This is a genomic window from Pseudoalteromonas sp. MMG012 (assembly GCF_018100875.1).
GTDB lineage: Bacteria > Pseudomonadota > Gammaproteobacteria > Enterobacterales > Alteromonadaceae > Pseudoalteromonas > Pseudoalteromonas aurantia.
Genome location: NZ_JAGJEF010000024.1, coordinates 1 through 57,671, shown reverse-complemented (window position 1 = coordinate 57,671; position 57,671 = coordinate 1). Strand labels below are relative to the sequence as shown.

Here is a 57,671-nt window from a genome sequence, read left to right as displayed (position 1 = left end):
CACTTGAGAATCATGTAGTCCGGTCGTCACAAGTATATTTGGATAGTCTTTTGCTTCGATATTATCATACGGAGAATATGCTAAAATACTGTGGTAATCGGGCGCGTTATTGGGGTTGCCCCATTCATCATATTCGTTGGTTGTAAGCGGTATGGTCTCATCTAACATGGTGGTGAGTACGTCCAAAAATGGCACGTGACACCCAATGCCTAGATATAACTCTGGCGCTTGGTTCGCTACCGCTCCCATCAATAAGCCACCAGCACTGCCACCTGATGCAAACACTTTATTTGAATCACCATAACCTTGCTGTGTGAGTGAACGCGTTACATCCACAAAATCATTAAAACTATTTTCTTTAAACGCTTTTTTACCATTTTCATACCAGGTGCGTCCTAGCATTTCTGAACCACGAATATGTGCAATTGCGTATACAAAGCCGCGATTCAACAAACTCAGTGTGGTACTAGAAAAAGTAGGGTCAATGGTAATTCCATACGCCCCGTAGCCATATTGCAGCAGAGGGTTTGTGCCATCTTTTTTAAAGCTCGCTTTTTTATATACCAAAGAAACCGGTATATTAACCCCATCTCGAGACGTCACAAAAACGCGTTCACAACCATAGTCATCGCTGTTAAATTCACCAAGTACTTCTTGTTGTTTACGCAGCACTTTATTGCCACTGACCAAATCACAATCATACACCGAACTTGGGGTCGTTAGGCTTGAATAATAAATGCGGACGGTTGTTGCGCCTGGCTCTGGGTTTTGACCAACTCCTGCATAATAACACGCATCATTGAAAGTAAGCTGATAGCTCCCCCCTTGATAATCATGAACAACAAAGCGTATTTGCCCCATCTCTCTTTCCGTCACAACAAAGTGGCTGTCAAACAACTCTAAGCCTTCAAGCAACACATCTGCTCTATGTGCTACCACCTCTTGCCATTGCTGCACTTGCGCTATGTTCTGCTGCGAAGCCGTTAATAAACGGAAATTCATCGCATTATTATTGGATAATATATAATACGTGTCCCCCAGCTTATCCAAGCCATATTCATGGCCCATAGTCCTCGGTATTAAGCGCTCAAATTTCCCTTCTGGACGCGCTGCATCTAACACCAACACATCACTTGTTTCAGTTGCTGACAAATAAATATAGATTTGGCTTTCATCACGGCTTTTGCCAAGTCCCATATAAAACTGATGATCATGTTCTTCATAAACCAACACATCGTCACTTTGTGGTGTGCCTAATATATGCCTATATACTTGAGTACCGAGTAATGTTTGTTCGTCTTTCCTGACATAAAAAACCGTTTTATTGTCATTGCCCCAGACTAATTCGCCTTCGGTGTTGGCTAACACATCATGTAAATACTCCCCCGATGCTATATCTTTAAATCTAAAGGTATAAATACGGCGACCATCTAAGTCTTCACTGTATGCAAGTAACTGATCATTTGGGCTAACAGCCAAATCGCCAACATCATAATATTCATGCTCTCGCGCTAATTCATTGACATCGAGTAACAATGTTTTTTCGTTAAGGTGCTCATCTTTCGCCCGATAGTGACATGCATATTCATTATCCCCACTCACATCACTGACATACCAATAAGTACCATCTTTGACAGGGACGGAACTATCATCTTTGACGATGCGTGCTTTCATCTCCTCGAATAATGACGTTTGCAAACTTTTATGCGGTGCCAATGCCGCTGCCACGTGTTCATTTTCCACATGTAGGTGATTCAAGATCTCGTCATTCTTTCGCTGGTCATCTCGCATCCAATAGTAATTATCGATACGCTGGTGTCCATGATGTGTCATACTATGGGGGATTTTTTTCGCTGTTAAAGCAGAGTTGATGTCGGCCACAGATTGTTCCTAACTTATTGATATTTTACTCAGTCTATCATAGTCAATTCATCTAGCCAGTGCTGATTTTAGTGTGTCTATTTTTATCTAGATGGCTTCCCAGGCAACTTGCCACAATGCGCCTTCATTGGGTTCAAATTGCGCCGCGCCATTACGGCAATACTCCGTAAAAGGCCATGGCTTACAACGATAACAACGCTGAGATTTCTCATGCCAAACACGGGTACCTTGTTGATATGTTTGCTGCTCTTTTGGAAAAATATAGTCGTAGACAGGTATTGAATGAGCTGGCTTTTTTGGCTGTACTTTACACTTAAACTCGACCTTGCACGCTATGATGCCACTGTCTGTATGGGCCATTACTGGCAGTTTTCCTCGCCCTTGTGTATTTATTTGATTCACTCTCACAAGTGGCACATGAACATTTATCGTATTCGCAAGTTCACTGCTCCAAGCATGAGCCGCGCATTGACTGTGGTAGCCAATGACCAATTGAACACACAACGCCTTTACTTCTCCAGTTGACGTGTAAAACCTCACAGAAACAACATCACCCATATGTAGTTGTCGAAATCGAGCTAGAACACCAATTTCTTTCCAACACTCCAAGTCTTGATGTTAACTCACATACTTTACTCTTTCACTATTCAATGGCGCGCAAGTATAGCGTCGAGCGCAATAAATACAACTTTTCGACTAGTTTAAAATAAATAGCAATCCTTTAAGACCAAAAAACCAGCGTGAAGCTGGTTTTTTGGTCGCTCTACTTAATTAAGCAGGTGAAAAACGCATTTTTACAAAACGCACGAGCTTTAAAACAAACTCAGTAGCCTTACTAAACACCTGCTGTATATCGGTCAAAATGATATATAAGCACGGTACCAATAGTAATGTGATCAGGGTAGCAAATAGCACTGCAAACCCTAGAGAGACCGCCATAGGGATCACGAACATTGCCTGTAAACTTGTTTCAAACATGATGGGTAATACACCCATAAAGGTGGTAATTGAGGTAAGTGTTATCGCTCTAAAACGCGCACAACCAGCTTCAATAACCGCTTCTTTTAATGCCATACCTTGTTTGCGTACCTGGTTAACAAAATCCGTCATTACTAGAGAGTCATTAATAACAACGCCGGCAGCAGCAATGATGCCGTAAGCAGACATCATACTCAATTCTAAACCAAAGAATAAATGCCCCCATAGCGCGCCCACTAAGCTAAACGGGATCACCGACATGACAATGAGCGGCTGGGCATAACTTTTTAATGGTATCGCCAATAAAATGTAAACTAACAGCATCCCCATCACAAAGAAAATGGCTTGTTCATTTGCTTGTGCTTGTTGCTCTTCAATTGCACCACTTAGCTTCGTTTTAACGGTTGGAAAATTAGCAAGTAGCTCTGGTAAGATCACATCGTCAATTCGGGTGGTCACGGCTGTGGGTTCAATTGCTTCTTCATCGATATTGCCATATACATAGACTGTGCGATAACCCTCTTCTCGGCGTATTTGGCTGATCCCTGGCTTCTCAACTAACTCAACCACGTCACCGAGCATGACTTCTTTACCCGTCGAGGTAGTGATCAGTGTATGCTTCAATGAAGAATATGCTTCTCGTGTCAATTTTGGATAACGTACCATGACACGTACCTCTTCCCCATTACGAATAACACGTTGTGCTTCGCCACCATAATAACTAGCGCCAACTTGGTTACCCACATCTCGTAATGTTAACCCTAGATCATAAGCAACTGGCTTAAGGATAAGCTGAACTTCTTTACTGGCAGGGTCGATAGATGAACTAATATCAAACAACCCTTTTTCTTGCTGCAGCAGGGTGATCAACTGTCGACCAGCCGCATTGAGCGTATCTATATCCGAGCCATATAACAAGTAACCAAAGTCACCGCCACCACCGAGGTTAATGACTTCATCCTCAACTTGAATTGATTTAACCCCAGGAATTTCTGGCATTTGTTCTCGCCAACGGCGTGTCAGTTCAAAGGTATTAAATGGGCGTAACTCTTCATCCACTAACGGTGCCATCACTTGACCATGTGTGCGGTCGCTATTGAATACCATGACATTTTTGACCATTGCCACACCAAACTCTTGCTCAACTTGTTTGTCTACAGTCAGTACAAGCTGTTCCAATTGTTTGATAGCGCTAATCGTTTGTTCATCAGAGACATTGTCATTCATGGTAATTTTTATTGCTGGAAAATCATGTGGGATCTTCGGTAAAAATAATGTGCGAACGGCACCACTGCTCAATAAAGCGAGACTGATAGCAAACACACCAATGAATGAGAAAAGCACGGTCCAACGCCATTCTACACACGTTGTCACAAAGCGTTTATACGGCCCATTTACAAAACCAAAGAAACGACGATTAAATCCATTACGCCAACTTTTTTCTGCCAGCGGTTTAAACTTAATTTGCGCAATGTGTGCTGGCAAAATCAGTTTCGACTCAACCAAACTGAACACTAGACATAACAATACGACACCCGCAATGGAAATAAAATTCGCACTATCTGGACCGGTAGAAAACATCAAAGGGGCAAACACAGCCATAGTCGTCAGTACACCAAACGTTGCAGGTGTTGCCACGCGCTTTGCACCCCTTATTACATTTTCAACGCCTGGGCCTTTCTTTTCAACTTCAGTATACGCACTTTCGCCAATGACGATTGCATCATCAACCACGATTCCCAGCACCATGATAAAGGCAAATAAAGAGGTTACATTTACAGTGATCCCTAATACAGGCATCATCATCATTGCGCCTAAAAAACACACCGGAATACCAATGGTGACCCACATCGCCAACTTAAAGCGTAAAAACAAAAACAGCATCAATGCAACTAAAAACATCCCTTGCAGCAAGTTGGTTTTCATCATGCTCAATCGACCATTTAGGTAATAGGTCATATCAACCAATGGTTTAATCTCAACACCTGCGGGCAGTTCGGTATTTTTAAGTTCGATATAGGCTTTAACGGAATTAGCCACCGGTACCATGTTCTGCTCAGTCGTTGCTTTAACTTGAATATAAACTGCATTTTTACCGTTTAACTTAAAGTAACGTTCACCTTCGGTAAATTCGTCTTTTATTGTTGCCACATCTTTTAGCAAAACTCGCGCACCACTGGCCCCTACTTTGACAGGAAGTTGACGAAACTCATCGCCATTGTAAGATTGGTTTTCCACTCTCACAGAGATAACACCAGCGCTTGTTCTGAGTTCACCTGCTGAAATATTGGCAGAGTAATTGCGGATGGTACTCGCCACATCTTCAATCGTTAAATTGTATTGACGTAACATATCAGGCTTAATTTCTATCGCAATTTCATCTAATGGCACATCAACCGACACCAAAGAAACATTACCCAACAGAAGTAATTCATCTTCTATTTGTTTTGCAATAGGCTTCAGTTGCGTAAGTGGCAAATCAGCGGCCACTGTCATCCCCACCACATCTTGACGAAATTCAGACTGACTGACCGTCAAAGGTTCCATCGCAGCTGGAAATGTCGCGATACTATCAACTCTAAGCTTCACCTTATCCAAGACATCGGTTAATTCAGCATTTGCATCCACCTTCAGTCTCGCACTACCAGTACCTCTCGAAGCCCGGTAAACGGCTTCTTCAACTTCAGTTACATCCTGTAAAGACTCTTCCAACTTGATCAGAATACTTTCTTCAATCTCTTGTGGAGATGTACCAGGATAATTTGCTGTTACCGTGATGTAATTCAGCTCAACATTAGGGAACATTTGTCGTTGGACCGTTGAATAAGTAAAAAAACCAACAAGGATAATAAACCACATTAACAAATTCGCGGCTACGGAGTTATTTGCAAAGTAGGCAATTAGCCCAGTTTGCTTTTGCTGTTCATGAGTACTCACAGTGCACACCTACCTTTTAAAGTTTTTCAGTTGTGTCATGCTGCGATGAATCTGCACCAGCTACTTTTACTGCCATACCTTTTTGTGGATATTCAGGCACTGTCATAACAATTTTCTCACTGTCGTTAAGACCTGCACTCACATAAAAATAGGCTCCTTCTTCTCTAATGACTTTTACTTCTCTTGGCTCTAACTCATTGTCCGCATTAAGCAGCCACACCGTTTGGTTATTGACCAAATCTTGCGGTAATCGGTAAATTTTATTCAGTGTTTTACCGCCAAAGCTGACTTGCACATACGATCCAAATCTAACTTCAGGTTGACGCGTTTCTAACCCATAAGGATCTTCAACACGTACAACGAGATTAACCATACGCGTATCACTGTCTACGACTCCTAAATCACGATGAATCGACGCATGACGCGTAAAACCATTGAGTCCACTTTGCTTAATTGTGGCTGCAATTCCAGTCACTCTTTCTGGTAAAAATGCACTATCAAACCCTGCTATTGGAATAACAATCTCTGCAAATTCAACATTATTTAACGTCGCAACTGGTGATCCTGTGCTCACAAATTGGCCCACACCCACATCTCGAGAAATGACTAACGCATCATAAGGCGCTTTCACTTCACAATTATCTAAGTCTCGCTGTGCTCTTTTTAACGCCGCTTTTGCTGATTTTACACCCGCCTTCGCACTCAGTACTTGTGGTTTACGCAAAAACAAGTCGGTGTGTTTACGGTTTGGAAAGCGCTTCGCTTCATCAGCTGCAACATCCGCCAATGCGCTTTCTTCAATAAGTGATGCTTGAGCGCGCGATAATTCTGCTTCAGCTTGTAATACTGCCGCCTCATAATTATCTTTTTCTATACGCATCAAGACATCTCCACGTGCCACAATGCCACCAGAGACAAAATTCGAGTGCCATTCGATCACTTCTCCAGATACCTGTACTGACAGTTGAGTCGACTCAAATGGTTTAACTTCACCATAACTGTTTATCACAACCTGATGGTCTAATGCTGACACCGTTTCAATTTCGACTATCGGCCGACTGTCTACGTGCGCTTTTGCATCTGGCTCTGCTGCTAGCGCATTAATCCCCTTAGAACCGGCTACACCAATTGCTAACGCCACGAAAGGCAAGATCCATTTTAATGTTTTCGTTTGCATGACTAAATTATCCTGTAATAATTTCCTACAGCTATACTATCAAGATTAGTACCGCAATGAACGTGACATTTGTAAGATTCTGTTGCGACATCAGGCTTTTTTTATAACAAAACCATTACCTCTAATACCCTATTCGTATACATAGAGGCGTAATCTCCGCACTGCCACATGTCATAAAGCCAGTGATATGTATATTACGAACCCACATTAAGATCCGATTACACCTTGTACGATAAATTGAAAGACGGTAAATTAAGGTTTTATTTCTTGAGATACGAGATGAAACAAGTCTTTACTATCATACTATTAGCATCATTAATCGGATGTACATCAACCGAACTCCCTTCATCAGCCGGGCCTCAAGATCCAAGCTCATTATTCAATCACAGTCTATTCAACGAACAAGCCGTGATTCCAGAAGCAGACATTTTCTTATTGCCAGCCGCTGAGCAAGTTCAGTTTCATGCGTATCATCAAGATGCGCTAACAAAAGGGGTAAGAGAAGATAGAATCATTGCGAACTATCTAAATACTAAACTTAATGAGTTTACTTACGATGGGGCGACATTATCTGCAGCGCAAACATTGGTACAAGATGAAGGAAACTGTATTAGTCTTGCTATATTGACGCAGGCATATGCCAACTTAATTGATGTTGAAACAAGCTTCAGGGAAGTGGCATCCATTCCAGTCTACACAAAAACAGAACGCACCTTACTTGTCTCAAATCATTTCAAAACAAAACTCTTTGCGCCAGATGACAATCCCGAAGGATGGATCAGTGCAATACGCCCCGGTACTGTTATCGATTACTTTCCTGCACAAGATATTTACTTTGTCAGTACTGCAACAGTGGATGATCTGACAGCCAAGTTTTACGCAAACCTCGCAACCAATGAGTTACTAAATGAACAGTTTGATAAGAGCTACTCTTATTTAAAACAAGCATTTAAACATAAAAACACAGACCCCGAGTTGATCAACCTCGCTGCCATATTACACCGTAGGGCAGGCGATACAGACACGGCAAAAAGACTATTTGAGTATGCTATTAAACACAGCCTTATCAGCAGTAACCTCTTATCGAGTTATATCTATCTAGCAGCAGAGCTCAACGATGAGATATTAGTCAAAAAACTAGAAGCCATGAGTGAAGCCTCAGCAAAAACCCCTTTTGATATCATCAATATTGCTAGAAAAGCCTACATGAATCAGCATTATACCCGAGCAGAAAAATTACTTTCTGAACTGGTACAGGAGTTTCCATATTTGCCAGAACCTTATTTTGAACTTGCCAAACTTCATTACCAAAAAAACAACCTCAGTACCTCCCAACACTTTTTATCTGAAGCATTACTCAAAGCAGAAGACCAGAAAAAAGCTGGAATATATCAAGCTAAATTAAGCTCATTAGAACAATTACTCTCCGAAAGGTAACGCTAAAGTTAACAAAAAACACTTTACAGTTAACAAATTTATAACCATGTTGGTTGTGTTCGATTTTTATACAAACGACAACTACATGTAAGGAAATTAAAATGAAAGTGCGTTATTTACTACCATTAATTGGTTCAGTATCGTTAACTACAATGGCACAAGCGCCGCTTACAGAAGCGCAAATGCTAAAATATACCAGTAAAACCAGCGAAGCGGTGATCGGTGCAAAAGAAGAAACAAACATTGTCCTGACAACCAAAGCAGGATCGTTTAAACAAACCATAACGCATCCCGATGCCAGCTATATAAAATTACACTTTAAGAACCTCGACCTAAGTGGTGGAGGTAAGTTGGTCGTTAGAAACCTCGATGGCAGTGAGCGTTACGAATACACCATCTCTGATATGAAAAAAGCCACACTCGACGCCAAATTAGGTGACAATGGTACAACCTCATTTTCTACCATGTCGGTATCGAGTGATGCTGTTGTCGTAGAATACACAGCGGGATCGAGTAACGTCACTCCAGTCATTGATCATTATTACTATGGTAAAGAAAACGGCATCAGTATTTTAAACGGCACCGACGTCGATACTCAATCAACTTGTGGTATCAATGAACGTAAAGACGTGCAATGTTGGGCTGAGTCTCACCCTGTTGAATTTGAACGCAGTCGTCCTGTTGCCCGACTCGTTATTGGTGGCCGTAGCTTGTGTACTGGTTGGCGTGTGGGCGCTGATAACCGCATGTTTACTAATAATCACTGCGTTGAAACTGCAGCAGAGCTGGCCTCTACAGAGGTTTGGTTTAACTATCAAAACACCAGCTGTAATGGCTCAACCAGAGAAACGGTTGTTAAAGTCACGGGTAAAGATTTCTTTGCAACCGACTACACATTAGACTACACACTCTTTTCAATTAATGACTTTGCTAAAGCAGCACCATTTGGTTACTTTGGATTAGATGTACGTGACGCAACGCAAGGTGAGCGTATCTATATTCCTCAACATGGTTCAGGTAACCCCAAAGAGCTATCGATTGAATCTGATCAAGATAACAACAACCTATGCCAAGTGAATGAAGCTAATGCGAATGGCCGCGGTACTGGCACTGATTTAGGCTATTACTGTGATACCATTGGCGGCTCTTCTGGCTCGCCAGTATTAGCGGCAGCAACCAATAAAGTAATTGCCCTGCATCATTTAGGTGGGTGCACCAACAAAGGGGCTAAAATTAGCCGTATTTGGCCTCAAGTTTCTTCACACTTTAACGGTGTACCTGACGGTGACAATGGCTCGACGGATCCATTACCAACTGCGAGCTTCTCTGCAGACTGTTCAGCACTAAATTGTAACTTTGATGGTACTGCATCAACCTCACCAAATGGCTCGCTTAGCCAATACGAGTGGCAATTCGGTGATAACAGCAGCAATGGGTTTGGTGCAAACACCAGTCATAGCTTTACAGCAGCTGGTGATTACACTGTGTCATTAACGGTAACCGACTCTAGTGGTGCGACAGCAACAACCAGTAAAACAGTCTCAGTCAATGATGGTACAGACCCTGCTCAGTTACAAAATGGCGTCGCCAAGTCAGACTTGCAAGGCAGCAACCGCTCTGAAGAGTTCTTCTATTTTGATGTACCAGCCGGCGCAACTAATATTAAATTTAACCTATATGGTGGCACTGGTGATGCTGATTTATATGTGAAAAAAGACCAGAAGCCAACCACGTCTAATTGGACATGTCGTCCATATAGAAGTGGGAATAGCGAAACATGTACAGTCAATGAAGGAGCTGGTCGATATCACGTCATGATCCGAGCTTATAGAACATTTAGCGGTGTATCTCTAAAAGCTGACTACACTCAATAATCAACATCTTTCTATCTCCTAGTTAGACGGAGGGCGGCTTGTTAAACAAGCCGCCCTCATATATTCAAGTGCTCATACATTACTTTTGATCGTACCAAACACCAAGCCACACTCTATTTTCATTTTCCAGAAGCCTACCGGATACCCGACCCAAGCCAAAATCAATACGTAAATCACTCACACCTGCAGGTGCAAACCTTCCTAACCAACTGCTTTTTTCGATAAACGTAGTGAATTGAAAACCATAACTGTTGCCTAAAACCTCATTATCGAGGTGGTGTTGATGATAATATAACCACGGTTTATTCACGCGCCAACTTACTCCTGCACCAAACTGCTGATAGTGATTTCCTTGCCTACTAAACAACGCCAATTCTGGTATGAACACTTGATTCGCCTCAATATTGTTATCCAAAATAGGTGTAACAAATCCCCCTAATTGCAAGCTACTACCTTGGCGAAACATTTGTTTGGTTTGTATATACCAAGGAACATGAGCAACCTTTCCAGAGATATGCGCTGCGACATCATATCCTTGCCATACATGCTCCCCTATTTCGCCTTCATACCAATGCCACGACATGGCATTCGCAAGCGCAAAATCTTGCTGGTCATCAGACCAACGATAAGCCGCACCAACGCGCAACCAACGCGCGCGCTGGTCTACATATTGACGCTCCAAATCACTGATATGTGCAGCTAATTGGCCCTTAAACGCCCATCTTGAATACGTCAATGTGTTTGAAAGTTGCACGAAGCCTCCTTCCCTTTGTTGCTCGTGAACAAGCTCACTTCCCCCCTCATAGTGAGGGCGATGTGCAACATCAAATACTTTCCCCTGCCACTTCACTCCCTTATCTTCATAGTGAATATCCGCAAAATATCCTGATAACTTGGTTGCTGTTGTGTCTTGCACTAGGCCCACTTGCCAACTTAATTGCTCTAAAAAATCAGAGCCCTTAACTCCCACGTGAATGAGTGAACTTGATGCGCTATTGTACTGAACTCCAAGTGCTAAGGAGCTTGACTGCTGCCAAATATCATAAGGCAATTTAGGGTGATCGGTCTCGTATATTTGGGCCTCAGGTAAATATCGGGTATGTTTTTGTGTAGTGTCCATTTGCGAGCTTTTAAGGCCCCTCTTTATGTTAACCGCCTGCACCTCATGACCTACATATGTCGAAATAACACGCAACTCAACGCCCTGTGCATTCGTCGATAGAAATAACAGCGTATCATCATCTAAAAAAGTGGGATAACCTATCACCTGCTGGCCTTTGGTGAGCTTTGTTAGTTTTTCTGTTTCAAATTCATAACTGTACATATCTATGTCACCATCAACACCCGCTATAAAGACAATGCTACCATCATCTGGGTGCCATTGCGGATGTGCCACATATTGATAGCCAGCCGGCATTGGCACTTCATATTCAATGCCATTGTCAATGCGTCGAACAATCAATTGCCAATGGCGATTCAAACCCGTTTTTAAATAAGCTAGGGCATGTTCACTGTGGCTTAAAGTTGGAAAATCATACACTTCCCCCAACTGATGTTCTGTGAGTGGGGTAATATGCTGTGGTGAAAGGTGTATCGATACTAAATCAGAATATCCATAGCGAGCTTGTTCTGCATATACATACTTACTTTTTTTGCCCACCGTAAATCGACGAATACTTGCGCCAGTCGTCAGTTGAGTGAGTGTATTGCTGTTTAATGACCAGCGAAATAGCTCACCACTGACGTGATGATCATTGACGTGCTCTTTCACCCCAGACACAAACAATAGGGTGCTATCATCCAACCACTGTGGGTAACGAATGCTTTCGTGGTTTCGTGATGGCAATTGATATTGTCGCTCGCGATGAAATACCTCAGGCGCTTTATCAACAATATCCTGCTCATCGCGTGCTAATACTTGCTGCTGCTCACTGGCAAATTCTTTGGCCGCCTGGGCATTGTCTTCATTTGCATAGACATTCAAATACACAGCGCCTTGAGCATTGCGTTCAACCAACGCGAGTAATGATTTATTTGGCGACAATGCAGGGCTATGGGCACTGAAATCTGCTTTCATCCATACTGTGTCATCCAACTGCGGCTCAGCACGTTCTTGTTGCATACTGTGATACGTGTATTCCGCAATAAAACGCTGATAAAGCCGTTCTGCAGGCTGCCCAAACACGCCTGTAAATGCGTCTTGAAAACGCCGTTTTTTTACCGCTTGCATTCTCACCCAGACCGCATCAAGTGTTTGCTCTGAGTAGTTTTTTTCGAGCCAGGCAAGAAACCGTCCCCCCAACAAATATGCCATGGTGTTAGATAAATACCGCTCGTCTGCACCATTGAGTTGGCGATAAGTCGGCAAGGCTCCTTGCTGAGCAAACCGAGTTAATATTGCTTCGCTAAAGTTATCGTAGAGGCGCCCACGTCCTGTCATCTTTGATTCTAATAATGTTGCATACCCTTCTGCTACCCAGCGTGGCATTGTTGCTTCATTCAAATCATAGAGATCCCAGCTATTACGAATACGTTGTCGCCATCGGTTACGTGAGGGCTGAGATAAATGGACCAAATGTACATATTCATGAAGAATAAGTAGTTGCTGCCACCCTCGACTATTAGAAATTACCGTGTCTGATTGCGGTGGCGTGGTAAACAGTGCCATCAATGGCGAATCTGTACTGGGCAACGCAAACCCGTTTGCGCCATGGATAGGATCAAATACAACCACATCTGCAATTGCGGGTAAACTGCGATTTTGTTGCGTTAAAATAAACTGCCGAACTTGCTCTAATTCTTGCGCAGCTGATTGCGCCCATGCATCGTGACCGTCAGTAAAGTGTACATTAAAATGGGCGGTACGTAACGTTGACCACTCAGGCGTCGTCCAACCCGAAAAAGAGAGACCGCAAACACTGATCCAGAGTAATAATCGCAGCATAATCAACTCAAAATAATCATCTTATATTGAGTATCGCAAATAATGGCAATTATTTAATCTAAACACTCAAAGGTAAGTGTAAAAACATATTACTAACTCGGGTGTACCGTTGGATTTGCCAAAGAAACAAATAAGCTTAAAATACCAGCAGACACAACAAGAACACATATCGCCAGCGATGCACTTAATCCTGCGTAATACATTGCTGCTGCCACCAAAGATGCGGCACTCCACACACCAAGTCGATGTAAATAACGACTGATTGTATTACTTGCTTTAACGTTGATCAGTACAGCAATCACTAATAATAATGCCAACAGACACAGTATCACTATCATATTCACCTCCTGTTAACATCCATTATATGCTAATGATAATTATTATCAAATAAATGTCGTAACTTAATTTTAAATATGCTGTTCACACTTCCTATATAACTGATCTGAATTATATGCTCTGTAAGCACTTCACGATTTACAATGAAAGAAGCAAAAAACGTTTTTTCTAGAAGCTAAAGTACCTGCGCGAGCGTACAAAAAACATACGACTGTTAACTCACATTTATGTGTAGTCTACATGATGATTATGCGCCTACTTTTTGTGAGCCTTGTAAATTATGTCGCACAAGTAGGCTTCAGTACACGTGGGGTACAACCATGAAGAGGGATATTACGTGTCAGCTTTACCAAAAAAACGGTAGGTTGTAGAGACTATCATGGTACCCATCTATCAAGATGAACGCGCTATCGCACCTTAAAGGTATTATCACCGCCTGTGGTGCAATAGCAAAAATTAGGCCGCTTAAGCCCAGCGAATACGGGTAGCTAAGGTGTGGCTTTCTCCGGGATTAACCACAATAGCATCATCCATTACGTTTGCCGCTTCCAAACAGAGCATCGATAAGTATTCATCATCTTTAAAGTTACTTAAACGCTGCGACTTTTCAACCCAAGGGTTCCATAAAACACACGACTGAGAGTTTTCTCTGCTCACTTCAATACGCCCATCTGGTGTATTAATCATTTGTGTAACAGGCGCTTGGGTATACACCATATCTGTTTCTCGCGCGAAATGTACCACCTCCTCTTGTAAGAACGGCCCCTGACCAAACTCAATATATTGAGCACCTTGTAGGCCGTCAACAGACGTTTCATTAATAGACGGAGTTGGAAAATACGTATGTAAGGCTTGCGTCAATGTAAACGCGTTTTGGCCTAGATTAGTATTGGTTAAGCGCACCTCAATACTTTGACCAAACAAAAATGTTACCTCTAATTTAGACTGATGCGGCCAGTAAATGTCATCGACTAATGTCATAGGCAAAGATAAACGAACTTCCACATGGGTATCATGTTCAATGACTTCCTCAGCGCGCCATATGAGTTTACGTGCCACCCCATGAATAGGCCATTGTGGATCACTGTGCACGCCAAACCATGGCCAACAAATCGGGATCCCCCCACGTACGGCTTTACCTTCAATGTAATCCTCGTCAGCTGAAACCCAAATCAAATTGCCTTGGCCTTTCGGGGTAAACTCTGTTAACTGTGCGCCTTGTAAAAATACCTTCCCTCGACATAGCGCACTATCAACCTGTATATACTCAAGCCCGCTATCTGTACGCTGAATAGACACTGATGCAGAAAGTTCCATACTTCACCTTATTATCGTGTTTAAAAAACATTATCTAGGTTACCCAATTTATCTATCCTGAGTAAATAAATAACCGTCAATATGAAGCATCTTCATACACACCACAACCAATTCATTGCGTATCAAAATCATTACTCTGCTGGGCTTATCATCATTTTATGTCCTTATAAATGACACTCCAAATCATATTAGATTGTGCGTCACACATTGCTGTACCGTCTCCACGCATGCGTTTTATTGCAACATTTATAACGTCAATAAAATAAGGCTAAGATATTAATAATATACTTAATTATCATATATTTTTATCAGTTAATTGGGATTAGAACACGATATGGTCTACCCTATTACTATTCTTTTTGACAACATCATATGAAGCCTATTCATGTTAAAACTTACCGCTCTTGCATTGGCAATCAGCGTATTGTCATATCCAGTATCTGCCAGCACAGATGAGTTAGCACAACTTAAACAGCAGCTTGCCAAGTTACAACAGCAAATACAAAAAATTGAAGATGACGCGAAAAAAGCGAAAAAAGCGGCGCCATCAGAGTCATCTGGTATCAAAGTAGGCGGTGCTGTGCGAACGAATTACAGCCATACTTCGTATAGCGATGGCAATAAAAATCGCGGCGGAGATTTTGATTTCGATTTATTCCGTATCAATTTCTCTGGTGATATTGGCGACGTTTCACTCAATGCTGAGATCCGCTTTTTCGATTATATGACTGCGGTAAAATACGCCTACGTTGGCTATGACTTCGCCGAACATTGGCAAGTTCAAACCGGTATTACCAAAGTACCGTTTGGTAATTGGCCCTACAATTCGCACAACTACTTCTTCAGTACAAATTACTATATCGGCTTAGAAGACGATCATGACTTAGGCGTGTTATTTAAGCGTAAACTCAGTGACAACTGGCAGTTAGATTTAGGTTTTTTCAAAAATGATGAACTCGGTGGTATTGATGGATATGTGAGTGATCGCGCTGATCGTTACTCTTATGATGTCGTCGGTTATCGTCAAAATAGTGATGGCATTTATGACAATCCTACTCACCCGATTGGCGAATATAATACCTTTGCCGCACGTTATGGATACCATATTCAGCACTCAGGTGGGACGACCGAAATCGGGTTTTCAAGCCAATTTGGTGGGTTACACGATGGCAATGACCGAGTTGGTGATAGTTTGGCTTGGGCATTACATGTGAATAGCAATATAGGGCCATGGAACATTCAGCTACAACATGGCGAATATGACCACGATATTGAAGGATTTGATCGAATGGCTGTGGGCGCGTATGCGTTTTACGATAGTATTGCAGCGCAAGCTACCACATCCAGTGCCAACCTTGCATATAGCATGCCCGTTAAGTGGGGTGCAGTCACCGGATTACAATTTTACAATGACTTCGGCATTATTTATGACAAATCGGATGCCAGTGCTGACACCTGGATGAATGTCACCGGCGTATCGGTTGCTGCTGGTGGGCTATTTACTTACTTTGATTTAGTGCATGCCAAAAATCAACCCTTTGTAGGCGGCTCCATTGCAGGTGATAGCGATGACACGGAGCGTCGCTTTAACATCAATATTGGCTACTATTTCTAATTCTGTACGGGTCTATCTACTTAGTGGTGCGACCCTATTCCGCGTAGAAAACTTTCATAATTAACTAGACGATTTACACACTCTTTATAGCCAAACCTTATTTGAGCAATCATTCAAATAAGTTTAACCTTAAATCTTACTCAATAAAAAAGGGATACCCCATGGCTCAATTCGATATTCATACGTTAGACAGCGCACCACAAGACAGTAAACCACTACTACAAGACTCTATAAATACATTTGGGATGATCCCAAATTTACACGGTGTCATGGCTGAATCAGCGCCTCACTTACAAGCCTATCAAACATTACACACACTATTTCTACAATCCGCGTTTACCAGTGATGAAAAAACGGTTGTATGGCAAACCATTAATATTGAACATAATTGTCATTATTGCGTACCAGCGCATTCAGCCATCGCCAAATCAATGGGTGTAGATGACACACTCAACCAAGCACTCAGAGATCACACTGCACTGCCTAACGAACGGCTTGAAACACTCCGTACCACGGTATTACAGCTGGTCAGAAACCGGGGGATTTTATCTGACAAGGAACAACAGCAATTTTTCGACGCTGGTTATACACAGCAACATTTGCTCGATATTGTTTTAGGCCTTGCGCAAAAAATCATGAGTAATTATGTCAACCATTTAGCTAAAACTCCTGTAGATAAACCATTTGAAGCCTTTATCTAAGCGCAATACCTCGCATTTCATTGACCCTGTGATAAGCTTAAAGGAGCTGATTTACAGGGTCATAGGCATGCAGAAAAAGATAAATGGTATTTTCAATAGGTGCTTTTGGCTGCATTTAACAGGCATTGTGTTTGTTGCACTTGGATTTATTGGCATTGTGCTCCCAGTCATGCCCACCACCATTTTCTTTATTCTTGCCCTTGCGTGTTTTACCCGCTCTTCACCCCGTTTTGCAAACTGGTTGCTTAATCACCCTAAATTTGGCTATAGCCTGCAACAATGGCAAAAGTATCAGGTTGTACCACCCAAAGGGAAGTGGGGGGCGGGAATTGGTATGAGTCTTGGGTTCTTGATCTTATTATTAAATCAACCACCCGTATGGGTTTTAGTCATTGTTGCGGTCACTGAGCTTGCGGTGTTAGCCTACATCTTGCGTAAGCCATCATACCCACCTTTATCGAGGCCAGCTTAGCCATCACCGTAACATACGGTCAATAACAGCCAAGCTGAGTTTATAAATACTGCTGATACTGAGACAATAAGTCCTGCGTAATTTCTTTGTTCGCGTTTATTGCTTGATTAATTACCTGCAACTGCTGTGAACTAACATAGCCTTGTCGAAACATAAAATACACTGGGTTGCGATGCACGACCTGAGCGGTTTCCAACAAATGCACATAATGCCTTTGCTTTAAAAAATAACGCCCAGACAGCTCATCTTCAACCACATAGTCTAATCGCTGTTTATTTAATAAATCAAAACGTTGTTTTACCAGTGGTAATTCTGCGATTTGCGCTGGAAAACGCGCCACCAGTTGGGAGAATGACGCGCCATAAAAACTGCCGAGATTTATCCCTATGGTCCCTTTATTTATCAAAATATGCTCTATCGTTGCCTTTACCACGTCACTATCTCGATGTGCATACAACCGCATCACCTCTTCACGATACGCCTCTGTAAATGTTGCAAAGTCAGCACGTTGCTTGGTATAGCTGGCAGCAAAAAGCATATCGATAGTGCCTTTTTTCAACTGCTCAAATGTGCGACTTGAAGAAGGAAGTTCGACAAATGACACGCAATAATTGGCTGCACTCAATATGTTTTTAATAATATCAACATCCACCCCAATAAATTTATCAGGCTGTTTAATCACATAAGGTGGCCAACCTTCATTAATACCAACACGCACCTTCTGTTGACAAGCAAACGCAGCGTAATGCCAACCAAGCAGTACTAAAAATATAACGAGTTTAAAAGCATGGTGATTGATAACCCTTGGCATGTTCTTTATCTATTTACGTTATTATTATTTTATATCAATACTATAGCACCGCTTGTACACAATAAGTAAACTAATTAACCTCAGGTTTGGATAAGGGTTTTGGAATAGGAAATATTTTGTAAACAAACTTATGTACAATCTAATGATGATATTTTGGTCAATATCAAGGCGCTTTTATGCAGTAATAGCGGGCTATTACAAATGAAAGCAACGCCGAGAGTGAGAAAAATAGCTTTATTGGGCAAATTCGCTTATCCAGAGCTGAGGTTAATTATATTTGCGCAATATGGTCTATTAATGCTGAATACCTCAAACTATAAAAGCCTCACCAAGGGTCGGTTATGGTGAAGTTTTCGCGATATAGATTTTAAAGTAAAGGAAGGGTATAGACGCTATTGAGGAAACTCAATAGCGTCTTGGCGCGTGCCGCAGACTAGGTTACAAATCGATCAAAGTTCGCATGTAGGTCTACCACCCGTTTTGCTATATTTTGATTGGCCTCAGATGTTTCACTGGCTCCTTGCGCCGTTTCAGTTGCTAAGTCATTAATATTATTTACGCTTTTATCAATATCTCCTGCTACCACCGACTGCTGCTCAGCTGCAGTGGCTATTTGGGTATTCAAGTCATTAATTAAATCTATCGATTGCGCCGCTTCATCCAGTGTACTGCGTGTCTCTCGGCTTTTACCTAAACAAGCACTGGCGCTTTCTGTTCCTTTAGCCATACTCACAACCACTTTATTGGCTTCTGTTTTTAACCGTGAGAGTAAATCTTGAATATCAGCCGTTGAGCCTTGTGTGCGGCTTGCCAAGGTACGTACTTCATCAGCAACCACTGCAAAACCGCGCCCTGTTTCACCCGCCCTTGCCGCTTCAATGGCTGCGTTAAGGGCAAGTAAGTTCGTTTGTTCAGAAATACTCTGTATTGACTCCAGTACCGTGCTGATATTATTGGTTTCTTCTACTAAAGAGGTAATGTCTGCTGACGCTTCGTTCATTTCACCAACTAAGCTCTCAATAATGTCATTGGTTTCTGTTGCAATGGCTTTACTCGACGCCACCTTATTACGCACATTCTGTGTCGCCTCCGCTGCATTTGCCGTGCTTTTCGATACATCTTGTGTGGTGGTGCTCATTTGATATACGGCCGCGGCCACCATTTCAGTTTGGCTTTTTTGATCCAATACATTTTGCTTCGTCTGGCCAACAACTTGTGTGGCTAATTCAGACGACTCACCCAAACTTCGCACAATATTGTTGGTACTCGCTATAATACTGCGTAAATTACCAATGAACTTGTTAAACTCTTTGGCCATAACCCCAGTTTCATCTCCAGCCGACTCATCCAGTTGCACCGTTAAATCACCATTACCGTTGGCCACTGATTTTAATCGTTCAATAAGCGCATCAATCGGGACTGTGATCGAGCGACCAACCACCAGTGATATACCGATGGCAAATACGACTGCAACGGCTGATGTTATCGCAATCCACATAATGGCTGCTTGTTCATCGTGCTCAGCTTGTAAAGAGGCGTCTTGTGTAAATTGCTGAATGCCGCCTAACAATGCAATAAGCTCTTGTTTTAACTCATCCTCCTCATGTTCCACCACAAGTACATCTTCCATCAATGAAGTAAGTGCTTGCTCATTAAGACGATTTAGCACCGCTTCCATATGCGTATGGACCGTCCGATAGTGTTCATTAATTACGCGCAACTGCTGATTCACTGCCCTAAACTTACTAGCCGATGCCTCTACGTGCGCTTTTGTGACGGCGTCAGCAGAAAAGTCAATGGCATGCTCAAGCTCCTTATCTATTTTGTCACCCAACGCTGAAATATCCGTTAAAATCGAGTTAAGGGGCTGTGCAAAACTCTGCTCACCTTGATCAATTAATGATTTGTACAGTAACGCGCGCTCAAATAGCACCGCTTGTTCCAGTTGATGCTCCGTTATTGCCGTTAAAAATCGGGTGAGTGGAATGTCTTCTTCGGCAATATCAACTAGCTCATTGCCAATTTTAGCCATCTGCACAAGCGACAATATGCTTACAATTAACAATAAACCCAATTGCGCAATACCCATTGCATATATTCGGGTGCCAATATTCAATCTTTTCATACACTACGCGACCTATATTTACACTTATGGTTAACAGTGTAGTTACTCAAATTAGATCACGCGATCTTTCTTCGAAAACGCCCAATAATTCCCCCAGAAAAGTAATCATTTTGCTACCCGTCAACTATCCAGCAATGCTCAATGCATATTTTTATACAATTATAATAGCCACAGTTTTTATATTAATAGGTACGCGAGTCATTTTATATTCAGGAAACCTTTGCTAACAATACAAAGGACATCAATTTATAAGGAAATTAAAATGATAAATACATGCGTTAAAACACTACTACTCATACTCACTATGCTTTTTTCTATCAGTACGTATGCCTCATCCTCCTCACCGCTTAATTACTATTGGAAAGAAACATATAACACCGACATGGCACTCGCTGAAACTCAGCATTGCACCAACATCACCGACCGCTTTACCGACGAATTTGAAGTGGCCAGCCGTATGTATATTCGCGCCTCTCACTTTTGTGTCGCAACGAAAAAAACGGGTTACCTGCCCAAGTTGCAGGGAACAATAACCGTTGATGACGATACCAGTTGTTATAACGATGCCGTTTACTTTACCCCGGCTCCACCAACCCGAATTGTAAATGGTTTCACACAAACACTGCTTGACTGTCAATGGCAAGCTTTACAGGGTGCTTACGCGCAATATACCTGTCAAAACACGCCTGACAACACACCCATTCCTTTTATTGCATCTAAGGTTGCAGTTGGGACGCATTGTCAAATATTCGATAACCCCTCAGTAAATCACACGCTAGAATTTGGCATGATAAGCCTCCCCGCAGCGAGCAACTGCCAAGTTGGTCCAGTTTATTTTCAGAAACATCCTGAACAACAAGTCATCAATGGTGTCACCGTATCTTTGCAGCAATGTCAGTGGGAAACCGTTAACGCCACATTCAAAGTAAGAAAATGCAAAAATATTAATGATCAAGGCCTCGAACTCGTCGTGTCGAGTATTTTCAATAATCAACAATACGACTCGTTAGAACATGCCAATCAAAGTATACCGAATGGCGAACTAATCATGGATGAAACACTCACCCCACATAACCCCCCAATCTATTTTCGCGCTAACCCTTAACTGCTCACCGCTCACTCTAAGTTACTCAGTGAATGGACTATAAGCCACAAAAAGCCGGCGTTCTCTCATGGGCTTTTTGTGCACTCCACCACGCTCAATATAGAAATCTCTGTTTAACCTCAGGCTTGGATAAGGGTTTTGGAATAGAAAATGTTTTGAAAACAAACTCATGTCCAATTCAATGATGATATTTTGTTCAATATCAAGGCGCTTTTATGCAGTAATAGCGGGCTATTACAAATGAAAGCAGCGCCGAGAGTGAGAAAAATAGCTTTATTGGGCAAATTCGCTTATCCAGAGCTGAGGTTATTTACACCAAAAAATAGGCGGTGTTGTAGGGGTTATACTCGACACATAACAGGCAAAGTCAGTGGTGTGTTTGCGGGGAGAATCATCCTCGTACTTAAGGGGGTGACTATAACATGGCCAGCCAAACCAGCCATATGCCAGCATATTTCTTTTTAGTGGTACTTGAGCATAGGTGCTGTATTGCCTACAATGGCGCATATTTTACTCATAAGAAGTCATGCTATGAACGACACCACATCACAACCAACACTCCCAGATCGCCTTTCTATCAACCCACGCAGCCGCTATCACGTTGCGGCGGTGTTTGAGCATGATATTGGTATTAAAATCAATGGCAAAGAGCGCTTTGATGTTGAAGAGTATTGCATTAGTGAAGGGTGGATTAAAGTGGCATCTCCTAAGGCACTTGATCGTAGAGGCCAACCTTTACTGCTGACTGTCAAAGGCACTGTGGAAGCATTTTATCGCTAAAACTGCCTCTGCCACGATTGTTGCTTGTCAAATGCACCGCAACGACAAGTAACAATCAAATTGTGTACAACTCACCATTTTGATATTTCAATCAGCCTATCCAGTAAAACGCACCGACAAAAAAAGCCATACATGTCAGCATTACTAACATATACAGCTTTTATTCATAACAAGTTAGGGGTCTTACTTTCAGCGCTATATCACGCCTAGGGGATACTACCTATGGCTGATGACCACAGCGAAATACACGCGTTACTTTTTGCTCAGTTCTACAATTCGTTTCTACGGTGCGCGTATGCGTACTGGTTTTAAGCTGATTACTCGTTAAACCAATTGAGCCCGTGTATTTATACCAATCAATCGTTTTGAAACCATCCGGTTTAGTGTACCAATAGGTCCCCGTTTCATGCTTATATTGTGAGCCAGGACAAGATTTACTTTCATCTAAAACGCTGCTACCGGTTACATAACGCGTCATTGGTAGAGGAAAATCAGGTTGGTTCCATAAATGCCCTAACCAAATCGTACCTTGGTAACCACAATGGCGTTTGGTTTCTGTGTATGTTTGCGTTTCTGTATCACACACACGCACATTACGTACTTCTACATCCCAATACCCTTGCCCACCAGGGCAGTTTCTTCTCGCTTCTGCAGTCACACTCGTGAGTGTTACTACCGCGGCAATTGCAGTTAAAATTACTGTTTTCATACCTATCCTTATACATTAATTAAATTTTGGCAGCTTTATAAATTAAAATGTTGACGCTGCTCTTTAGTAAATATGGCTTTAATTTCAGCCAACTTTTCCGAGTCCACAACCACAGCAGGGAAAGCATATGGACTGCCTGACGTACCTAACGTGTTGTCAGATACTTTGGAATACACATATTTTGATAGACGAGTAACTTCAGATTTTTGATACTCATCTAAGTTGAGAGATTTAACCGCATGCAACAGTGATTGTTGCTTTTGATAAACTTGTAAATTAGCTTGTTCCGATTCAAATGCCTGATAGTCTGCCAATTGCGCTTCATTCAACACACTAGCTAAACTGGAGCGATATGCCGCTGCATTCGTAGATAAGGTATCCAGATACTCTTGTTGATAAAGGTCTGTGTCGTCAGGCCCATCATTGGCTAACTGACTAAAGCGCTGCCAAGATACAAAATCTTGCGCGGCTTTCTCATCAAGTAGTTTTTCCACAGCCTGCTGTCGATTTTCATCCAAAGCGAGCTGTCGAGTGAGCTGTAGCATCACCGGTTTAACCGAATACACTGCCAGTTGGCTCTTGATGGTTGCGATAGACGCAGCATCAAGCTCACCGTCATTCTGCTTTTGTTTAGGTAATGCAGTGTCTGTTGTGTGACGCTCTAGCACAACTGAAGATAAAGGCGGCTCAAGGTGCTTAATACGCTCCCTCAACATGGCATTTTCTTGCTTCACCTCATATGAATTACACGTGATAGCAGGAACATCCTCATTCAGCGCTGTGACCTCATTTACAGTTGGCGCTTTTGATACAGCTTTAAAGAGTGACACACTAGCTACCCCACCACATAAAAAAGCCACAATTAAGTACCTAATCATTTTATCTCCCTCAACCCCACACTAAGGCTCAAACACTTTTCATACGCTCCGGCGTCAATATCAATGTCGCATATCACAATGAACCACCGATGCAGTCAATGGATGTCATCATTGGTTATTTCTCAACAACTGTAAATGCCAGATAACATTTAGTAATATTTGCTAATGAATTATAATATTTATTAAAATCAACAATTTAAGTCGTTTGATTTTACTTAAATAAAGGAAGGGGGTGAGTGAGTACAGGGTATGTAAGCCAGATTTAACATCACCAGACTAGGATAAAAGTGAGGTTTTGGCTCATTGCTTTACAACTCTAAGTAGCAAAAATATCGAATGGAATATACGTGCAAAATGTGAATTATTGACACTATTAACCTTTGTTGGTTGGTCAGGTAGCCACCAACAGAGGTTAATAAAAGCGATAGTAAGCTAGTTACTTAGATCTGCGCTTTGAGATACGCGTCTACTTTTTCTTTGCCAATGGCCGAAAAGTGCTTGGTAAGAAAATCAACAAGGCGCTCTTTTTCGATATCCAGTAAATTTTCAGCAGGCTTAAACTCAGTGCCATCATAATAACGCGCGACAGTACCTTCGCCATCCGGACTACCATGACCTGCATCTATGGAGTCTCGCCATTTTTTAGCATGTTCACTCCACTCTGTCTGATCCACGATTTGTGGCGCACTAAACCATACATTCCAACTTAACACGTTACCATTTTGCAGCATATTGCCCGACGCCAAATTGAAAAAATCCATAAATAACTGGTTAAAATCATCAACGATATCGTGACCTACTTTTTCAACATCGCCAATTTCTACATTTAAATGCGCAACATCCCACGCCTCACCTATATGCTTAGCGAACGCGGGAATATCAAAGTCGTGGCTTTGCCCCTTTCTGAGCGGGAATATCACTTGGTTTGGATCACCCGGCAAAGAAGTTTTCACTACGATTGCGGTCGTTTTTGATAACGGGAATGGTAAGTTCATAGCCTGAAATAAACTTTCTAATAGCTTGAAAGCCTTAGTGGTTTTTGCACTTGGGCTAAACCAAATTTTACCTACTACAGACATATCCGCTGCCATTGTTTTATTCGTTTCATTCACCCAACCTCGCTGGCCAGTGACGGTGACTTCAACGTTTAGCGCACCAAATGAGGGTGAATAAGCCCCCTGTTGAGGACAAATAATGGAATAAACGCGACCTTCATTGGTATAGCCTATACGGGAAATATCGGGTGCAAACATTTGATAGCACCTGCGTGTATTTTCTTCGTCTTTACGCGTTTCCCAGCTAAATTCTGGCCATAAAACTTCTTGCTGGCGTTGCAATTTATCAATATTCGCCATGTTATCTAGCATATGTAACGATGATAAATTAGGATCTGGATACGAAAATAATGCATTTGACTCTTCGAATCCACCTACCCATCCTGGTGCCGGTTGTTGGTTGTTTTTAATCGTCATGTTATTGGTCCTTGATTGTTAACAGTCTGTCTTTAAGTAACCCTTGCCTTTAAACTGGTTCAGCACATTTATGTAGGCAAGTTTATAGTAGGTGTTACAAAAGCGTTATTACAACAAATTACAATAGGCTTCATATATACCTCATCACATAAGTCAACGTAGTGAGAAGGGAAATTATTGAAAGAGCTTTTAGAAGGAGAAATCGCCTAACCGTTGTTTAAGATAATCAAGAAGTAAGTGAGTGCCAACAATCATAATTTAACACCGCGGTGAGTATGAAGCTGGAGAGCTTTCCCCAGCATTGGTATCGTTACTTAACCTCAGGTTTGGATAAGGGTTTTGCAATAGAAGGTGTTTTATAAACACACTTACGTATAATCCCATGATGATATTTTGTTCAATATCAAGGCGCTTTTATGCAGTAATAGCGGGTTATTACAAATGAAAGCAACGCCGAGAGTGAGAAAAATAGCTTTATTGGGCAAATTCGCTTATCCAGAGCTGAGGTTATTTAGATAGCTTTTTCCAACCCGTCCATACTTCATCATCCGGATCAGCTTGCTGCTTACGTTTTTTCTTACCAGTCCCTTCGGGCTTAGCCATCGGTTTATCTGCTGCAAGTTCAGGGTTAACATCATCAGCCTCAAACCCAGAAATTTGCTCTCGCTCAAGTCGAATTTTGTTTTTCTTTTCAATGATTTTAAAGTGATGAAAGTCATCATGATCAATCAAAGATAACGCCAGCCCAATTTCACCGGCACGACCACTTCGACCAATGCGATGCATATAATCTGCAGGACTTCTTGGCAAGTTAAAATTAATCACAACAGGGAGCTTAGCAATATCTAACCCTCGCGCCGCAATATCAGTGGCAATAAGTACCTCAATTTCACCTGACTTGAATGCTTCCAACGTACGCGTGCGCGCCGCCTGCCCTTTGTCACCATGAAACACTTTGGCATTAATGCCCTGCTTTTCTAATTTTTGTGCCAAATGCTCACAGTGATTTTTCGCATTGACAAATATAAGCGCTTGTCGCCACTGATGCTGCTGAATTAAGTGCGTTAGCAAGGCCGTTTTTTGCCCTTTGTTAACTGTAAATACCCGCTGTATCACTGTACTTGCATCGCGACTTTGAACTTGAATTTCAACAGGATCAATTAACAGTTTATCTGTCAGTGCTGTTACTTGCTCAGGAAAAGTGGCAGAAAATAACATGGTTTGCTTTTCGCTTGGCATTAAGGCCAGCAACTTAGATAATTCGTCAGCAAAACCGAGTCCCAGCATGCGGTCGGCTTCATCTAGTACCAAGGTACACACTTTATCGAGTTTTATGGCATTACTGGCAATTAAGTCAAGTAGTCGACCTGGCGTTGCCACAACAATGTCACTGCCTCCACGCAGATTTTGCATTTGCTTATTAACCGACACCCCACCAAAAACAACCGTTGTTTTAATTGCACCATTAAAATGTGCAGCATAAGATTTAATGCTATCCGCCACTTGCGTCGCCAACTCGCGGGTTGGCACTAACACTAACCCTGAAACAAAATTGCCTTTTTCGTACTTTGTAGACGTACTTGCTTGCAGTTGCTTTGATAGCTGTTGCAACAATGGCAATGCAAATGCAGCCGTTTTACCCGACCCCGTATTCGCTCCAGCAATTAAATCACGTCCAGCCAATACACGGCCAATCGCCTGTGCTTGAATTGGCGTCGGGGTGATGTATTTCAACTCAGCTAATCGCGCCAATAAAGGGGGGATCAAGCCAAGATCAGTAAAGTTACTAGGCGGTGTCGCTAAGGTCATAAAGGGGTCAGCTCAATGCTAAAAAAGTAGCCGGCGATTCTAGCGTATTTTTGAACAGTTTAGTTAGTATTATCTGTGAAATGAGGCGATTCTTATAGGTAAAACTGGCATTATGTTTCACAATCCAGCCATATTCGCTCATCGCCTAACCCATCAGCACGGTACGTTTAACGCTTTAAGTATGACTCACCGCCGATTGCTCAACGGGGCAACCTTGCACGCGACATACCCCTTCGTTGCATAATCGACATATCTTTCGTGCATCACTCACATCATGTGTCACAGTACGTAATGCCTGCTCAAGAATAGGCAACAACAGCTGCTGTTGTTCCACCGTTATTGACTGCATTATTGATTGTGTTGCGTTCGCGCGAGCCGTTAATATTTGCTTCGCTCGCTGCACACCTTCATCCGTGAGTCGAATGACCACAGAACGACCATCCATTTCACTGCGGCGACGTTCAATCAGGGCTTCACTTTCCAAGCCATTAATCAACCGCACAGCACCTGAGTGTGTCAGGTTCAAAATTTTCCGTAAAACATCAATACTATCATCCGGGTGATTATAAATAGTCACAAGTGCGGTAGCCGCATTCGCACTACGACACCCCACGGTATTGACGTGTTCATCTATCGTTGCAGTTACCGTCGTTGCAAACGCACCGAGCAAATTATTTATATAAGTATCATCTTTCATGCGGCCATTATATATGACTCACTCACGCATAAACACCCATTTCTCACCACAAAAATACATGACTAAGTCATATATTTCTCGTGACAAGCGCTCTTGAACTATATATGATCGAGTCATATATAATTCATAGAGAGCCTTGATGATCAATTACACCATCACAAAGAAAGCCGTCGTGAATGCCATACAGACACTCATACTGTTTGCAGTCATACTCTTCACATTCAACATATCGGCACATGCTAATAACACATGGCAAGCACAGAAAAAGTTTGTCGACGTCTTTGGTAAAAAAATGGCCTACATCGAGCGCGGTGAAGGTCGCCCTATCGTATTTATACATGGCAACCCCACTTCGTCATATTTATGGCGAAATGTTATTCCACACGTCGCAGGTCAAGGCCGTATCATCGTTGTTGACCAAATGGGAATGGGCGACAGTGATAAGTTACCGGCTGAAGAAACAGACAGATACCGCTTAGTCAGTTATACAAAGTATTTCGCTGAATTTATGCGTAAGATAAACGCCAAAACAGAAGTGACCTTAGTCCTTCATGACTGGGGCGGCGCTGTTGGTTTTGATTGGGCATTTCACAATCAAGCCAGTGTACGCGGTATCGCTTACATGGAGACCTTTATAAAACCATTAGAATGGAAAGACTTACCGAAAGACTTTCACCCTACACTCAAAGCCGTACGTGCTGAAACAGGGCTAAAGTTAGTCCTTGAAGAGAATATGTTTATCGAAAAAATGCTGCCAAGTGTCACAACCCGTGCATTAACGCAAGCACAGATGGATGAATACCGTCGCCCTTATTTACACTCCGGCGATGACCGACTACCAACATTACAATGGCCTCGTGAAGTGCCCATTGCAGGCCAACCTGCTGACGTAGCAACCCGCATTGGTAATTATTCTAAATGGCTCACAACCAGTAAGGTGCCTAAGCTATTCATTGATGCAGAACCTGGGGTATTCATTACAGGTGATGTACGCAAGTTTGCCAAAAGTTTACCGAACCAAACCACCGCCACGGCCAAAGGGTTACATTTCATGCAAGAGGATGACCCTGACACCATTGGTAAAGCAATTTCTCAATTTTTAATTTCCCTACCATAGTGCTGCTTATTTGAAAGTGGAGGAAACTCCACTTTTAATCCTTTAAAAACTCACTGGCTAACCACTACTAACGACTCTCTCTTAGCGGCATATTCAAGCACATTATTCATCGTCACATTACTCCTTGTAATCAGTATTACATATTCTTATATCGCCAATAGAGTCATATACAAATACTGTACAGCGCGCTGATAAAAAGCCAACACGTTTGAAAGCACGTCTTCATCAATGCCCACGCAATAAAATATCAGTGAGCGAGATGATATCACCACACTTTAAAAATCATATGATTGATATTTATACAGTCATAACCAATAATATTAACCGTAATATATTATTTATGCTGTTAAGTAGTGATAAAAATAAACTAGTACCTATAAGCAAGCTTAAAATGGAGCTGTATTACATGAAGAAACTGAGTTTTTTAAAAGCATTTTTTATTATGTTATTGAGTAGCATGCTCATTATTGCCACTGTCTCTCCAATTATTTACAGCAGTGTTTACGATATCATGATGGAGCTAACTTTAAATAAAAATAGAGAACAAGCTGAACGACTTGCTACATTAGTTTCGTTAGATTTAGAAAGAGGCAAAAGCACGGAAGCAGCCCTAGCTCAAATACAAGCTATGTTAGAAAGCACCCCACAAAGTGATGAGCATTTTGCGTGTATTGTTCAACACGAAAATAGGGTTATTGCGCATCCTAAACCTTCCAACGTAGGCAAAGACGTAACCGGCTGGACTCTTTCTGATGGTATTGAAACAAAAACCTACACGCAATCGGCAGGTGAAGGGCTCCCTTTTGGTGGAATTCAAACAAGAACAAATGGCACACAAGACATCACCTTTCAAGTTCCTATTAGTACGCAGCCTTGGGCTGTTGCTGTGCATACTAAGTTAGACCTCATAGGCCTCTACACCCAAACAATCCTTAAAAATATTGCTTACTTTGCATCGGTTATTTTATTTTTATTATTGCTGATAAGCGCCTATTTAATTTCAAATCAAAAAACATAAGCCATTCTTTTGATAAAAATAAAATCTGTGATTTTACTGTATTAATTAAGCATCCTTGGAAAATTAAAATGCTGACCATAGAAAAGAAGATTACCCTCTGTTTTGTTAGCTTACTTTTAACACTCATCATCGCCAGTATCACGTCGGTGGTTAAAGTGGACAATTTAACTCACCTATCGAGAAAAATACAAACTATCTATGAGCCGTCAATACAAGCCAATTTACGTATGACAAACGCCATTAATCTTTCCATGCTGAATATTCAAGACACTCTACTGTTCAATCATGCACAACACATTCGACAAAGACAGGCTACATGGTCAATTATCCACAAAATGCACAGTCAGCTAATGAATTATGCAACGCGGTGGCACAATGATGAGCATCAAGCCCAACTGCACTTAATCGTGCCGCTTTTAACTGAATTAAAAGCACAGCAATTAGCAATTGAACAACTCAGTAAAAACAATAACTCTGTAGCAGCCATTAAACTCATGCAAGATCAGGTTATTCCACTTAAAGATAACATTCTAACCATCTTAAGAAAAATACTAGACCCACAGAAATGGGAAATGGCGCGCATCTTTAAACAAGAAGAAAAAAGCGAAAAAAACTTACAACATATTACGCTGGGTTTTATGCTATTGGCCATCTTTGGCAGTATGGTTGTGACAATCGTTCTGGTCCAAACCATCATTACCCCTTTAAAAAATACCGTCACATTGGCCAACGATGTCGCTAAAGGGAATTATAACGTTGATCATGCGCTATTTAATCAAAATGAAGCGCTAGACAGCGCGTTAAAAACCATGACCATACAACTCCAAGACACTGCGCTGAAAAATCAGCAACAACAGCAACGATTAATGTTGTTAAATGACTCACTAGAACGCTCTAATGAAGAGCTATCACACTTTTCTTATCGCACATCTCATGATTTAAAAGCCCCCTTAGTAACCATTCGAGGGTGTGCCAGTGCCATTGTCGAAGATCTTAACGATCATTATTACGATGAGGCAAAAAGCACCGCGGCACAAATAGAAAAACAAATTAGGAAACTGGAAACGCTCATTGATAACATTTTAGATCTGTCGAAAGCTGAGCTGCAAGAATTTACCCACGACACCATTAACTTGGCATCTTTATTTACTGATATCAAAGCAGATTTAGACAATGTCTACTTAAACAAACAGGTCGACATCTTAAGCGATATTGAAGAGCACATACGATTTGACGCACCTAAAGTAAGAATTGAACAAATTATCACCAACCTAATATCAAACGGCATTAAATATGCAAATAAAAATCAGAAAAGCAGCTACGTAAAACTCACTGTTACACAGCAAGAAAATAACATACGCTTCATGATTGAAGATAATGGGTTAGGGATCCCAGCTAAGTTCCAAGACTCTGTATTTTTAATGTTTAAGAGATTTCACCCTCACACTTCCAGTGGAAGTGGGTTAGGTATGTATATTGTTAAAAAGCACGTTGAGAAATTAAATGGCACTATCACTTTTGAAAGCTCTTCAAAAGGGACTATATTCAAAGTATTAATACCTAAGCAGTAAGCATTAAAGACTTAAAGGACTAGTTACGATGAAGACAATTTCTTCTATTCTCGTTATTGATGATAATCATGCCGATGCTTATTTGGCAAAAAGAGCGTTAATACGTGCCAAAGCCATCAACGATGAAGCAGACATTTTTTTTGCAACCGATGGCGAAGATGCGCTGAACTTTTTAAGCGACATTGACCAAAAAAGAGCATTATATGGCGCGGATAAATTTCCCCCAACCTTGATACTGCTTGATATAAATATGCCCATTATGAACGGCTTTGAATTTCTAGATGAGTATCAATCATTAAATAAGCAAGCAGCGTACAACTCTATCATCGTCATGATGCTAACCAGTTCGGAAAACCCCTGTGATTTAACCAAAGCCTCCGACTATGACTGTGTGAAAGATTTTATCGTCAAGCCGCTCAGTAAAGAAAAGATTAGCCATATCATGGTTTCTTGCTTTGAAGGGTGAGCATCCACGCGTTCCCACATACACTTAATTTAAACCAGTGTGACGTTTTGTCGCGGCGTTGACCTTCCCCCCTGCTGATTTATTTTTCTTCCCTATCTCAGTACTGTTGACAACCTAGTCACATTACCATAGATTTTTAATAGTAGTAGGAACTACAAACACTCTATCAGATTGTACAATAAGGAATTATTAATGAAAAAAATGTCTATCATGGCACTGCTAGTATCTTCATGTGCTTTCAGTGGTCAAGCCCTCGCCGATGACTTCACGATAACTAAAGAAAAACAACCTAGTAGAATGCTTGTATTAAGCTCTGCCGGTGGGCTTTCTAGTGAGCTATTCTCTGTATTGCATATGGATTTAAGAGATATTCCATATAAAAGTAAAACTGGCACTATAACTGGTATTAGTTATGTTTCCGCCAGCTTTTCAGATTCAGCAACAGAAACCGCTGAACTATGTTTCTTTCGAGCTTATACTTCTACCCCTTTAATGTGTAGTGAAATTACACCAAACTTTTCAGGTATGGTAACCACATTTAATGGTCAAGAGTTCAAATCAGGTATTACAGCGTCAATTGTGCATCGGGTTGAGGCGACTGGCAGTTTTCATTTCGCAGAACCTAATAGAAGCGAAAGTATAACGTTCCATTATACTACCGACTAATTAGTCATTTGCCCCTTGTTAATCTAACAAAGGGCAATTCATTGCGCTAAGAAGGATAGATAATATGGATATCCCAAATACTAAGTTAAGCTCAAATCTAGCGGTACTACCAAACAATACTCAACGACTGCAATCTAATACTGGTTACCATAAACCAGACGACACCAATGTATCAGTATCCTCGTTAGCGTTGAGATTGGAAAAAGCCCAGCAAGCTATTGATAGTGAAAAACCGCATGAAAAGCCGCTATCTTGGGATGTAGCTAAGGGAGCCACACATACTGAACACAGCCGAAGTCAAGTGGCATCCGCTAAATGGACATTTGAACATTTATCGAAGGATCAGCTAGAGACCATTGCGTTGGACCCAAGTGATACTTTCTCCAACCCCGAAAAAGTAGCAGCCTATGAGCGTTGGCATGCGCAAGACCAAGCTGACCTCTCAGATATTAAGCGAGATGCCCTTAAGAGCAAAAGTCATGTGAGCGCGATGGCGTCATTTGATGCAGCACTGACGTCTCACATCCACACCTTTTCAGCTCAAAGCAAAGCGATGATTTCTGATGACTATAAGTCTCAAGCAACATCACACTTTGAATCCACGTTAAATGAGCCTGACCTTATGATCGGCCAAAGTGGCGATCAGTCTGAACATTACTATGCAGTCATGGTAAAAAACATTTTTGGTGGTAATGAGCCAGAAGTTCAAAGCGGCGTTGATGGCATGTCACTTGCCAATGTAACAAAAAGTCCATTTGAATTTTTAACCCAAGATGATAGAAATCTATTAGCAGATATATATCAATACGCCGATCAAAACGATATCGACTATAAATATATTCATCGGTTTGCTTCTGACCTTGGGGGTTATAGAAAACATGATGATGGAAACATGTTAGCCAATTATAATGACGGGCACTTCGACGCAAAAGGACACCAGCTTACGGTCAACTTTACAGAAAAAGATCAGGCAACAATAGACCGTCTTCGTGCAACAGATGCGTTGGCTTCGACTCCGATAGATAAGGGCTTTTTGTCATTTATCACCGAGCCGGGTCAGAGTGCGCTGTCACATGTTGGAAATTATCAATTTTTACATCATATGGTAGAAGTAACCGCTGGAGCAGAACCCCATACATCAGTGGATGAATTTAAAGTCTTTGAAGATTTTTCTAGCGCTGAAGCGCGATATGTCATGACAGCTTCAGAAAAAACATTCCCAATACCAGAGCCTGATGTAGTTTGTAAAAATGGCAATTGTGCAGTCACTGAAAAAGGCCTTAAAAACGGCGTCACATTAGAGCAAGGCGACAGGACATTACCGCCGGCCTTCGACTTTAAATCTGAATCAATGGAATCCTTACTTCAACTTCGAGAAAATAAAGAAACGCAAGAAAAATCCTGGTTTAAATGGTTTTTAGATGATTGATGTCGCCCTCTAAAAACCTTCTCGTCACTTTTCATAAAGGTCATAAAAGTGGTCACCTAACAATCGACTTCGAGCTACCTAGATCATTGCTTGACTTGCGCCACTGAAAGAGACTTTAGAGTAGGTATATCTTTATTACTTAGGATGATACTTTATAAGTGCATATTAAAAGCATAATCAAAATAAAATAACCTTTAAGGTTCATTATATTAATTTGATTACACCGTGAAATTTTTTTTGCGTTAAATATCTAGCTCACCCTCAGTGATCTTATCTAGTTTTCCATAAAAGAGTTCTGTGCTTCATACTTTGATATACCATTTTTTGACAATTCTATTGCCCATGTATAAGACTGAGTTTGAGGGTCAAAATTATGGATTACCCAATTTTGATGAGTTCCCTCCTGATATCGTCGACCAATTTCGATAGCAAAAGCTGCTTGAACAGAAAGAAATAAATGTAATTTCAGACAGTTAGGTTGTGCCGAAAGTTGATCAATACACCTTCCTAATTTTTCAGACAACTCATGTAAATTCTCTTGATTCTTAATTAAGTTCCTTGCGTTCCCTCTATTTGAAGACATTATTGTAGTGAACTCTCTTAACTCCTCGGGAAGTTGCCTTTTTGAAATAGGCGTAGTAAAACCTACAGCAATTCCCGCATCACCAAATTGATTAACGTTCTTCTGTAGTTTAGCTTCTGTAAAGTCGATGTTTCTATGTTCATCAGAGAGTAAGCTGTAATTTCCATCTCGATGAAACTTATCAAAGTAAGCGATTTCAGCTGTAAGATTTCTTAGCATTGCGCCATATGAAACCAGGAAAGGGATTCTAGCAAGCCCACCAATATATAACTTTTGACCTTTTTCATGGAGTATATAATGTTTAAAAACATCCACTTCTAATTCAGCATTATAGCGACGAATTTGCGCACAAATATTCTCAGTGGCAGGTTGTTGTAGCCCGATGACCACCGGTTCTCTACAAAAAGCTTTCTCAGTTGGATCTAAAATTTCCTCAGGGAAATGCGTAAGAGTACTGGGTAAAGCTGAAATCATGACTTTCGCAGTATGTCTTAACTTTTGGTTCCACTCTGAAAATATTAATGCGCAGCCGACAAAAAACAATAGAATACTTAGGTACATCGAATACAGCGATGGCTCCTTATAGTCTAAATCAAGCGTATTAACTATAAATTCACTTTCAAACTGAACATTTATCGCACCCACTGAAAACATACCTGCACCAACAGCTAGAAGACAGAGCTTTGTTCCCCAAAGAGTTCTGGGATATGCTGTTCTTTTAAATTTAAAAGTTGTGATAAGTAACCATTTGAAACGTTCCCACATATTTTTAATTACTCCCCTTCAATAAATCTAGAAAGCTCAATTGCACGAGAGTTTTCAATAAAATACACAGAAGTCTGCTTTAGCCCAACAATGATAAAAAATAACAAACGCTCAGAGTTCTCCTTTGCATGATTCTGCCAGTCAACTTTATCAGGGAAAGAAGGGGTTGGTATGCTCTGGGGATGTGTATGCCAAGTACCAATGTACCCAACTAGGCCATCGGAAGCTGCATAGGCATCATCAACCTCAGCTTGATGTGCTTTCGCATCTAATTTAAATGACGTCCTCGTTCTATAATCCGTATCCTTAGGCTTAGTTACTCTTTCTATCAGAACATCTCCGTTATCTTTATAGCAGCCCATCAACAAACCTGCGGACTCTAAACTTTCACGCTCTGTTTGCCTGTAACTAATAAGCTCTTGATATATATCATTTGGTAACCATACCCGTTTACCACAACGGCTTGTGAATAACGCAATATCTTGCGAATTACAGATATCACATAACGGATTCTTTAGTGGTTGCATCACAAGAGAGTGATTAAAGCTATTGTACCTCTCCGTAAGCATGAGCCCAGCATTCTCCGCATCATCACAACGACCTTTCCAACTGACTTTAGTAGAGTTCTTAAGCCTTCCTAATAAATAATCTATTGCCAAATTAGAAGCTATAAGAGCTGTCTGTGCAGAGCTATTTGCATTATATGGAATAAACATTTCGCCACATCCGGCATAGTTTTTTACAATATTTTGATCTGGCTGAAGAAAGTTTAGATTAGAGGCTAGTCCCCTTACACCAGTATTAGGCTCAACATAAGCACATTTTAGACAGCCTTTTTTCTTTTGGACATCTAGTATGGCATGTCCTCCTACACCATACCCTTCTAACCAACAATTAATTGTTGGTACTCTAACTGTAGATTTGGCAATAAAGTCATGGAACATTCTTTCATGTGTAGGCGAGCCGACTGCAATGACAATGAGATCATATTGACCAATAATTTTAGGATCTCTTAACTCAAGTAGGCTAGTTCGATACCCTTCAACTCTTATCCAAGGGTATTTATCTAGTAATTGGCGCGCGACAGCCGTCGCTTTTGGCCAGTTAATCATATACCTATCTAAAGTATGTCGATACAAATTTGAAGTTTGAAATCTATCTGGGTCTGTAATATCTAGCCGGCCGACTCCTGCCGCACCTAGTTTATGCACAATTTCACTACCTACTGAGCCACAACCAACCAAAAGCACTTTCTTGCTATCCAGAGAAGTTATGGCACCACTGCGAGGAAGGATGAGTTCTTTGTTAAAGGTTTCAACAAAAAATGGTTTTATATGCCAATTGGCAATTTTGTCTATATTTGTCGGAAATGCAGCTTTTTTCTTTGAACTTAGCTTCATTCCAACCCATGTTTTTCCTGAAGGCGTCTCTGTTCTCAGCACCAGCCAAAACTCTTTAGCACGATAAGGGAAAATCTGTTTCTCTACTTTAGCTCTTATATCTAATTCGAGATTTTCTAAGGTTTCAAGGAGCCACTCTTTAAGTTCCTTTTCTCCTCTAGGTACAATAGGGTTAATGTTTTTTATCGATAAGAAGAAGCCGATAGAGTTTTCGTGTTTTTGCCGCTCTTTAATACTTAGATAACGTGTCACACATGGGTCACTGGATTCTTGTGCTACTCCTGCAAAAGATGCCGGAATACTCATTGCGCTATCAGAAAACGTTGGTCTAAATATTTCTAATTGACTGAAATCAACCTCTCCTATGGCACAAAATAAGGTGATTGGAGGTGATTTTAATAAGCCACTCGTATTTTTATACCAATTAGTATTGAACTCTCTTAGCAATTCACTTTTGTTAAACTCGGTATCTTTTATGAGCGAAAGAAGCAACTTTTCATGGCGCCTTAATGACTCCTCAAAAGCTAATTCCGGTCGCTCATAATTAACTGACACAGAATCTAAATGATTAACACATATGAAACCAAGCTCCGTAAACTCAGGAGAGATTTGCACATGTGCCAATGTACCTAAAGAGTCGGGGTTTCTGATAAAGAAAAGAGGAAGCTCTTTGAATTCATCAACACAAAAATGTATCAATGTGACGAGCTTACCATCGACATCAACTGTGACCGCAATTGTATCGCTTCCCTGATACTCAGATGGCTCTACTTCATAATCACTATCAAGAAAATATTTAAGTATTAATTCATAATCCACTTTAAGCACCCTGAGAAGTACCTGAAGCACCAGCTGTGCTTAGTGGAGCTATACCTATCGCAGCTGAAGCAGCTACTTTTGAGGATGACTTTTTTTCTTTTTTAGGTACTTCAAAGTCATCACCAAATAGTTTATTCAGTATCTCACACTGTTTAACTTCAGCAGGTTCATCTATTGCTCTTTGGAGTTCACTCTGTAAAGTCATCAATTTATTTCTTAGCTGGGTACCTGTATTCAAATCACTGCCATCAGTACTTTCACCGTCTACCTTATGCTGAAAGATATCTCTATAAGGTATTTTTGGTAACTTTGTATATACACGGTAATCTTGTGTACCCCAAGGCGCATCAATATAATCAGAGTCTAAGATTCCATCTATCGTATTCTTCAGAGCAATTAAGTCATCATCAACTTCACTTGAAAGTGTTGGAGGGCTGTATTGTTCTTTAATCATCACAGTTAAACCGATAGAAAATACTTTTTTTCTGACACTTTCAGAAAGAAAATTCACATCACGCCAGCGTTTTATATAGCGTATTAAACGCTTCAATTGGCGACGTTTAACTGTTGCTCCAAATAGATACTCATCAACACTGTCAATCCATTCAAGTAGCCCTTTTTGGTCAGACTCTGACCACTCTTTGTGTTCATCACTGGAGCCGTTTTTTCCAACAGCTAAATAATAGGTTTTGCCGTATATAAAAGAGGTTTCTCTTTTATATACGGTATAATCAATATGCAGGTTGGTTGCTTTATAATCAGCCGTAACACATGGCTTCTTTATTTTTGGGTCCTTAAAATTTCTTTTTACTAAAACATCCTTAATAAGTCTCTTCGGTTCAACTGGATCTTCAGGCGCATTTTCAGCATCAATTACTATCGCACGATCAATGTCATAATCACCATCTAAGCTGTTAATCGCCGTATTGACAGCAAAGGAGCCTTGCTTAAATGATTCTATCACGGGGTACCCTGCATCTTTGAAGGCCGTTTTAATTTCTTCAAAAATACTATCATCTTTTTCTTTGGCTTTTTTATAACCAGCAGAGTGGCTTGTGAGATAAATTTTCTTGTCAAACTTGTCAAAATGAGTTTGTATCGGCATTGATGAGAGTCTCCTGATCGACGTAGGTTCAATCTATTATATGGATATTCATACAGCAGATCTCAAGTGTTTTGTCTAAAAAAAGAGCAGGATTTATCGCTAGCCCTTAGAATAACGCCTTATTCAACGTGGGCCGACTGACCCCAAAATGCTTAGCAACTTCGGCTTTAGTGATATTTAGATCTAATAGCATGGCCTTTGCTTTGCGGATATCTGAAGGGGTCATTTTTGGTTTTCGACCGCCTTTTCTACCCCGAGCTCGAGCAGCAGCTAAGCCTGATTTAGTTCTTTCTGAAATCAAGCGCCTTTCAAATTGTGCGATCGCACCAATAATGTGAAACGCTAGTTCACCGACAGCAGTTGTCGTATCGATATTCTCTACTAAGCTTACAAACTTAACGCCTTGGTCCTTTAGTTGCTCTAGCAGACTGATCAAATCTTTTAAACTTCGGCCTAGCCTATCAAGTCGTTGAACAATCACGATGTCATCTTGCCTCAACACTTCAAGCATCTTCGTTAACTCAGGCCGCTCTCGTGATTTTCCACTAACCCGATCGATATATATGCGCTCACAACCTACACTTGATAACGCATCAGTTTGCGCTAGTTCTTTTTGGTCCACAGTACTAACACGAGCATACCCTATTTTCATAGTGCCCCCTCAAATCAAACGTAGGTTTTATTTACGTTGATCTATTTACGAGTAACTTTACACATATAGCAATGAATCTCTCATTCAGAAACTAAACCGCGTAGAATAAATCAAACGACCGTTTTCTTTACACTACTTTTTTGTATGATCGAGTACCGTTTTGATAGCTGATACAAACCCTACTTCAAATACCTTTCTTCCATGCTGATTTCTGACTGAGTGGTCTTTAGGGTCTTCTTGCCAGCCATTATTTTCAAATGTTGCTGACGATACTGCATTCTCGAGTGCATGCAGCTCGGCGCTTGAGAGTGGTATTGCTGGTAGCAACTCTACCTTTGACTTGGAGCTACCTCGAAGGTGAATAGGTTTATCAATGATGATTGTGTCTCTGTTGAGTGACTTAAGTAACCTAACTTCACCCCTTAACTGTTTGAGTTCCGCGAGCATTAAGCCAACTTCAGCGCGAACTGAAGGCTCATTTATTAGCTTTAGTACATCTTGAGGCTGCTCTACAGGTGTGCGACCAAGCTTTTTATGATTATGTGTACACTGCCAAGAACCTATCAATTGTCTATATTCATCACCATTTTTATTGCGTATTGCCTGTTCAGAAGGGCCTCCACGCGCTTTGGATAGCTTGCCTATCGTAGCGATGGAAAAATCATGACTATTGCGCTCTTGCTGCTCTGCGCATATTTGATGGATAAGCTGAAGCGACCTTTGCTTTCTGGTACCCAACTGACTCGATAACGATGCAAATAGACTATCAGGTGTCATTTTCACTCTCCTTGTGTCGTATGTGGGTTTAGGTAGCCAATTAAGTTCGCTGATTTACTCATTTCAGTTTTTACGTATTCCCCGATAGCATTTGGAAAACCTATCTCTGCTAATGAGCTTTGAGATTCAACAAACTGTATGGCTTTGTCGAACGAACCCACTCTATTTTCGATGAGGAACATGATTTGATTGCCCACTTTAAGCTTATCCTCATCAGGTAAATACAACATAAGTGGATCTTGGCCATTTGCTCTCAACATTAAGTCTATCGCTTGGCCACGCTTTAGCACCGCTTTTGATGCATCGTAATAAGGGTAAAGTGCTGCGTTGCGGCATACGACTTCCAACTGAGTTAGTTGGGAGTTGTCTTCAAGCTGAGCAGTTACATCCGAGAAGCCACTTTCACTGAGCAACTGTAATTTAGTTTCATCCGTGCTATTCATTATCTGAGTAGATTGAGTGATTAACCGATACGTAGCATGCATATCATTCATCAACGCATCTACCTTTGTTGCTTCTCTTTCATATTCAAATTCAGCGGCTTTTAAATCAGCCTCTTTTGTAAATGGCTCATTGGCATCCATTGCTGAAAATTTCATTTGCTTCAATGCATCTAGGTTAGCTTCAAAAGTGTTATGACGTTCGCCCGCCTCACTGGCTTCAAAGCTAAGGTTATTAAAATGAGCAATAAGACCAGGCATGAATGCGGGTCCAGTAATAAACCAACGGCATCTTACGCAGTTTTTTGCGTTGCCTTGAAAATCCCTTGGGGTAGGAGCAAAGCTGCACGGCGCATTACCAAGCTTGGCTGTTTGTTCGCCACCATTGTCACATCCTTGGCAGCCCACAGGGCATATCCCTTTGTCCATCACTTGCCAGCTTACTTGTGAGCCCGAGTTCACGGCTCGCAGCGCTGAATCATCATTAAATGCAGCGCCTAACTTCAAATCATTATATTCGGTATTAATTAAAAACTCTTTGAACTGTTGCTCTGACGCTAAACGTAACTTATCTTCAGCTTCCGACATCACCTTTTTCATATATGCCTGACCAATTTTGGTGTAGTACAAAGTCATGATGATGCGACTGTGCCCAGCAACTAACTTTGACAGAACGGGGATTGGCACACCACCTTCCAAAGCAAAACTGGTGATCAGTGACACTCTTAAAGTATGCAATGGAAAATATGTGCTAATGTAGTTTCGAAAAGTTCCATGACTCGGTTTTACAAACTTTATCGGACTATTATCTGTAAGCATTTCTCTGCGCTGTTTGCAGCGCTGCTCCAGCTCAGACAAAAGTTTAAACCACAGCCTCGCAGGCTCCTTATCGCTTATTGGGCACTGAAAATCGTACTCAGAAATTGAAGAGCGGTGTCTAAACAAAAAGCAAGTTGGTATCATCTCTTCCAATTGCGCTTTACTTTTTATGTCCCCTAGATGCTTGCGTTTTAGTTCCGACCAGTGCATTGGCCTCTCAATTGGATTGTACTTTTCTTGCCAATTCCTTAGCAGCTCAAGCCACTTCAAAACTCGCTCATGTTGCCATGGAATTGTGTAGCCTTTTGACAGTCCATCCTTCAGGATATCTGAGGTCTTATTCGTATTGATAAAAAGCGCACTTGAGTCACTCTCAGAGCTTTGAATACGCCTAAACACACCTCTACCAATTGAGTGCCGTGATAAATCCAATTTAGTGACTGGCGCCAACTTTCCTGTATTTTTAACCCAAGATCCATTTTGATATCGCCATAAATCAGCTTCACCAGAGTCTAACCAGCGAACTTGTGCTGTTCTCAATGGCAGTTCTAGCTTTAGATATAAAGCAACCGCTGAAGCAGGACACCACAATTCATACACTTTTTTATCTTTGTATAGGGTTATGCCACCATAACTTTTTCCTTTAGGAATGATACGCTCACGCCACACACAGTTTGGATCAGCATAATCAATATCGGTTGGCGTCACTTCAAACCAATCACCTCCATATTTCCCTTGGCTAATTGCATCTCCTGCTTTTTGTGCCCATACCCAATCTTTAAACGAATCAGCTTTTTCTGGACAGATGATCTCTCGCAGTTCTTGAATATACTTGTAAGGGAGTGGTGTTCTAACTGTTTCAGCCACTTCCAATCCTGTTCTACGCTTTATCGAGAATGGATTGCGATACTTATGCGGAATAGTGAGGTTGCCAAAGTCATCTTCCACCCCAACCAAGTCTTCCAACACATAAGTAAGAAACTGCTGAAGGTAGTTGTTATACGTTATCGCTTGGCGTTTTCCCACTGGGTCTATGTCGGACTTACTTGGATTGATAGCCTCTTCAAAAAAGTCTGGTACGGGTGTACTTCTCTCAATAAATGTTAAAGGGTTACTGGCTAAATTTAGTGGCACCATGAAAGACTTATAGAACCGATTCAAGGCATTTTTCTTTGATGACAAGCCTTTGTGCTGTCTTGTTAACCAGCGGTTAGATAACTTTGCCCAAGTACGATACTCGTCACCATACATGTCAGTTAACCACTGAAATGTAATGTCTTCGGTGATCCCATTATTGGGTGAATAAGGCTTACTCATCATCACCTCCCTCTACAAGATAGCCTTGCCCTGAAAGTAGCTCTTGTGGATCAACATCGTCGAACCCTTGAGCTAAATAGTTACGTACTACTGGTTGCGTTGTTTCCGCTGAAGCTAATCGCTTATCGGCTTCCATTAACATGCTCGATACTTCATCGAACTGCGGCTCACAGTACACAAGTTGTGACTCGAGACTTGAATGATGTAGCGCGTTTCGCCTCACCAAAGGGTCTATACCCGCGTTTTTGAGTCGCTGCCCATACGCATGACGATGGCCATGTGGGCTTGTACCAGACAATTTTGACGGCGTTAAACCGATTCTTTTTACTGCTCTTTGATGATTTTGATAATATGCAGTGATTGAAAGTGGATGACCTGCCTGTGGACCTGACAGAGAAATAAATGCAAACGGGTGATTGAATGGTATATGCCTAAGCTGTCGGAGGTAGAGCTTCCAAAACGCATAAAACAGCTCTCCAAAAATAAGAGGAAACCATTGCACATGAATGTATTTATCCTGCTGATTATCTAGTTTTTTTACTTTCCAACCAGCACGATAGGTTCTGTCAGCTGATCGATTTCTAGGCAGTAAGCCATATTTCGTTTTTAAGTAACCTTCTCGGGTTTTAGCTTGACCATTCGACTTAACCTGCCAGTCATTAGGGGCTGTACCCTCTGCTGGGTGATAGATGCGTACCAGCGCAACTTGTTTGCCTGTTTCTCTTGCTATTACGGGGTCTAAAGTGACATCTTGAATGTATAGATGAAAAGGCTCACTCATGCGTAAACCAGAACCGTTTAACAGCAAAGTGATCAAAATATCTCTCAGGTTTAGTCTGGTGCCGAGATTGCTGTCATACCGATGTCCGTAGTTTGAAAACCCCTCAAAAAGCAGTTGAGCAAAATACTTTTCCGGAAAGATTTTTGGGGCTTCAATACGCGCTGTTGTAGATTGTTTGGCATAATCAGGTCTATATCTGATCTCACCTTTATCAGGAAGCTGCCAAGTATGTGCTAGAAAAGCACGATTCCTTTTGTGGTGCCAAGCAGCCCAATTGATCCGCTCATCGTAGCTTGAAGTATCTGAAATACTCAAAAAGCTCTCAAGCTCGCTATTCTCACTCAACCAATCAGAATAGTTAGCCAGTGAGTTTATGATGGCATTTGCGGTGGTCACACGACGAGGCATCCAAAATAACATGCTAGGATCTAACCCATCTGTGCCTATGGTTCCGCTATAGAGCTGCTGAACAAATACTTTGAAAAACTCTTTTGGAGTCAGTGCTAATTGATTATTTGCATCGAGGAATTGAATAAATAATTTTAAAGCCGTTACTTGCTTATCAAGCCAACTTTGACTTCTTACATGAACGTGATCAAGCAAATAGGACAGGTGAGATTCAACTACCCCTTCTTCAGTCAGTAATACTGGTAATTCTTCATAGACACCAGCATTACTACGGTAAACTTTGGCATTCAAACGAACGATATCCATTTGACTGACCGTTTGATTATTTGATGATACTTTTACTTAGTACATTATTTGAATTATTGAAAGGAAAAGAGCTTACTCAATGAAAGAATAAGCTCTAAAGATTAGGTTTGATTATAAATATTAAGTATGTATATCTTTATTGTTCACCCACAAAAAAAGGCGCTTTCGCGCCTTTTCTTATTCTACTGTAACCGATTTAGCCAAGTTTCTCGGCTGGTCAACATCGGTGCCTTTAATCACCGCGACGTAGTACGACAGGAGCTGTAATGGAATTGTATATACAACGGGTGCTATCGCATCTTCTACGTGGTTTACGTTAATAACCCGCATGGTATCATCTGATTCAAACGCGGTGTCTTTGTCAGCGAATACATAAATAATACCGCCACGAGCACGCACTTCTTCAACATTCGATTTTAGCTTTTCAAGCAGCTCGTTGTTGGGTGCCACCACAATAATAGGCATATCCGCATCAATCAAAGCCAATGGGCCATGCTTTAATTCACCTGCCGCGTAGGCTTCAGCATGAATATAAGAAATTTCTTTAAGTTTTAATGCGCCTTCCATCGCAATCGGGTATTGCGACCCACGACCTAAGAAGAGTGAATGGTGTTTATCAGCAAACTCTTCAGCCAATGCTTCAATGTCTCCTGCCAGTGTCAACGCTTCTTCAAGCTTGTTTGGTAGGGTTTTTATCGCATTGATAATCTCACTTTGATCTCGGCCTTTCTCTTGCGCTATCGATGCAGTTAGCATCAATAAGCCAACAAGTTGCGTAGTGAATGCTTTGGTAGAAGCAACCCCTATTTCAGCACCCGCTTTGGTCATAAAGGCCAAATCGGATTCACGCACCAATGAGGAGCCAGGTACGTTACAAATGGTCATTGACCCCATGTAACCTTGCTCTTTGGCTAAACGCAGCGCTGCCAACGTATCAGCGGTTTCACCCGATTGTGAAATCGTCACAAGTAAGCTATTTTCGTGCACGAACGATTGACGGTAACGAAACTCAGAAGCAATCTCTACGTTACAGCTCACACCGGCAAATTGTTCAAGCCAATAGCGCGCCACCATCCCCGAGTGATAAGAGGTACCACAAGCAATAATTTGTACGTGTTTTACGTCTTTAAAAATTTGTTGGGCACTGGCGCCAAACGCATCAACTGTCACACGGTCATTTTCAATACGCTCTTCAAGGGTATTACGTACTGCCAATGGTTGCTCATAAATTTCTTTGAGCATGTAGTGACGGTAATCACCTTTACCTGACGCATCTTGGGTAATATTTGATTCAACCACATCTCGTTCAACCACGTTGCCAAGACTATCAAAGATTTCCACAGTATCACGGGTAATACGTGCTACATCACCTTCTTCTAAAAAGATAAAGCTGCGCGTCACCGGCAGTAAAGCCAGTTGGTCAGATGCGATGAAATTTTCACCCAGACCAAGGCCAATCACCAGTGGACTACCTGAGCGCGCAACAATCATTTCATTATCATTTGCTTTGTCAAATACTACGGTGCCATACGCACCTTCCAGCTGTTTCACGGCCGCACGTACCGCATCTAACAAACTATCGTGTTGCTGGCGCAGTTGATGGATTAAGTGCACCATTACCTCGGTATCCGTCTCTGATAGAAACTCGTAACCATCGCCTTTTAATGCCGCACGCAATGGCGCATGGTTTTCAATAATACCATTGTGTACCAATGCAATTTCATCATTGGAAATATGCGGGTGGGCATTAGCCTCTGTCACGCCACCATGCGTAGCCCAACGCGTATGTGCAATGCCCGTAGTGCCTTTTACGTTCGCATCTCGTAAAGCGCTTTCAAGGTTTACCACCTTACCCACCGCTTTTACGGTGTTTAATACGCCCGCAGTACTTAATGCTACGCCTGCAGAGTCATAACCACGATATTCAAGGCGCTTTAAGCCTTCAATTAAAATTCTATTTACTGGGCGTTCAGCAACAGCCCCAACAATGCCACACATACTCTCTCCATTTAATTTTGCACGCTAGTGTGATGTTAATTGCACTGCCACTGTTAATGTATGACAGCGCATGATTTACACCTCGACACAGATCAGTTGCACGCCACACGCCTCAATCACTTGGCGGTCTTTTTCTGCCAAGTTGTTGTCGGTGATTAAAGTGGTGACTTGATCCCAAGGTAGTTCCAAATTTGGTATTCTTCGGCCGATTTTGTCAGACTCAACCATCACCACCACTTCACGTGCCGCCTCTGCCATCACTTGGCTTAAGCCCACTAGCTCGTTGAATGTTGTGGTACCTCTTTCAACATCGATGCCATCGGCACCAATAAAGAGTTGGTCAAAATCATATGAACGTAATACTTGCTCGGCCACCTGCCCTTGAAATGATTCCGAGTGCGGATCCCATGTACCACCAGTCATCAATAAGGTTGGTTCATTTTCTAAAGAAAGCAAACGCTTAGCCACATTAATTGCGTTAGTCATCACCACAAGCCCTCGCTTATTGCCTAGCTCTGGGATCATGGCCGCCGTCGTACGTCCGCTATCGATAATAATCCGATTATGGTCTTTAATGAGATTGGCCGCAGCTTTGGCGATTGCCAATTTGCGAAGGGAATCCTGTTTGTCGTTGCTTTTTGCAACAATTTCTTGTGGCAATGCAATTGCACCACCATAACGGCGTAATAACAATCCGCTTTTTTCAAGTGCAGTTAAGTCCTTTCGAATCGTAACCTCAGATGTTTCAAACTCCAAGGCGAGTGCCTCCACACTGATCTCACCTTGGCTATTTACCAAGTTCAGTATGGTGTGGCGGCGCTGCTGGGTGTTTCGTTTGGTCATGAATACCACCTAAGTTTCGATTCGAAATTTAGGTGCATTTTAAACGAAACTTAATAAATTACAATACTTGCTTTTTAGTGACCGCTCTTTTCATCATCATTCGGCACATTTTTTCTTCCATAACCATGGCAACACACCATAATGACTCGTTCCGTTATCTACCTTAATGTGACAAAGCAAGTTCAATTTTACAGTGCTCTGCCGTCGCACTACCCGCTATTTCATCATACGCGTTTTCTTCCATAACCATGACAACACAACATAATGACTCGTTCCGTTATCCCCCTTAATGTGACAAAGCAAGTTCAATTTTACAGTGCTCTGCTGTTGCGGTACCCACCATTTCATCATACGCGGTTTCCATTTCTAATGTCGCCTTGGTAGCCCCCAACTCAACAAGGTGTACTTCCGCTTCTCTGAGTGAATTAAAAGTAAGGGTGTTGCCTTTTTTATCGGATGACAAGTGATATTCGCCGTTACCATCAAGTCCCCCCGCCAAATAGTGATTAGAATCTGCATAGCTTAATATAACCGCGTTTAAATCCTGAAGCTTAAAATGGTTTTTTAACTGTCTACTTTGCATATATCACCCAATTATTTTGTTTACCTGTTAATAAAACGCGCCTAAGTGACGAAACGCTCACTTTTCGCTCAATTTATTTTCCTGAAGCAAGAAAAAAGGCGCCGAAGCGCCCTCTAGTAGGAAGTCAGTACGCTTATTCGTATCGTAAAATCAACGAAGGACGCGTATTTGCCGCTTTGAATGCAAGGCTCGCAACGGTCAACCAGGTAATCGCAACAACACTCAGTGTAGCGACTCCATATATCCAAATTGCTTGGTCAATCCGTTCATTAAAGTTATTTAACCAGTCACCCATTAACCAATACACCAAGGGAACCGCAATAAGACCACCAATGCCTACAATGGCTAAAAACTCTTTCGACAATAAGTTCACGATGCTAATTCGAGAAGCGCCCAGTACTTTGCGTACTGCCACTTCTTTTTGACGACGTATCGTCGCAAAAGATGCCAGCCCTAAAATGCCCATACAAGTCAAGATAACCGCAAGGCCGCTAAAAATCACCACGAGCTGCTGCATCCGATGTTCATTAATATGTGCCCGTTTGTAGTCATCTTCGATTAAGCTAATATCAACCTCTGTGATTGCCAACTCTCTAATTACAATTCTTTGCGCCTCTTCCATGATTCGCGCTTTGTTAGCGCCTGGGCTTACTTTAATCACAATAGATGCCAATGGATCTTGAGCGCTTGCAACATTAACTGAAACAGGTAGCTGCTGCTGTCGTGCTGAGCCAATTTTCACATCCTTGATGATACCCACGACTTTTGCTTTGCCTCTGCCACTTTGCGTTGCCAGTGTTTGTCCAACCAGCTCTGCAGGATTAGCATAGCCCGCTTGTTTAGCTAAACTTTCAGACAATAAAACAGAGAATGAACTAATGCCTTGCTCGTCGGTTGCCATCCAATCGCTCGCATATTGTGGTGAGAAATCTCGCCCGGCAACAAGTTCGAAGCCTAAAGTCTCAGCTGCATGGAACCCGGTTGAAATTGATGGTTGAGTGCCTCTAAGTCGCTCACCATTAGGCCAAACTAAAAATAACTCTGAGGTCATATCATGTGTTAACAGTGTATTTGACTGTGTAACTTGTTCAACACCATTTAACGCTTTTAATTGGCTCATAAGACGATTATCATTCGCTTGATAAATCGCTTCAGTTGGTAGGTTTTTAATAATCACTCTATCTGTTTTGCTGTAGCCAACGGGTAAATCACCGATCAATGCCATTTGTTTGTATACCACGATAGCAGCGACAATCAAGGCAACAGATAACCCACCTTGTAGCCCGAGTGTGAGCTTGCGAACCCAAATGGCTGTTTTTCCTCGTTGCAAGTCACCGCTCAATACGCGCTTAGCGCTAAATGACGAAATGAATAGTGCTGGGTACAAGCCTGATAACAGACCAATTAATATCACAACAACCGCCACTAATACTAAAAATAGTGGTGAGAAGCTTAACGATAAGCTGCGCTCAAGTAATTGATTTGCTGACGGGATCATTAGTTCAACTAACACCAGTGCAATAAGGGCTGCAATCATCACGACAAACATGGATTCAGTTAAAAATTGAGAAATAAGTTGTGGTTTACTCGCTCCAAGCGCTTTTCTTACCCCAACCTCTTTGGCGCGCTTTGCTGCACCTGCGATATTTAAATTAATAAAGTTCACGCTGGCAATCAGCAACAATAAAACGGTTAATGCAATACACACTTGCATCACCAATGATGAACCTCCTTGCTTCATCTCAAATGGACCACTGCTATTGAAATGTAGATCCTGAAGTTTATTCAGAGTCAAACCAAGTTGTTTATGGCGGCCGGTCGATTTTTCACGCATATTTTCTACCATATCAGCAACGATTAAATCCGGATCGGCATCTTCAGCTAAACGTAAATATACATAACCACGGATCGGGCTATTTAATACCGTTGGAATAGCAGCCAATGTATCAAATACAAAGTGCGTGTTGTCAGGTAAGTCAGCAAATACAGCGGCAATTTCATATCGCCCTTGTTCATATGACAAGGTTTGCCCTACCGAGTTCTCATTACCAAATAAACGAATCGATTCAGCTTGGCTAATCGCCAATTGCCCAGGTCTCGTTAGCGCTTTATTTAAATCACCAAAAAGTACTTCTAAGTTAATAAAATCCAGTAAATTTGATGATGCAACTAACACATTACTCAACCGAGCAGTTTCACCTTTAATCGTTACATCGAGGATCATTGGTTCAGCAAAGTAACTGAGACTATGTGCATCTGTTAAAATTAACGCATCTTCCACTTGCGTGTGACTAAGCATTTCCAGCGCCAAATCTGAATCAGACGCAGCTATCATCTGTAGACCCCAAGGGCGATAATCAGTATGAACGCGGTAGACGCGATCTGCATTTGGATGCTGACTATCATATGATAATTCATAGGCCGCGAACAATGCGACCATAATGGCAGCCGCTAAACCAATACTAAAGCCCAGTAAATTCAACATGAAATGTTGAGTGTCTTGCTTGATGGACCGAAGCGCGGTTTTAAAATAGTTAAATATCATTTTCAATTTCCTTCTTCATACTGCGCCTTTGACTAACTAAGCAATGGCAACAGACTCATATATACTAAAACGTATATACTGCTACGCAGCCCCTGATACAGTGACAACCTCATTCGCTTTATCGAGTATCACTTGACCATCAAGTAAACGCACTAAACGGTCTGCGTAGGTGCCTTCTTTTTCTGAGTGAGTCACCACAATCACAGTTGTACCTTCACGGTTCAATTCACGCAGCATCGTCATCACTTCTTCGCCATTTTTCGAATCTAAGTTACCCGTCGGCTCATCGGCAAGGATCAGTTTAGGATTAATAACCAAGGCACGTGCCACCGCGACACGTTGTTGCTGTCCGCCAGAAAGTTGTTGTGGCAGGTGGTCTGCACGATGGTCAATCGCGACGCGCTGTAAAATAGCTTCGACTCTTTGCTTTCTCTGCGCTTTAGAAATATTTTGATATTGTAAAGGCAGCTCCACATTCTCATAGACGGTCAATTCGTCAATAAGGTTAAAGCTTTGAAAGATGAATCCAATTGACGCTTTACGTAGTTCGGCTAATTGTTTTTCGCTATAACCGGCGATATCTGTTCCCGCAAACTCAAAGCGGCCTCCAGTTGGGGAGTCTAGCATGCCCAAAATAGACAATAGCGTTGATTTACCGCAACCTGACGGCCCCATAATGGCTAAGAAATCACCCTCTTCAACCGTTAAATTAATACTATTGAGTGCTGTTGTTTCAACGTCTTGCGTTCTAAAAACGCGGCTTAAATTATTTAACGTAATCATATTTCTGTCCTTAATTCGGTTCACTTACACTATTTTTATTGTTGTATGTTCAGATGTTCAGCTTTATCAAAACTACCGTAGCTTGATGTGATCACCTTATCGCCTGCCTGTAAACCGGCCAGCACTTCAAAGTAATCTTGATTTTTTTTACCTATACGAATGTCGCGTCGCACAGCTGAATCACCCGATTCGGTAAATACATAGGCCCAATTACCGCCGGTACTGGTAAAAAAAGCACCGCGATTAAGTAACAAGGCATCTTGTTTATTGCCGCCTAACATTAATTCAACCTCGATGCTCTGACCTCGTTTGATACTGTCAGTGCCAGTTGGCAAATCGACTTCAATTTGAAACTGTGATTGCTGTACGCGACTGTCTATTTTACTCACTCCAGCCTCTACTATCTTGTTGTCAATCTGAACCATCACTGGCATATCTCGTTGAACTTGATTTAAGTAAAACTCATCTAAACGTACCACAAGCTTATATTCATTAGGAATATCGACCTGACCAAGGCGAGCACCCCTGCTTTTTGACTCGCCAATCTCGACATCTAGCTCACTTAAGTACCCTGTGACTGGTGACTTAACCAACAAATTGTTTAGGTTATTTCTCGCAAACTGGAGGTTTTTTTGCAGCATTTTAGCACTGTCCTCCAACTGTGCGACTTGCACTTCACGTATCGAGTTTTCTTGCTTTTGTCTCTCTAGCGTCAGTTCTTTACGCGCCTTGTAATAAGAGAGATCATCCTTGATCTCAGAGAGTTCATCCTTGGCTAATACACCTTGTGAAACAAGGGAGTTAGACTGTTTATATCGACGCTCTAAGTGACTTATCTGCAAATCAATTTCAAGAATATCTCGACGCAAATTCAATCGATTTGTTTCCATATTCATTTGCGTATTACGTAAAAAATTCAATTGCTCTGTCACCTGAGCTTCACGACCCATCACATCTAATTGCAAATTCGTATTGCTTAAACGAACCAAGGGTTGTCCTTTTTGCACAAATTCACCTTGCTCCACCAATCGCTCCTCGACTTGGCCTCCAGCTATCGTATCAAGATAGACGGTTGTTTTTGGTACCACCTGACCTCTTAAGCTTAATGCATCTTTAAACGCGCCTTGACGCACAGTACTCACCGTAATACTTTGCTTTGATACTTTTTGACTGCGCCCTTCAGACCCCGTTTGACTAAACCCATAAGCCACGGCAGTCACACTGAGCACGGCTGCAACGATTGCCCCTTTTTTAAAATGCTTTTGTAACCCTGAGCGTTCTATTTTTTTATCCATCATTCAATTCCTGCTGATATTTTTTACTGGCCGCTGATAACGGCATATGCAGTAGGTAATCCAAATTTCATGCCAAAATAAAAACAAATAAATATCAACAACTTACCAATTTAAGATTTAATTTCCTTCATTAGGTGTCCGATAATAGAACACTACAACAATTCATCAGTGCCCAAAAATGGACATCCCATACTTAAACCAAGTAGTATGACGCTAAGCTAAGCTCACATAAAAACACAAAACAGGATCATTCATGAAGCAAGCGGGCTCTATTTTAGTTGTTGACGATAATCCGGATATTTTGATTGCAGCGCGACTCCTTTTGAAACAACATTATCAAGTTGTAAAAACAACAGATAACCCATTCGACATTGAAGGCATTATCAAGTCACACACAATTGAAGTTATTCTGCTAGATATGAACTTTACCCAAGATGCAATCAGTGGCAAAGAGGGATTTTATTGGCTAAAAAAAATCATCGCACAAGACCCTCGCATTGTTGTTCTTTTAATGACAGCTTATAGCGATATTCAACTTGCTGTAGACGCAATAAAAGCGGGCGCATCTGACTTTATTGCTAAGCCTTGGCAAAACGAGCAGTTGCTAGGCGCCGTCACTGCCGCATTCGCACATGCACAAGATAAGCAAAAAGTAGACAAACTCACACGACAAACACAAGGATTAAATCAAGCGCTGAGCCAAAGTAAGAAAAGCGCCACATTTGATTTTTTAGGCCAAAGTGCCGCGATGCAACAGGTGTTTTCTACCATACAAAAAGCCGCACAAACCGATGCAAATATATTGATTTGTGGCGAGAGCGGCACCGGAAAAGAACTTGCAGCACAAGCAATCCATCAAGCCAGTTTACGTCACGAAAACCCATTAATTAGTCTCGATATGGGGGCTATTTCCGGCAATATTTTTGAGAGCGAATTATTTGGTCATAAAAAAGGCGCATTTACGGATGCCAAAACAGACAAAGTTGGTCGATTTGAGCTTGCCCATGGCGGTAGCTTATTTTTAGATGAACTGGGGAACTTGCCTCTGGCGCAGCAAGCAACACTCTTAGCTGCCCTGCAAAATAGGCAAGTGACACCGGTCGGTGGTACAAAACCCATCGATGTCGATATTCGTTTGATCTGTGCAACCAATGATAATCTCGCTGATGCCGTTAATGAAGAAAGATTTCGCCAAGATTTATTATATAGAATCAATACGATAGAAATCCGGATCCCCCCTTTAAGGGAACGCATAGACGATATACCTCTACTGGTAAATTATTATTTAAAACACTATGCGCATAAGTATAAACGCGAACTCAGCATCAACGCTTCAGATATGGATGCACTTTGTCAGTATCCTTGGCCGGGAAATGTACGTGAACTAGCACATGCAATTGAGCGCGCCGTAATTTTAAGTGATGCGGATATGCTAGATATAGGGACTGTCGTAGGCCAAACTCCGACGTTAGAAAGCTCTCAAGCAAACACATCGCAGTCCACTACAGAATACGATACATTTGATTTAGAAGTTTTAGAGCGACGCGCAGTGCATGCCGCATTAAAGCACTATCAAGGTAACGTCAGTCATACCGCAAAAGCATTAGGCTTAACGCGCGGTGCTATGTATCGCCGTTTAGAAAAGTATGATTTATAAACGCATTCTCAATAAGGCATACCCAAAGGAACTCTCAGCATGATCAACACAACTTCCAACTCCATGCTTATCTTAGCCCTAAACCTTACAGGTCTATGCATCTGTGCTAGTGCGTTAACTTACTTGTATATACAATATGGGTTTTCTGCAACATGGGTACTTATTTTACTCGTTGCCTTATCTTTAAATGGATATATATTCTCATTATTTCAAAAGCACAATAAACGCTTAAGTCATGTAATAAAAGCACTCGCAAATGGCGACAGTACTCTCGGGCTAGGTGTGCGAGATCCTATGAGGCAACACTTTGAAAAAGTTAAAAAACAAATGCAATCCGCTCGCTTTAATGCAGAACAACAAGCACAGTTTTTACAAGCACTTTTGGTGCATGTTGATTTGGCTGTTTTGGTCTGTGACGATCAGGGAAATATCATAGAATCTAACCCAGCATCGGCTAAACTATTGGGTATATCGGCCAACCATTTGTCGCAACTTCAACATCTTGGCCAACTTGTTTTAGCAACGAATAAACGCCTTCGTAGCAGTGCACAATGGCAGCAAGGTGAGCAGCAAGATACCTTGTCTATACAAGTAAGTGTTGCTGAAATACAAGGACAAATACGTAAGATTATTACGTTACACTCAATACATGATGCGTTGCTCCTAAAAGAGCAACAAGCCTATAAGCGATTAACACAAGTACTAACTCATGAAGTAGCAAACTCAATCACCCCATTATCGTCAATTGCTCAAACCTGCCATAGCTTGATACCAGACTCACTGACATTTACGGACCAAGAAGATAAACAAGATCTCAGTTTGGCGCTAAATACATTGGCATCGAGAACCAAGCACTTAGGTGAGTTTATTGAACGCTTTAGAAATGTGAGTAGTTTACCCAGTCCAACACTTGCACCATTACAGCTACAACCGCTACTAGAGCAAATAGTCTCACTACACAATAGCCAGCTTACTCAACATCACATTACTTGCTCAATTAGTATCAAAACATCGCAATTGATCATGTTAGACCTTGGGCAAATAGAACAAGTGCTGATCAATTTGTTTAAAAATGCCATTGAGGCCATAAAAATTGCCGAACAAAATTCATCAACCTCAAGCGAAGAGCGTTTGATCACAGTCACTTTAGACCAAAACAATGCTCAACAAGTATATGTTGAAATTACTGATTCTGGTTTAGGTGTCGCCGAGCATGTTAGAGAGATGATATTCGTGCCATTTTTCACAACTAAACAACAAGGTTCAGGTATCGGCCTTAGTTTATCAAGACAGATTATGGTCAACCATGGTGGGGATTTAGTTTATGTTACACGGGAAAAGGGCGCCTGCTTTCGTTGTATTTTTGGTTAAACGAGCAAGGCAAAATTAAAGAACGTGCGTGCTCATTAGATTCAATGAGCACGCAAATTTATTTAATTATTACAGCCTATTACAATAAAGCGAGATAATTCCTCCTGTTTTAATATCCCTTTATGATCAGTATCTATCGTGATTGATTCAATGTTGTTCGCACTATGCTGTGCCATATAGTCATTATACGCTTGTAAACAATAAGGTGATGCGCCAGCATAAGCACCTCTTAATACCACACCGCTCGCCACAGTCGGGACATAATTATCAAACCAATTTGTTTGCCTTTGAGCCAACAAATTAACGCGATCTAACAACTCACTATCAATAGCGTCATCTTTTGTATGACACTTATTCTCTACGGGGGTTACATGGCATGATTTAACCATTTGTATTGATTGCTCAAAATAAACATCAACAAAGGTAAGCTCTACTTGAAAACCATTACCACGAAGCATATTGGCAGCTTCTAAAGCCAGAACTCCACCAAATGAATGACCTACCAATTGAATCACCATATGTGGCTTAACGGTTGTCGCAATCGCTTCAGCAAGCTGCTCTGCATTTTCAGTGAGGGTTTTAAAGGGCTGCAAGCCATCGAGCAAGCCTCGATGTGGACAGCCATATACATTAATATTATGCGATGAAAGCGTCGAGGCTAACCAAGCAAAATCATGTTCAGTGCTTGCCACACCCGGTATTAAAAATACCGACCTATGGTGCGCTTGAATGTCCGACATCGCTCGGATTAATGCACCGTCAGCTTGCAATGATTTACCATCACATAATCGCGCCATAGCCTCAATGGTCACAGTACTAAAGAGATCATTGAGTGAAATCTCAACCCCAAAACGCTGCTTCATTTGCGCGCACAGACGCAACATTAACAGCGAGTGGCCCCCTATTTCAAAAAAGTTTGCCGTGGTGCTAATACCCACCGCTTCAATGCCTAATAATTCAGACCAAATCTCAACCAGCCCTAGTTCGATCTGTGTTTGTGGGGCAACATAATCACCTTGTAGCGTGGCACCTTTGGGGGTTGGCAGCGCCCGTTTATCTACCTTGCCGTTTGGCGTCAACGGCCATTCATGCACCACCATCAAGACACTGGGTACCATATATTCTGGCAATTGCTCAGTTAAAGCGCTCTTTACTTGCTTCATAAATAACATGTGTTCTTGTGTTTCAAGTCGCTCCGAGGGCTGAATATAGGCGACTAATTGTTTACCACCGGCCACCATTTTCGTCATCACTAGGGCTGACTCAACTTGTTGCTGCTGCACTAATTGTGCTTCGACTTCACCAAGTTCAACCCTAAATCCACGAATTTTGACTTGATCATCCGCACGACCAATGAACTCTAACGTACCGTCGACTAAATACCTTACCAAATCTCCCGTGCGATATATTCGTTGTGAACTATGTGGATCATTAGCATTAAAATAGGGGTTTTCAATAAACTGCTCTGTTGTCAGTGCTGCGCGATTTAAATAACCTCGAGCCAACCCATCCCCCCCAATATATAACTCCCCAACAGCACCAAAAGGGACAAGCTCAGTATTCAAATCAAGTATCAGTAATTGATTGTTAATATTTGGTTGCCCGATAGAGACCGTGCTACATTTTGCATCTGCTTCAGACGTACAATACGTTGACGCTGTAATCGTTGCCTCTGTTGGGCCATATGTATTCATGAGTTGAACATGACGACCCAGCTTTTGATAATGGTGAGATACTGTGGATGGTGTTAATGCCTCACCCCCAACAATGACTAACCTTATAGATGTGTTTGTAAAGACCCCTTTATCAACCAATAATTGCGCCCAAAATGCCGTGGGTAAACTAACTACAGAGACTGTATTCTGCGTGCAAAAACTGATAAATTCTTGTAATCCTTGTCTGCACTCGTCATTACTGATAACTAATCGGGCTCCCTGACACAATGTACCAAAGAACTCTTCAACAAAGATATCAAAGCAAATATTTGAAAACTGCAACACAGCATCATTATCATCGACATTATAAGTTTCGCGAATATGCTCTTGGTAGTTAGCTAAAGCACGATGCTCGATCATCACCCCTTTGGGCTTACCTGTCGAACC

The 57,671-nt window shown here is 41.6% G+C and carries 43 protein-coding genes (1 of these 43 running past the window's edge); 15 read left to right on the top strand and 28 right to left on the bottom strand.

Annotated elements, in window-relative coordinates:
• The 4 genes from J8L97_RS10495 to J8L97_RS10480 all read right to left on the bottom strand — a co-directional run.
• A protein-coding gene (locus J8L97_RS10495) for a S9 family peptidase (protein WP_312037149.1) crosses the window boundary here: on the bottom strand, window positions 1-1,881 show its 5' portion. The gene continues 174 nt to the left of window position 1, outside the view; the window shows 1,881 of its 2,055 coding nt (coding positions 1-1,881); its start codon is at window positions 1,879-1,881; its stop codon lies beyond the left edge, outside the window.
• An 87-nt stretch (window positions 1,882-1,968) separates the two neighbouring features.
• Window positions 1,969-2,490: a hypothetical protein gene (locus tag J8L97_RS10490; protein ID WP_211049458.1), complete on the bottom strand. Its 522-nt coding sequence runs from the start codon at window positions 2,488-2,490 to the stop codon at window positions 1,969-1,971.
• 162 nt (window positions 2,491-2,652) lie between these two features.
• Window positions 2,653-5,796 (bottom strand): efflux RND transporter permease subunit, encoded by a 3,144-nt coding sequence (locus J8L97_RS10485; protein WP_211049456.1) that lies wholly within the window; start codon window positions 5,794-5,796, stop codon window positions 2,653-2,655.
• 16 nt (window positions 5,797-5,812) lie between these two features.
• Entirely contained in the window at window positions 5,813-6,973 is a 1,161-nt protein-coding gene (locus J8L97_RS10480; RefSeq protein ID WP_211049454.1) for an efflux RND transporter periplasmic adaptor subunit, read from the bottom strand.
• 279 nt (window positions 6,974-7,252) lie between these two features.
• Here J8L97_RS10480 and J8L97_RS10475 point away from each other — a divergent pair, with 279 nt between their 5' ends.
• Together J8L97_RS10475 and J8L97_RS10470 are read left to right on the top strand one after the other, a co-directional pair.
• The gene (locus J8L97_RS10475) at window positions 7,253-8,410 is read left to right on the top strand and encodes a lipopolysaccharide assembly protein LapB (protein ID WP_211049452.1); all 1,158 of its coding nucleotides are present in this window, start codon (window positions 7,253-7,255) and stop codon (window positions 8,408-8,410) included.
• A gap of 101 nt (window positions 8,411-8,511) precedes the next feature.
• Window positions 8,512-10,284, top strand: a complete 1,773-nt coding sequence (locus tag J8L97_RS10470) for a PKD domain-containing protein (protein ID WP_211049450.1) — start codon at window positions 8,512-8,514, stop codon at window positions 10,282-10,284.
• A gap of 79 nt (window positions 10,285-10,363) precedes the next feature.
• Here J8L97_RS10470 and J8L97_RS10465 read toward each other — a convergent pair whose 3' ends face one another.
• From J8L97_RS10465 to J8L97_RS10455, 3 genes are all read right to left on the bottom strand, one after another.
• Window positions 10,364-13,228 (bottom strand): hypothetical protein, encoded by a 2,865-nt coding sequence (locus J8L97_RS10465; protein ID WP_211049447.1) that lies wholly within the window; start codon window positions 13,226-13,228, stop codon window positions 10,364-10,366.
• Window positions 13,229-13,320: 92 nt separating this feature from the next.
• On the bottom strand, window positions 13,321-13,566 hold the full coding sequence (locus J8L97_RS10460; RefSeq protein WP_211049445.1) for a hypothetical protein: 246 nt from the start codon (window positions 13,564-13,566) through the stop codon (window positions 13,321-13,323).
• A 463-nt stretch (window positions 13,567-14,029) separates the two neighbouring features.
• On the bottom strand, window positions 14,030-14,881 hold the full coding sequence (locus J8L97_RS10455) for a D-hexose-6-phosphate mutarotase (RefSeq protein ID WP_211049442.1): 852 nt from the start codon (window positions 14,879-14,881) through the stop codon (window positions 14,030-14,032).
• Window positions 14,882-15,266: 385 nt separating this feature from the next.
• Here J8L97_RS10455 and J8L97_RS10450 point away from each other — a divergent pair, with 385 nt between their 5' ends.
• From J8L97_RS10450 to J8L97_RS10440, 3 genes are all read left to right on the top strand, one after another.
• Window positions 15,267-16,496, top strand: coding sequence for a porin (locus J8L97_RS10450; RefSeq protein WP_211049438.1), 1,230 nt, complete (start codon window positions 15,267-15,269; stop codon window positions 16,494-16,496).
• Window positions 16,497-16,657: 161 nt separating this feature from the next.
• Entirely contained in the window at window positions 16,658-17,197 is a 540-nt protein-coding gene (locus J8L97_RS10445) for a carboxymuconolactone decarboxylase family protein (protein ID WP_211049436.1), read from the top strand.
• Window positions 17,198-17,264: 67 nt separating this feature from the next.
• A complete protein-coding gene (locus tag J8L97_RS10440; protein ID WP_211049434.1) occupies window positions 17,265-17,669 on the top strand; it encodes a YbaN family protein in 405 nt (134 codons plus the stop codon).
• 40 nt (window positions 17,670-17,709) lie between these two features.
• On the opposite strand, the gene J8L97_RS10435 is transcribed toward J8L97_RS10440, so the two are convergent.
• Both J8L97_RS10435 and J8L97_RS10430 read right to left on the bottom strand, forming a co-directional pair.
• Window positions 17,710-18,480, bottom strand: coding sequence for an ABC transporter substrate-binding protein (locus J8L97_RS10435; protein ID WP_211049432.1), 771 nt, complete (start codon window positions 18,478-18,480; stop codon window positions 17,710-17,712).
• 433 nt (window positions 18,481-18,913) lie between these two features.
• A complete protein-coding gene (locus tag J8L97_RS10430) occupies window positions 18,914-20,605 on the bottom strand; it encodes a methyl-accepting chemotaxis protein (protein WP_211049430.1) in 1,692 nt (563 codons plus the stop codon).
• Window positions 20,606-20,867: 262 nt separating this feature from the next.
• On the opposite strand from J8L97_RS10430, the gene J8L97_RS10425 reads away from it, so the two are divergent.
• Window positions 20,868-21,710 (top strand): hypothetical protein, encoded by an 843-nt coding sequence (locus J8L97_RS10425; protein ID WP_211049427.1) that lies wholly within the window; start codon window positions 20,868-20,870, stop codon window positions 21,708-21,710.
• 531 nt (window positions 21,711-22,241) lie between these two features.
• A complete protein-coding gene (locus J8L97_RS10420) occupies window positions 22,242-22,490 on the top strand; it encodes a DUF3297 family protein (RefSeq protein WP_192509103.1) in 249 nt (82 codons plus the stop codon).
• A gap of 220 nt (window positions 22,491-22,710) precedes the next feature.
• Here the strand turns inward: J8L97_RS10420 and J8L97_RS10415 are convergent, their stop codons facing one another.
• The 5 genes from J8L97_RS10415 to J8L97_RS10395 form a co-directional block, all read right to left on the bottom strand.
• Entirely contained in the window at window positions 22,711-23,199 is a 489-nt protein-coding gene (locus tag J8L97_RS10415) for a hypothetical protein (RefSeq protein ID WP_210996390.1), read from the bottom strand.
• A 35-nt stretch (window positions 23,200-23,234) separates the two neighbouring features.
• Window positions 23,235-24,077 carry a hypothetical protein gene (locus tag J8L97_RS10410; RefSeq protein ID WP_211049425.1) on the bottom strand — a complete coding sequence of 281 codons (843 nt, stop codon included), beginning with the start codon at window positions 24,075-24,077 and terminating at the stop codon, window positions 23,235-23,237.
• Between the two features lie 440 nt (window positions 24,078-24,517).
• Window positions 24,518-25,549, bottom strand: a complete 1,032-nt coding sequence (locus tag J8L97_RS10405; protein ID WP_211049421.1) for a hypothetical protein — start codon at window positions 25,547-25,549, stop codon at window positions 24,518-24,520.
• Between the two features lie 507 nt (window positions 25,550-26,056).
• Window positions 26,057-27,358 (bottom strand): DEAD/DEAH box helicase, encoded by a 1,302-nt coding sequence (locus J8L97_RS10400; protein WP_211049418.1) that lies wholly within the window; start codon window positions 27,356-27,358, stop codon window positions 26,057-26,059.
• Window positions 27,359-27,533: 175 nt separating this feature from the next.
• Window positions 27,534-28,055, bottom strand: a complete 522-nt coding sequence (locus J8L97_RS10395; RefSeq protein ID WP_192509108.1) for a MarR family winged helix-turn-helix transcriptional regulator — start codon at window positions 28,053-28,055, stop codon at window positions 27,534-27,536.
• A gap of 139 nt (window positions 28,056-28,194) precedes the next feature.
• On the opposite strand from J8L97_RS10395, the gene J8L97_RS10390 reads away from it, so the two are divergent.
• The 6 genes from J8L97_RS10390 to J8L97_RS10365 all read left to right on the top strand — a co-directional run bounded on the left by J8L97_RS10390 (window position 28,195) and on the right by J8L97_RS10365 (window position 34,322).
• A complete protein-coding gene (locus tag J8L97_RS10390) occupies window positions 28,195-29,172 on the top strand; it encodes a haloalkane dehalogenase (RefSeq protein WP_211049415.1) in 978 nt (325 codons plus the stop codon).
• Between the two features lie 406 nt (window positions 29,173-29,578).
• Complete coding sequence (locus J8L97_RS10385) at window positions 29,579-30,190, top strand: cache domain-containing protein (protein WP_211049412.1); 612 nt, start codon at window positions 29,579-29,581, stop codon at window positions 30,188-30,190.
• Between the two features lie 68 nt (window positions 30,191-30,258).
• Entirely contained in the window at window positions 30,259-31,761 is a 1,503-nt protein-coding gene (locus J8L97_RS10380; protein ID WP_211049409.1) for an ATP-binding protein, read from the top strand.
• Window positions 31,762-31,789: 28 nt separating this feature from the next.
• Window positions 31,790-32,227: a response regulator gene (locus J8L97_RS10375; protein ID WP_210996398.1), complete on the top strand. Its 438-nt coding sequence runs from the start codon at window positions 31,790-31,792 to the stop codon at window positions 32,225-32,227.
• Between the two features lie 192 nt (window positions 32,228-32,419).
• Complete coding sequence (locus tag J8L97_RS10370) at window positions 32,420-32,893, top strand: hypothetical protein (protein WP_211049406.1); 474 nt, start codon at window positions 32,420-32,422, stop codon at window positions 32,891-32,893.
• Window positions 32,894-32,957: 64 nt separating this feature from the next.
• Window positions 32,958-34,322 (top strand): hypothetical protein, encoded by a 1,365-nt coding sequence (locus J8L97_RS10365; protein WP_211049404.1) that lies wholly within the window; start codon window positions 32,958-32,960, stop codon window positions 34,320-34,322.
• Between the two features lie 274 nt (window positions 34,323-34,596).
• On the opposite strand, the gene J8L97_RS10360 is transcribed toward J8L97_RS10365, so the two are convergent.
• From J8L97_RS10360 to J8L97_RS10300, 13 genes are all read right to left on the bottom strand, one after another.
• Entirely contained in the window at window positions 34,597-35,670 is a 1,074-nt protein-coding gene (locus J8L97_RS10360; protein ID WP_211049401.1) for an SAVED domain-containing protein, read from the bottom strand.
• An 8-nt stretch (window positions 35,671-35,678) separates the two neighbouring features.
• A complete protein-coding gene (locus J8L97_RS23955) occupies window positions 35,679-37,889 on the bottom strand; it encodes a ThiF family adenylyltransferase (protein WP_211049398.1) in 2,211 nt (736 codons plus the stop codon).
• Window position 37,890: 1 nt separating this feature from the next.
• Window positions 37,891-38,994, bottom strand: a complete 1,104-nt coding sequence (locus tag J8L97_RS10350) for a nucleotidyltransferase (protein ID WP_211049395.1) — start codon at window positions 38,992-38,994, stop codon at window positions 37,891-37,893.
• A gap of 106 nt (window positions 38,995-39,100) precedes the next feature.
• Entirely contained in the window at window positions 39,101-39,646 is a 546-nt protein-coding gene (locus J8L97_RS10345) for a recombinase family protein (protein ID WP_211049392.1), read from the bottom strand.
• Window positions 39,647-39,778: 132 nt separating this feature from the next.
• Window positions 39,779-40,423, bottom strand: a complete 645-nt coding sequence (gmtX, locus tag J8L97_RS10340; RefSeq protein WP_211049389.1) for a gamma-mobile-trio protein GmtX — start codon at window positions 40,421-40,423, stop codon at window positions 39,779-39,781.
• A 2-nt stretch (window positions 40,424-40,425) separates the two neighbouring features.
• Window positions 40,426-42,999 carry a VPA1269 family protein gene (locus J8L97_RS10335; protein WP_211049386.1) on the bottom strand — a complete coding sequence of 858 codons (2,574 nt, stop codon included), beginning with the start codon at window positions 42,997-42,999 and terminating at the stop codon, window positions 40,426-40,428.
• Entirely contained in the window at window positions 42,992-44,494 is a 1,503-nt protein-coding gene (gmtY, locus tag J8L97_RS10330) for a gamma-mobile-trio recombinase GmtY (RefSeq protein ID WP_211049383.1), read from the bottom strand. Before gmtY ends, J8L97_RS10335 begins: the two co-directional genes overlap by 8 nt.
• 177 nt (window positions 44,495-44,671) lie before the next feature.
• Window positions 44,672-46,492 carry a glutamine--fructose-6-phosphate transaminase (isomerizing) gene (glmS, locus tag J8L97_RS10325; protein WP_211049380.1) on the bottom strand — a complete coding sequence of 607 codons (1,821 nt, stop codon included), beginning with the start codon at window positions 46,490-46,492 and terminating at the stop codon, window positions 44,672-44,674.
• A gap of 75 nt (window positions 46,493-46,567) precedes the next feature.
• Window positions 46,568-47,335, bottom strand: a complete 768-nt coding sequence (locus tag J8L97_RS10320; protein WP_192509125.1) for a DeoR/GlpR family DNA-binding transcription regulator — start codon at window positions 47,333-47,335, stop codon at window positions 46,568-46,570.
• A gap of 286 nt (window positions 47,336-47,621) precedes the next feature.
• The gene (locus J8L97_RS10315) at window positions 47,622-47,918 is read right to left on the bottom strand and encodes a DUF6482 family protein (protein WP_211049377.1); all 297 of its coding nucleotides are present in this window, start codon (window positions 47,916-47,918) and stop codon (window positions 47,622-47,624) included.
• A 133-nt stretch (window positions 47,919-48,051) separates the two neighbouring features.
• Window positions 48,052-50,463: an ABC transporter permease gene (locus J8L97_RS10310; RefSeq protein WP_211049374.1), complete on the bottom strand. Its 2,412-nt coding sequence runs from the start codon at window positions 50,461-50,463 to the stop codon at window positions 48,052-48,054.
• Window positions 50,464-50,544: 81 nt separating this feature from the next.
• Window positions 50,545-51,246 (bottom strand): ABC transporter ATP-binding protein, encoded by a 702-nt coding sequence (locus J8L97_RS10305; RefSeq protein ID WP_192509128.1) that lies wholly within the window; start codon window positions 51,244-51,246, stop codon window positions 50,545-50,547.
• Between the two features lie 35 nt (window positions 51,247-51,281).
• On the bottom strand, window positions 51,282-52,541 hold the full coding sequence (locus J8L97_RS10300) for an HlyD family efflux transporter periplasmic adaptor subunit (RefSeq protein ID WP_211049469.1): 1,260 nt from the start codon (window positions 52,539-52,541) through the stop codon (window positions 51,282-51,284).
• Between the two features lie 253 nt (window positions 52,542-52,794).
• Here J8L97_RS10300 and J8L97_RS10295 point away from each other — a divergent pair, with 253 nt between their 5' ends.
• Both J8L97_RS10295 and J8L97_RS10290 read left to right on the top strand, forming a co-directional pair.
• Window positions 52,795-54,198 (top strand): sigma-54 dependent transcriptional regulator, encoded by a 1,404-nt coding sequence (locus J8L97_RS10295; protein WP_211049371.1) that lies wholly within the window; start codon window positions 52,795-52,797, stop codon window positions 54,196-54,198.
• Between the two features lie 39 nt (window positions 54,199-54,237).
• Window positions 54,238-55,569 carry an ATP-binding protein gene (locus J8L97_RS10290; RefSeq protein WP_211049368.1) on the top strand — a complete coding sequence of 444 codons (1,332 nt, stop codon included), beginning with the start codon at window positions 54,238-54,240 and terminating at the stop codon, window positions 55,567-55,569.
• A 62-nt stretch (window positions 55,570-55,631) separates the two neighbouring features.
• On the opposite strand, the gene J8L97_RS10285 is transcribed toward J8L97_RS10290, so the two are convergent.
• The coding region (locus tag J8L97_RS10285; RefSeq protein WP_211049365.1) for an AMP-binding protein at window positions 55,632-57,671 on the bottom strand (2,040 nt) is incomplete at its 5' end.

Excerpts from the sequence above, each read along its gene's own strand:
- J8L97_RS10480 (WP_211049454.1), bottom strand. The coding sequence starts at position 6,973 with ATGCAAACGAAAACATTAAAATGGATCTTGCCTTTCGTGGCGTTAGCA.
- J8L97_RS10475 (WP_211049452.1), top strand. The coding sequence starts at position 7,253 with ATGAAACAAGTCTTTACTATCATACTATTAGCATCATTAATCGGATGT.
- J8L97_RS10470 (WP_211049450.1), top strand. The coding sequence starts at position 8,512 with ATGAAAGTGCGTTATTTACTACCATTAATTGGTTCAGTATCGTTAACT.
- J8L97_RS10465 (WP_211049447.1), bottom strand. The coding sequence starts at position 13,228 with ATGCTGCGATTATTACTCTGGATCAGTGTTTGCGGTCTCTCTTTTTCG.
- J8L97_RS10460 (WP_211049445.1), bottom strand. The coding sequence starts at position 13,566 with ATGATAGTGATACTGTGTCTGTTGGCATTATTATTAGTGATTGCTGTA.
- J8L97_RS10455 (WP_211049442.1), bottom strand. The coding sequence starts at position 14,881 with ATGGAACTTTCTGCATCAGTGTCTATTCAGCGTACAGATAGCGGGCTT.
- J8L97_RS10450 (WP_211049438.1), top strand. The coding sequence starts at position 15,267 with ATGTTAAAACTTACCGCTCTTGCATTGGCAATCAGCGTATTGTCATAT.
- J8L97_RS10445 (WP_211049436.1), top strand. The coding sequence starts at position 16,658 with ATGGCTCAATTCGATATTCATACGTTAGACAGCGCACCACAAGACAGT.
- J8L97_RS10440 (WP_211049434.1), top strand. The coding sequence starts at position 17,265 with ATGCAGAAAAAGATAAATGGTATTTTCAATAGGTGCTTTTGGCTGCAT.
- J8L97_RS10435 (WP_211049432.1), bottom strand. The coding sequence starts at position 18,480 with ATGCCAAGGGTTATCAATCACCATGCTTTTAAACTCGTTATATTTTTA.
- J8L97_RS10430 (WP_211049430.1), bottom strand. The coding sequence starts at position 20,605 with ATGAAAAGATTGAATATTGGCACCCGAATATATGCAATGGGTATTGCG.
- J8L97_RS10425 (WP_211049427.1), top strand. The coding sequence starts at position 20,868 with ATGATAAATACATGCGTTAAAACACTACTACTCATACTCACTATGCTT.
- J8L97_RS10420 (WP_192509103.1), top strand. The coding sequence starts at position 22,242 with ATGAACGACACCACATCACAACCAACACTCCCAGATCGCCTTTCTATC.
- J8L97_RS10415 (WP_210996390.1), bottom strand. The coding sequence starts at position 23,199 with ATGAAAACAGTAATTTTAACTGCAATTGCCGCGGTAGTAACACTCACG.
- J8L97_RS10410 (WP_211049425.1), bottom strand. The coding sequence starts at position 24,077 with ATGATTAGGTACTTAATTGTGGCTTTTTTATGTGGTGGGGTAGCTAGT.
- J8L97_RS10405 (WP_211049421.1), bottom strand. The coding sequence starts at position 25,549 with ATGACGATTAAAAACAACCAACAACCGGCACCAGGATGGGTAGGTGGA.
- J8L97_RS10400 (WP_211049418.1), bottom strand. The coding sequence starts at position 27,358 with ATGACCTTAGCGACACCGCCTAGTAACTTTACTGATCTTGGCTTGATC.
- J8L97_RS10395 (WP_192509108.1), bottom strand. The coding sequence starts at position 28,055 with ATGAAAGATGATACTTATATAAATAATTTGCTCGGTGCGTTTGCAACG.
- J8L97_RS10390 (WP_211049415.1), top strand. The coding sequence starts at position 28,195 with ATGATCAATTACACCATCACAAAGAAAGCCGTCGTGAATGCCATACAG.
- J8L97_RS10385 (WP_211049412.1), top strand. The coding sequence starts at position 29,579 with ATGAAGAAACTGAGTTTTTTAAAAGCATTTTTTATTATGTTATTGAGT.
- J8L97_RS10380 (WP_211049409.1), top strand. The coding sequence starts at position 30,259 with ATGCTGACCATAGAAAAGAAGATTACCCTCTGTTTTGTTAGCTTACTT.
- J8L97_RS10375 (WP_210996398.1), top strand. The coding sequence starts at position 31,790 with ATGAAGACAATTTCTTCTATTCTCGTTATTGATGATAATCATGCCGAT.
- J8L97_RS10370 (WP_211049406.1), top strand. The coding sequence starts at position 32,420 with ATGAAAAAAATGTCTATCATGGCACTGCTAGTATCTTCATGTGCTTTC.
- J8L97_RS10365 (WP_211049404.1), top strand. The coding sequence starts at position 32,958 with ATGGATATCCCAAATACTAAGTTAAGCTCAAATCTAGCGGTACTACCA.
- J8L97_RS10360 (WP_211049401.1), bottom strand. The coding sequence starts at position 35,670 with ATGTGGGAACGTTTCAAATGGTTACTTATCACAACTTTTAAATTTAAA.
- J8L97_RS10350 (WP_211049395.1), bottom strand. The coding sequence starts at position 38,994 with ATGCCGATACAAACTCATTTTGACAAGTTTGACAAGAAAATTTATCTC.
- J8L97_RS10345 (WP_211049392.1), bottom strand. The coding sequence starts at position 39,646 with ATGAAAATAGGGTATGCTCGTGTTAGTACTGTGGACCAAAAAGAACTA.
- gmtX (WP_211049389.1), bottom strand. The coding sequence starts at position 40,423 with ATGACACCTGATAGTCTATTTGCATCGTTATCGAGTCAGTTGGGTACC.
- J8L97_RS10335 (WP_211049386.1), bottom strand. The coding sequence starts at position 42,999 with ATGAGTAAGCCTTATTCACCCAATAATGGGATCACCGAAGACATTACA.
- gmtY (WP_211049383.1), bottom strand. The coding sequence starts at position 44,494 with ATGGATATCGTTCGTTTGAATGCCAAAGTTTACCGTAGTAATGCTGGT.
- glmS (WP_211049380.1), bottom strand. The coding sequence starts at position 46,492 with ATGTGTGGCATTGTTGGGGCTGTTGCTGAACGCCCAGTAAATAGAATT.
- J8L97_RS10320 (WP_192509125.1), bottom strand. The coding sequence starts at position 47,335 with ATGACCAAACGAAACACCCAGCAGCGCCGCCACACCATACTGAACTTG.
- J8L97_RS10315 (WP_211049377.1), bottom strand. The coding sequence starts at position 47,918 with ATGCAAAGTAGACAGTTAAAAAACCATTTTAAGCTTCAGGATTTAAAC.
- J8L97_RS10310 (WP_211049374.1), bottom strand. The coding sequence starts at position 50,463 with ATGATATTTAACTATTTTAAAACCGCGCTTCGGTCCATCAAGCAAGAC.
- J8L97_RS10305 (WP_192509128.1), bottom strand. The coding sequence starts at position 51,246 with ATGATTACGTTAAATAATTTAAGCCGCGTTTTTAGAACGCAAGACGTT.
- J8L97_RS10300 (WP_211049469.1), bottom strand. The coding sequence starts at position 52,541 with ATGGATAAAAAAATAGAACGCTCAGGGTTACAAAAGCATTTTAAAAAA.
- J8L97_RS10295 (WP_211049371.1), top strand. The coding sequence starts at position 52,795 with ATGAAGCAAGCGGGCTCTATTTTAGTTGTTGACGATAATCCGGATATT.
- J8L97_RS10290 (WP_211049368.1), top strand. The coding sequence starts at position 54,238 with ATGATCAACACAACTTCCAACTCCATGCTTATCTTAGCCCTAAACCTT.